The following is a 57,671-nucleotide window of genomic DNA, read 5'->3' as shown; positions in this document are numbered from 1 at the left end:
CATTATTGCTGTTGTACCAGACCCCGGAATACCAAGCGTTAATAGCGGTACAAATGAACCACTAGATGCTGCATTGTTCGCAGACTCTGGCGCAACCAAGCCACGGATACTGCCTTTACCGAACTCATCCTTTTTCTCTTTAGGTGCGAGGTTGCGCTCCATACCATAGCTTAAAAAAGCAGCAATAGTCGCCCCTGCGCCAGGAAGAACGCCAGTGAAGAAACCTAATATTGAAGAGCGAATTGAAACAGGCGCAACATCTTTGATTTCTTCCTTGGTCACTTTCATTGAGCCAATGTTGCTCAGCTTTTCTTGTTCTTCATCGCTGGTGTCTTTTGATGGTTTAAGAATGCCCATCAATGTTTCACCCAGTGCGAATGTCGCCATTGCAAGCAACAAGAAGCTAAAGCCATCCATTAAATCCGTTAAACCGAAGGTAAAGCGTTCAACGCCTACGCCTTTATCGATTCCAACTGTAGATAGCATCAAACCAAGAATGGTCATCATCCACGCTTTGATTACCTGACCTTTCCCCGCAAAAGCCGCGACTGCTGATAACCCAAGTAGCATCAACGCAAAATAGTCCGACGATTGGAAGCTAAGGGAGACGCTAGCCAATGCTGGTGCGGCAACAAGCAACATAATGGCAGATAGCGTACCGCCAGTGAAAGACGAATAAGCTGCCAAAGCTAATGCTTTACCTGCCTGGCCTTTTTGAGCCATTGGGTAGCCGTCGAATGCTGTGACCACGGTTGAAGAACAACCCGGCGCGTTAATTAAAATCGACGATGTAGAACCACCAAATACCGCACCGTAATAAACACCCGCCATTAAAATAAGGCCAGAGGAGGGCTCTAGGCCATAAGTAATTGGGATCATCAAAGCAATGGCTGAGATCGGCCCAAGTCCAGGTAACATGCCGATAAATGTACCGACGAAGCAACCAACGATCACCATCATAATGTTCATTGGCATTACTGCGGTGGATAAACCTTGTAGAATTCCATCTAACATAATTCAGTCCTTTCTTTGACTACCAGATGGTGAAAATCAAACCCGGTTCGAGATAGATGTCCAAACCTTGAGTGAGTAATAAGTAGAACGCGATCACGAATGGAAACGACGCGCCAAACAGAACGGGTTTACGTCTTTCCCCGAGCAGATAAAAGCCAGCCAATAAAAAGAAGCCAGTAGCTATCACAAAACCTAGATAAGTCAGGCCCACGCCGTAGAGCGCCATTAAAATTAAAAAGGCAATCAGTAACTTCCAATTGAAGGTCAGCACTGCGCCACTTTGTTTATCTGGTTGTCCTGTCACCAGCAATAGCAAAGAAAGGCCGACACCAACGTAAGTCAGGATGGTTGGCAGAGTACGTGCGGTGAATGGTTCATACTCATCACCTGGAAACAATGGAATTTGTGAGGTTTGATAACCGTAGCAAAGACAGAAAAGTAGAAAGATCATTGCGCCGACGCGGTCACGACAGAGCAAATACTCTTTGGTGAAAAAGTTGGTTGAACGAGGCATATTCAACTCCTAACAAAAGTAAAAAAGACCGCATATGGACGTCAATGAATAAACTAAACCATTAACAATTAAGCATTTCGCTGCTAGTCGAGCCGCTTTGGGTATATAAACAAAGGAGTGTGCATGTCGATTGTCGACAATGTCCATATGCGGTGAAACTTAGAGTACAAATACAATGGGGAAATACCAACCTACGTTATTCATTGAGGTTGGTATCTGAGGGACCCCAATTCGATTGTTACTTCAGGAAGCCTAACTCGCGCATTAAGTCACCCATCTGCTGCTCTTGATCTTCAAGAAACGCGAAGAATGCTTTATCCGCTTTATAGTTGTCGATCCAACCATTGCGGTCTCGAACGACTTGCCATTCGTCGGTGTTATACATTTTAGTAAATGCGGCATTCCATTCATCTAGCTTTTCTTGGCTTGTGCCTGGTGCTGCAAAGAATCCACGCCAGTTAGCAAAGACAGTTTCATTACCATATTCGGTGAGAGTTGGAATGTTAGGCGCAGCTTCTAAACGTTTTGGTGCTGTAATCGCTAACACTTTCACTTGCCCAGACTTAGACATTTCGAGTACTTCACCTAGCCCTGTAGAGAGCAGTTGTGTTTCGCCTGAAAGTAGGGCTGCCATGGCTTTTCCACCTGCATCATAGGCAATGTAACGAACTTTACGCGCATCAAAACCTTCACCTTTGAAAGCTGCTGCTATAACCAAATGATCCATAGAACCACGAGCAGAGCCACCAGCAACCTTCACCTTACGTGGGTTTTCTTTAAAAGCTTTAACGACATCTTCCCAAGAGCTATAAGGAGAATCGGCTGATGTAACAATGGCGCCATAATCGGCAACCGTTGCGGCAACAGGAGTCAAGTCGCGGAAAGATTGTGGGAAGATCCCACTGAGCGAGCGAACGACGATCGGTGTTGAGTTCACCATGAGTGTATCTTCTTGACGATCAGCCGTTTCAATCAAATGTGCGATTGCTTTGCCACCGCCACCACCAGATAGGTTTTGAAATGATACGGTTTCGACGATGTCTGATTTTATTAATACATCACCAGTACCTCGGGCGGTCATGTCCCAACCGCCACCGGCACCTCCAGGGATAAGAAAGTGCATTTTTTCAATATCTGCAGCAAGAGCGTTGAATGAAAATGAAGCTGCGATGATTGAAGCTGCGAGCGTTGGTTTGAGTACCTTTAACATGTTCACGTTCCTTATGTTAGCGACTCTATTTAGTTGAGCCTTATTGTTTTTGCTCAGTTGTCATGCCTTGTAAGCGTTAAAGCTGAACTTGGTGTAAAGGTTAATTAAGTGTTAAATATCTGTCTGTAAAAGAGATATAAAGAGAATATTGAGCATTTCGGTTATTTTGTTCATAAAGTTCACGGCGAGAAGTTGGTGTTAGGTCATGCGGCTTTACGCTTTGGTAGGCCATAATAAAATGACGGAAAATGAACGAGGAAAAGAGAATGAAAGGGACGTGTTTGTGCGGGGCAATTGAAGTCATCGCTGAGGTTAAAAATGAGGTTAGCCTGTGTCATTGCTCTATGTGTCGAAAATGGTCGAGTGGCGCACTTCATGCGGTGCATTGTGGGCCTAACGTGACGTTTAAAGGTGGCGAACCTAAACGTTATCAGTCGTCAGACTGGGGTGTGAGGGGGTTTTGCGGTGAGTGTGGGACAAACCTTTTCTACCATTTGTTGCCGACAGGTGAGTACATTCTTTCCGCTGGTTTGTTCGATAACCCAGATTTCAAACTCACTTTAGAGATTTTTACCGATGAAAAGCCAGCTTATTATGACCTCAATTCCGCTTCACAAAAGATGACTTCGCAACAAGTCTTTGATCAATTTGTACCTAAAGAATAGTTTTTTATCCGATTATTGTTCGACAGCTGAGCTTTTAATTTTTAGATCATAAGCTTAAAAGTTTATAAGTTGTCGACAATATGAGTTCCTCATTCTTTATTCCTGCTAAAAACGGCACTTAATAGGCATTTTTGGCCCATTTAAATTACGACCTTAGTCTAAATTGTCGACAATTTACTTGATTGTCGACACTTTGATCGACTACTTTATATTCAGGTTAAGAAATTGTAGACATTTCGATGTCGGTAACAAGAGTATCTGAATATGAACTCTGAGTTGAAAGCTCGTTATAAAGTGCTGGGTTCTGAGAAAGAACACACCAAATCCGAAACGCTGACCGAAACACTGATTGAAGTCATTGTTAATGGCGATGTGAAGCCTGGCCATAAGATATCAGAGCCTGAGCTAGCAAAGAAACATCAGGTCAGTCGTGGGCCTTTGCGTGAAGCATTGATGCGCTTAGAGGGGCTAGGGCTCATCGAGCGAATTCCTCATGTTGGGGCTAGAGTGACCACTTTTTCTCCGGAAAAGCTGATAGAACTTTATGCCGTTCGAGAAGCATTGGAAGGCATGGCGGCAAGGTTAGCTGCGCGACACATTACGCAAGAAGAGCTCTTAAGCTTGGAAATGCTATTGTCGACACATTCCAAGCATATAGACCAAATGGAAGGCGCGTCTTACTTCCATCAACATGGTGACTTTGATTTTCACTATCGCATCATCCAAGCGAGCAGAAACAGTAAGTTAATATCTCTGCTGTGTGATGAACTCTATCACTTATTACGGATGTATCGTTACCAGTCGCCACGTGCGCAATCTCGCCCGAATGAGGCGCTCACCGAACACAAATTCATTTTGGAAGCCATTCGCAATCGCGATGAAGAGCTTGCAGAAATGTTGATGAGAAGACACATATCAGGAAGTCGAAAGCTCATCCAATCTCAAATTATACATACAGAAAGTTTAGACAAAGACTAGAAGGAATTCGTCATGAGCTTAACACCGGGAGCGAAATTCAGACTCGCCATTGAACAAAATAATCCACTACAAATTGTCGGCACTATAAACCCGTATTGCGCCATGATGGCAAAAAACTTGGGTCACCAAGCGATCTACTTGTCTGGTGGCGGTATCGCAAATGCGTCATACGGATTGCCGGATCTCGGTATCACAACATTAAACGACGTTTTGGTTGATGTTGACCGCATTACTAACGCATGTGATTTGCCTCTTTTGGTTGATATTGACACGGGCTTTGGCGGTGCATTTAACATTGCTCGCACGATCAAAGCGATGGAAAAAGCAGGCGCGGCAGCGGTGCACATGGAAGACCAAGTCGCACAGAAACGTTGTGGTCATCGTCCGAACAAAGCAATAGTCAGCCAGCAAGAGATGGTTGATCGTGTAAAAGCCGCGGTTGATGCACGCAATGATGAAAGTTTCGTGATTATGGCTCGTACTGACGCGTTAGCTGTTGAAGGCATGGACAGCGCAATCGAGCGCGCGATTGCGTGTGTGGAAGCTGGCGCAGACATGATCTTCCCCGAAGCGATGAACAAGCTGGACCAGTACCTTCAGTTTTCAAATGCGCTTGAGCAAGCGACCGGAAAGCACGTTCCTATTCTGGCGAATATTACAGAGTTTGGCGCGACACCGCTGTATGGCTGCGATGAGCTAGCGAAAGCAAAAGTGGACATGGTGCTTTATCCATTAAGTGCGTTCCGTGCCATGAACAAAGCTGCTGAAACGGTCTACAAACATTTGCTAGAAGTGGGTAATCAGGAAGCACTGGTTGATTCGATGCAAACACGTAAAGAGTTGTATCAGCACCTGAATTACCACGACTATGAAGACAAACTTGACCAGTTATTCTCTGAAGGGAAATAGCGGGGAAAAGCAAAAATAGACGGAAGCCCAAGAAAAAGATAATCGGAATTTATCTCATCTAATAACGTGAAATTCGTTTGGCTAAAAACACCCCAGAGAGGGAAAAGTCAGACAGAAAAGGAGTTCAAACAATGTCTCAAACTGCAGAAAAGAAAGCAGAATTAGGTGGCGCAGGCCTTCGTGGTCAAAGCGCAGGAAGCACAGCTTTATGTACTGTCGGAAAAACGGGAACTGGTTTAACTTATCGTGGATACGATATTACTGATCTTGCGAACAACGCACAGTTTGAAGAAGTGGCTCACCTTCTGTTACGCGGTCACTTGCCGAATCAACAAGAACTTGATGCGTACAAGACACACCTACTCAGCCTTAGAGGTTTGCCAGCCGAGCTAAAACAAGCTTTAGAGTTGATTCCTGCAAGCGCACACCCAATGGACGTAATGCGCACGGGTTGTTCTGTATTGGGTAACCTAGAGCAGGAAATGAGCTTCGAGGAGCAACTGAAAGCAACCGAACGTATGCTAGCCTTGTTCCCTGCCATCATCTGTTACTGGTACCGCTTTAGTCATGATGGCGTGCGTATCAACACCGAGGATCAGACTGAAGATTGCATCGGTGGTTACTTTTTGCGATTACTTACAGACAAAGCGCCATCTGCGCTGCACAAACAAGTGATGCATTGCTCGCTCATTCTTTATGCTGAACATGAGTTTAATGCTTCTACATTCGCAGCACGCGTTTGTGCATCAACGTTGTCAGACATCCATTCTTGTATCACGGCAGCAATCGGTACGCTTCGTGGACCACTTCACGGCGGCGCAAACGAAGCGGCGATGGAAATGATTGAAGATTGGCAAACGCCCGATGAGGCGGAAGCGAACATCATGAAAATGCTAGCCAATAAAGACAAGATCATGGGATTTGGTCATGCGATTTATCGTGAAAGTGACCCTCGCAACGCCTTAATAAAACGCTGGTCCAAAGAGCTATCGAAACAAGTTGGTGATACACATCTATATGCGGTTTCTGAGCGTGTTGAATCAGTGATGAAACGAGAGAAAGGTCTGTTCTGTAATGCGGACTTCTTCCATGCATCGGCTTACCACTTCATGGACATTCCAACCAAACTATTTACCCCAATCTTTGTGATGAGTCGTTTAACGGGCTGGGCTGCACACGTTTATGAACAGCGTGCCAATAACCGTATTATTCGCCCAAGTGCCGATTATACGGGCCCAGATCATCAAGAATGGGTGCCTATCGAGAATCGCTAGCGCGAAGGTCAACGAGGGCATTATATGCTTTGGTTGACCACCTCCTTCCTTTGTCATTCTCTCTAACAGAGGAAGGAGATCCTCTCATCACTGTGTTTCTGGAGCAATGGAAAACCTTGATGAAGGCAAGATGTAAAGACTGAATGGAAGCAAACCATGAACACAAATATTAATACTCAATATCGTAAGCCGCTTCCGGGAACTCAACTGGATTATTTTGATGCACGCGAAGCCGTCAATGCCATTTCTCCTGGAGCCTATGAAACACTCCCTTATACCTCTCGCGTGCTAGCTGAGCAACTGGTCCGCCGCTGTGACCCGAACACATTGACAGATAGCCTGAAACAGTTAATTGAACGCAAACGCGATCTTGATTTTCCTTGGTATCCAGCACGCGTTGTTTGTCATGACATTCTTGGTCAGACCGCTCTAGTCGATTTAGCGGGTCTGCGCGATGCCATTTCAGATCAGGGCGGTGATCCTGCAAAAGTGAACCCAGTGGTTGAGACACAATTGATCGTTGACCACTCTTTAGCGGTTGAACATGCGGGCTTTGACCCTGATGCCTTCGACAAAAACCGCGCGATTGAAGAGCGCCGTAATGAAGACCGATTCCACTTTATTGAGTGGTGTAAAACAGCGTTTGAAAACGTCAGCGTGATTCCAGCTGGGAATGGCATCATGCACCAAATCAACTTGGAAAAAATGTCTCCTGTGGTACAAGCAAAGCAGGGCATTGCCTACCCAGACACCTGTGTGGGTACGGACAGTCACACGCCTCACGTAGACGCTCTTGGTGTTATTGCGATAGGTGTCGGTGGTCTGGAAGCAGAAACCGTCATGCTTGGCCGACCATCAATGATGCGTCTACCAGATATTGTCGGTGTCAAACTGACGGGTAAACGTCAACCGGGCATTACCGCAACGGATATTGTCCTCGCGATTACTGAGTTTCTGCGTAATGAGCGTGTGGTATCTTCATATCTTGAATTCTTCGGAGAAGGCGCACGTGATCTAACGATCGGAGACCGCGCAACGATTTCAAACATGACACCAGAATACGGCGCAACAGCTGGCATGTTTTATATTGATGAGCAGACCATCAATTACTTGAAACTAACTGGTCGAGATGAAGAACAAGTTGCTTTAGTAGAAAATTACGCAAAACAAACCGGTCTTTGGGCAGACGGTCTTGATAGCGCCGTTTACGAGCGCGTACTTGAGTTCGATTTATCATCAGTTAGCCGTAACTTGGCTGGTCCGTCAAACCCTCATCGTCGTTTACCAACTTCTGAGTTGGCACAGCGCGGTATTTCTGGAGCGTGGGAAGAGAAAGAAGGCGAGTTGCCAGATGGTGCAGTGATCATCGCTGCTATTACCTCATGTACGAATACTAGTAACCCAAGAAACGTGGTTGCTGCTGGCCTTGTGGCGAAGAAAGCCAACGAACTTGGTCTTGTACGTAAACCGTGGGTGAAATCGTCTTTTGCTCCGGGTTCTAAAGTTGCACGCTTGTATCTGGAAGAAGCGGGCTTATTACCAGAGCTAGAGAAGCTTGGCTTTGGCATTGTTGGTTACGCATGTACAACTTGTAACGGTATGAGTGGTGCGCTGGATCCAAAAATCCAACAAGAGATCATCGACCGTGATTTATATGCGACAGCGGTGCTTTCTGGTAACCGTAACTTTGATGGTCGAATCCATCCGTACGCCAAACAAGCTTTTTTGGCTTCACCACCATTGGTTGTCGCTTATGCGCTAGCGGGTACGATTCGTTTTGATATCGAGCGCGATGCATTGGGCACGGACCAAAACGGCAAACCAATTTATCTCAATGATTTGTGGCCAAGCGATGAAGAGATCGATGCAGTTGTCGGGACTCATGTTAAACCTGAGCAGTTTAAGCAAGTTTACATTCAGATGTTTAAGCTGAATGATCAAGAGCAAAATCCCAACCCGCTGTACGACTGGCGTCCGATGAGTACCTATATCCGCCGACCACCGTACTGGGAAGGTGCGCTAGCGGGAGAAAGAACATTGTCTGGCATGCGTCCATTGGTGATTCTGGGCGACAACATCACCACTGATCACTTATCACCATCCAACGCGATTCTCGCAAGCAGCGCAGCAGGTGAATACTTAGCGAAAATGGGTGTGCCAGAAGAAGATTTCAACTCTTACGCGACTCACCGTGGTGACCACTTAACGGCGCAACGCGCGACCTTCGCTAACCCAAAGTTGTTCAATGAAATGGTGAAGGAAAACGGCGAAGTCGTGCAGGGATCTCTGGCGCGTGTAGAGCCAGAAGGGCAGGTGGTTCGTATGTGGGAAGCGATTGAAACCTACATGAATCGTAAACAACCATTGATCGTGGTGGCTGGCGCGGATTACGGTCAGGGGTCATCCCGTGACTGGGCAGCAAAAGGCGTTCGACTGGCAGGCGTAGAAGCCATTGTTGCTGAAGGCTTTGAGCGTATTCACCGTACTAACTTGGTTGGCATGGGCGTACTACCACTGCAATTTAAGTCAGGCGTTAACCGCAATACGCTAGAGCTGGATGGTACGGAACTTTACGACGTGGTTGGAGAAATCAAGCCGGGCGCTGATTTAGCGCTGGTTATCACACGCAGCAACGGCGATAAAGTCGATGTTCCGGTTACTTGTCGCTTAGATACCGCTGACGAAGTTCACGTGTACAACGCAGGCGGTGTTCTGCAGCGTTTCGCGCAAGATTTCTTGGCACAATAAGGAGTGCGTATGTCAAATAATACTCCGAATCAAACAAGCCAAATAAAAGTGCCCGCGACGTACATGCGTGGCGGCACGAGTAAAGGTGTCTTTTTCAACCTAGAGGATTTACCTCAAGAAGCGCAAGTGGCTGGAGCCGCACGTGACAAACTGTTGCTACGCGTTATTGGCAGCCCTGATCCTTACGCGAAGCAAATTGATGGCATGGGGGGCGCGACGTCAAGCACCAGTAAAACAGTGATTGTTTCGCGCAGCAGCAGAGCCGATCACGATGTTGACTACTTATTTGGCCAAGTGTCGATCGACAAACCATTCGTCGATTGGAGTGGTAACTGCGGCAACTTGTCTGCCGCTGTCGGTCCTTTCGCCATTCATGCTGGTCTGATCCCACAAGACCGTATTCCAGAAAATGGCATTGTGACGGTGCGTGTTTGGCAAGTGAACATAAGCAAAACGATTTTGATTCACGTGCCAATCGTCAATGGTTTCGTCCAAGAAACCGGAGAGTTTGAACTCGATGGTGTTACGTTTCCAGCGGCAGAGATTCAAGTGGATTTTGTTGATCCTTCCGATGGCGAAGGAAGTATGTTCCCAACGGGCAACTTAGTTGATGATTTGGTGGTGCCGGATGTGGGTACGTTCAACGCGACCTTTATTAACGCGGGCATACCAACCATTTTTATTGATGCTGAATCGATAGGATATCAGGGCACCGAGCTGCAAGACGATATCAACAACGATGACACAGCATTAGCAATGTTCGAATCCATCCGTGCATATGGCGCGTTAAAAATGGGCCTGATTTCTGATTTAGAAGAAGCTCAAACACGCCAACATACGCCGAAAATAGCGTTTGTTTCTAAACCGAAAAGTTACCTGTCTTCAAGTGGTAAAGCCGTTAATGAGTCGGATATTGATGTGCTCGTTCGCGCGCTGTCGATGGGCAAGCTACATCATGCAATGATGGGAACAGCAGCCGTTGCTATTGCTTCTGCTGCGTGTGTGCCCGGAACGTTAGTGAATTTAGCCGCTGGTGGCGGTGAAAAAGAGTCCGTGACTTTTGGTCACCCGTCAGGAACGTTAAAAGTTGGGGCACAAGCGAAGCAAACTGACCAGGGCTGGGTGGTGCAAAAAGCCATTATGAGCCGAAGTGCGAGAATACTGATGGAGGGATTTGTGCGTGTACCCTTCTATGTCTTCGATTAAAAGAGACGATCTTTGGATTAAAAGAGCGATCTTTGAGTAGAACGAGAGCAATGTCAGGACATACTGGAGGAAGCAATATGTCTTCATACGAAAAAGAATACTTATGGGCGAAGAATGAACCGGAGAGTTTTTGGCGCGCTCAAGCGGAGAATATCGATTGGTTCGAATCTCCTAAAACTATCTTGAAATCTGATGAAAACGGCATAGAACGTTGGTTTCCAGATGGTGTAATGAATACGTGCTGGTTAGCATTAGATTACCATTGCGAGCAAGGACGCGGTGATAATACTGCACTCATTTATGACTCGCCAGTGACAGGTCGTAAAGCCACGTACACCTATAGCGATCTACGTGACCAAGTAGCCAAAATTGCTGGCATGCTGTCTGCTCAAGGTGTTGAAAAAGGCGACCGAGTCGTTATTTACATGCCGATGATCCCAGAAGCCGCAATGGCGATGCTTGCCTGCGCGCGTTTGGGGGCTATTCATTCCGTAGTATTCGGCGGTTTTGCACCTAATGAGCTTGCTGTACGAATTGAAGATGCAGAGCCGAAAGTGATCATGACGGCGTCGTGCGGGATTGAGATCAACAAAGTCATTCCATACAAACCAATGGTAGACAAAGCCATTATGGACAGCCGTTGGAAGCCTGAGAAAGTGTTTGTTTTCCAACGTCCAGAGTGCGACGCTGAGCTAAACCAAGAAAGAGACTTAGATTGGCAGCGAGAGTACAACCAAGCGCTGCCACATGGTTGTGTTCCGGTGTTAGCAACCGAGCCGCTCTACATACTTTATACATCGGGTACGACAGGTAAGCCGAAAGGCGTTGTGCGTGATAACGGTGGTCATGCTGTCGCGATGAAGTACTCCATGAGCGCAATCTATAACATTCCTCAAGATGGCGTCTTTTGGGCGGCATCTGATGTGGGCTGGGTAGTAGGGCACTCTTACATTGTTTACGCTCCACTGATTCACGGTTGCACTACCATCCTATTCGAAGGCAAGCCTGTTCGAACACCGGATCCTGGGGCATTTTGGCGAGTGTGTGATGAATATAAAGTAGATGCGTTGTTCTCTGCTCCAACGGCGTTTCGTGCGATTAAGAAAGAGGACCCGGAAGGCGAGCACTTAAAACGGTACGACTTGTCGAATCTGAAAACCATCTTTATGGCGGGAGAACGCCTTGACCCTCCGACACTGGAGTGGGTTCAGAGCAAAGCGGACAAGCCCGTTATTGACCACTGGTGGCAAACCGAGACGGGCTGGGCCATCGCGGGCAACCCGACAGGTGTCGAAATGATGCCAGTTAAAGCTGGTTCTTCGACGAAGCCCATTCCGGGTTATCAGGTCGAGATTCTGAATGAACTTGGAGAGGCTGTCGGGCCTAACCTACAAGGCTTTGTCGCATTAAAACGTCCGCTACCACCAAGCTGTCTGCCAACGGTTTGGCGTAATCATGACCGTTTTGAAACTGGTTATCTTAGCCAATTCCCAGGCTACTACGTGTCAGGTGATGGTGGCTATCTGGATGAAGACGGTTACCTGTTTATTATGGGACGTATTGATGACGTGATTAATGTCGCGGGACACCGATTGTCGACAGGTGAAATGGAAGAAATAGTAGGAGGCCACCCAGCGATTGCAGAATGTGCGGTGGTTGGTATCCACGATGATCTAAAAGGTCAGCTTCCACTTGGCTTTGTGGTACTAAAAGACGGTGTAAAAGTGGATGAGCTAGACCTTGAAGGTGAGCTTGTGGGCAAAGTGCGTAGTGAGATAGGTGCAGTTGCTTGCTTCAAGCATGCGTTGGTTGTAGACCGTTTACCGAAAACACGTTCAGGTAAAATTTTGCGTCGAACTATACGTCAAATAGCTGATGGTGAAAAATACACCGTTCCGTCAACGATTGATGACCCAAGTAGCTTGAACGAAATTGAGCGAGTGCTACGACGCTGAGAAAAACTCAATTCTAACTAACCCCTGATCCTCGAACTCTGTTGGTTGGTTCTGCCTCTGTACGTTTATTAAGTGCAGGGGCCTTTTTGTTGTTCAAACAGTACAAACGTATCGTGAAAGCATTTGTGACTTGCCAATACGACGTTTTCCTCACAAACTACAGCCATTCCATTTTTAGTGACCCTTTGTATGACCACGTTTGCGATTAAACCTGCGTGTTTTAGCGACCTAGAGTTGCTCAACGATCTTATGTTCGAGCTTCATGATGAGCATCATCTTCAATCTCCTGAGCTTTTCAAAACGGCAGAGGAGATAGAACAAGAAAAAAGCATTGCTCGATATATTGACGACCCTGAGTGCCTTGTTTACGTAGCAAAACAAGGAGATGAAATTATTGGCTTTATCTCTGGTCACTTCTGTGAACTTATTTCTACCGTCAGCCAGCCAGTTATGATGGGAAGTGTGGATGAGCTCTATGTGCTGCCTGAATATCGAAAACAAGGTACGGCGCAGGCATTGATTAATAAAATTGAGTCAACGTTCTCTGATTACGGTGCAAAACAGATGTTTGTTGAAGTATGGCATTTTAACCAGGGCGCAATATCTTTGTATGAAAAACAAGGATTTGCACATCATATCCACTATTTAAGAAAACCGCTGAACGAATAATCGTATTTAACTTTAATATTGTGATTTAGGTTCTATCGAATTGAAATCATTCAGTTCGTCAATAGACTTTTCTCTATAAGTTGCTCGCAATGTTAACAAATTGATATGCACCCACATTGGTATCGGCGTTTTTGTCTGCTTGTTTATTAGTAGCACGAGGATCGTGCTTACAAAAACAAGAGGACAATATTTTGAAACTAACAAAATCGTTACTTGCTTTAGCCGTTTTGCCAATGTTCGCAAGTGCTGATGATTTGTCACAGACGCAAAATCATACTATCCAACCCCAGATCGTAGGCGGAGTAACTGCCGACCCACGTGACTGGAAATTCTACACCCAAATTGTTAGTCGTTATGGTAACCGATCATATTGTGGGGCCAGTTATATCGGGAATGGTTACGTCCTGACTGCTGCGCATTGTGTTGAGGGTGATTCTCCGAATCAGATAGCGGTTAAAATCGGTGGCGTTGTTTATAACGGTAGTGACGGTGTTCGTGCAAACGTCAGTGAGATCCATATGCACCCGGCATATCGCCGCGCGACGCTTTCTCATGACCTCGCGGTATTGAAGCTCGACTCTGTGCCTCAAGGTGTTTCTTCAGTTGAGATTGCGAATGGCAGTCTAACGCAATACGCGAGCATCGGAGATTGGCTTAGTGTTGCTGGCTTAGGGCGAACTTCTGAAGGAGGAAGCTCTCCGTCTCGATTGCAAGAGGTTGACGTCCCACTTGTGTCGGATATGACTTGCCGTCAAGCCGGTGGCAACTACACAACGGTTGGAGAAGTGTCATTCTGTGCGGGTATTCCTCTAGGTGGGATAGATTCTTGTCAGGGAGATAGTGGTGGTCCAATCGTCATTAATCGCAGTGGTGTAATTACTCAACTTGGTGTGGTCAGTTGGGGAATAGGTTGTGCTCGTCCTGGTATGTATGGGGTTTATAGCGATATCGCTGCTATGCGCAATTTTGTCGATGGTGTTATCGGAACAGCAACACCACCAAAAGAGAATGTTTCTGTTGGATACACCACCGAACAGACACTGGCATCATTTTATGTTGGGGAGTTACAGCAACATAGCTTTGTTATCCAGAATTCAGGGAATACCACGTTCACTGTGGAAAATGTTCGCGCGTTTGCTTCGGGTGTTACTGATGCAGCTGTTATTGCCAATGATCAGTGCTCTCAGGCAACGTTAGCAATGAATGCAAGTTGTCGTGTTGATGTTGAATTTGGTGCTACTCAGAGCGGAGAAGCAAGAGTGGCTTTGAACTTCAACGTTGATAAGACCAGCACACAATACCAAGCGTTAGTATCCGCTCAAGCGAAAACGGTGACAACGCCTCCCACAGATAGCTGTACAACTGCATGGCAAGCCAGCTTAGTGTATCTCAAAGGAGATACGGTTACTTGGAATGGTAAAGTTTGGCAAGCGCAGTGGTGGACTCAAGGTGATAATCCAGCAGACTCAGGGCCTTGGGGTGTTTGGCAAAAAGTAGGCGATGCGAATTGCAAGTCTAACTAACTATCGGGCCAGTGAATTTGATTCGTTGACCATGAGATAAGGTTCATTCTTGGTTTCAACGATCAGTACATAGTTATCATAACTGGGGTTTATTGTTTGCGAATAATAAGCCCTTTTTTATTGTGTCAACTATGAGAACCCACAAAATGTGTATGACTTTGTCCTGACGTTATCTTTATATAACTGGCAGAATTGCGATCAACATTTTATGTTTTGTCTGATTTTTGTCAGGTTTGCATTAAATTATTCTCCAGTGAGCGTTGAGATCAGGTTTTACGCGATCAACTCAGTTTGGCATAACTCGTTACTTAATTTTTGTCGAAAAAGATAAGATTAACTGCCATGATTCATTGGTTATCATTATGTTTATTTAAGGTCATATTTTGTGTTGAGACAGCTGTTATTACTCATCCTTTGTTTTATTTTGTTACCTGTTTCACCGATCTCTACGGCTAAAGCCACTGCGAGCGAAGTTAAAGGAGCGCTCTGTATTGTTCGCGCTGATGACAAGTTAGTGCTAGTTCATGAAGTATTAACGGATAAGATTTCTCTACCTGGCGGAACCATCATTGATGGTGAGTCTCCACAAGTTGCTGCTCAACGAGAAACGTGGGAAGAAACCGGTATAGTGGTTACGGTTGGAGAGGAGCTTGGCAGAACGGACACTGCGGTTTTTTACGACTGTATATCAGACTCTGACATTATCGCTTTTTCTATGAATAATTCTTTAGGTGGAAATGAACTGCCTATTTGGTTTGCCCCTCATTATGGAGTAGAAGTTGCGTCAGCGATGTTGCTTAGCCCATCTGAATTACCATCATCTTTATATCGTTATCCTGAGCAATGGCCACAAGCCACTCAGTTTTTTGATCAAGCTACCAAGCAATCAGTATCTTATGTGACTCAGTTGATCGAATCCGCGCCTTCATTTCGTCAGGTTGAATTGGCGTGGCTGATAGATTTACAGAGTTGGGTAGGGGCGTTGTCAGAAACGAGTTACGAGGTAGCTAGTCAGATCTCGAAACTCGTTATAGATCTGACAGAACCGACGGTACTACTCTTTCTATTTCCTTTTGCCATGATGCGCTTTGGTAGCCGGTTTGTGTACCGACTCTTTTTCGCAATTAGTGCAACGTCGCTTATGGTGCTTGTCGCTCAACAAGGCTTTTCGCTACCGCGCCCACATGTCTATATACCAATGATGGAGTTAACGCACAGCTTTGGCTTTAGTTTTCCTAGCTTGCCTATCGCTGTGTGGTTTTGTGTGCTGACGTTCTTGTTTCATAGAACCCAGTATTTTGGTTTGAATGGAACAACGGCAGTCTTCGTGTTCATCACTCTTACTGTGGTGTTAGGTAAGTTTTTCCTCGGCAGTGCCTTTATTTTAGATATGTTATTTGGCGCGCTGTTAGGCAGCTTGGTGGCTTGGCATGTTCTTCGACTGGAGACAAATCAAGATGTGAACGTTGATAAAGTTCTAAGCTCAAAAGGCGTCTGGTTCATTATGACTGCGGCAACATCGGTCATCTCTGTCATCTGGCCATTACCTGTGTTTGGTCGCTGGCTAGCAATTTTAATCACTGCATCAGCGTTGGTCATGACATTTAAAGAGTCGAAAGCACATTTAGATACTCGGCAGATGATCTTTGTAACGCTGGCATTGTTGCTTGTTGATCAACTCTATTTGTACTCGGCTAATATCGTATCGTTTAGCGGTTTGTGGTCATTAGTCTTGTCGACGTTACATTATCCATTATTAATGTTGTTATTTATGCTGCTTGCAAGGAAGCTGACTTGTGAAAACCAACCGAGCAAAACGTTGCTAGATTGATGGCTGTATTTGTTATCTATTAGTATTTGAGTAAAAACAAAGCCTTGCATTACAGCAAGGCTTTTACACGTTTAGTCTACGAACAACGCCGCTTGCCTATCTTGGACGGCTAGGGGTGTTAAACGTAAGAAGCTTAACGCAACAGACATGGCGGAAAGGGCTATGCATTGAGCATGAACTTTTCTATAGCTTTAGCGACACCGTGCTCATCATTACTTGCCGTAATGTAGTCAGCGATTTGCTTGGTTTCTTCCATTGCATTTGCCATCGCGATACCAAGGCCAGCGTATTTCAGCATGTGGTGGTCATTTTCTGCGTCACCCATACAGATAACTTCTTCAGGTTTAATTCCCAGATACTCGGCAATTGCGGCAACACCAATACCTTTGTTGCTCGCAGGGTTAAGAAACTCAAGGAAAAACGGAGCGCTTTGAACAACCGTAAACGCTTCGCGCATTTCAGCTGGCAGTGCTGCTATAACTTCTGTTAGTTTGCTTGGCTCTGCAACCATCATAGCTTTGATGATTGGATGATCGTCTTCTAGTGATTCGAAGTTCATCTCGGTGACATTTAAGCCATTTATCTTTGCTTCAATATCGGTGTAAGGGTTGTGTTCGTTGGTGATTAAACCATGAACTTGACTAAAAGCATGGACGTACGCACCTAGCTCTTCGGCTTTTCGCGCCACCAATTTTGCAGCTTTACCATCTATGATTTGCTGGTGGATGATGTCGTTTGTGCCTACGTTCTTGACCATCGAACCGTTGTAGTAAAGAACAAAATCTCGATCGGAATGGATATTCAGTTCGTCGAGCTTGTCTTGCATTCCTTCTAATGGGCGACCAGAAGCGAGAACGACAGTAACGCCTGCTTCTCGAGCTTTTGCGATCGCTTGTTTGTTTTCTTCAGAAATGGCTTTATCACTATTGAGTAGCGTGCCATCCATATCTAGTGCGATCAGTTTATACATCATTTCTTACCTTAAAGTTTTTTGGGAGCTGTCAGTGAATAAGGCTTGGTTTAACGTTAACCAGAAACCTATATTCATTACGCTATGAAACTACAAAATGGTCTATTTTAACAATTAATTTTTGGTTTAAATTGACCTAGACACGCGTGTCCATTATGGTCTTCGCCTCGAAATGTTATGAGTTGAGTGAGTTCTGCGTTGTATAAGCTAAATGAGATGTTTGAAACCATCCAAGGGGAAGGGGTTTTCACTGGAGTCCCTGCTGTTTTTGTTCGGCTTCAAGAGTGTCCGGTTGGTTGCTCATGGTGCGATACCAAACAAACGTGGTATGCAGATGAGAATGATCAACGTCAAATAGGCGATATTCTGGTGAAAACGGAAGACTCTCCGACGTGGTGTGTTGCATCTGCCGAGAACATCGTAGAGCAATATCAACAGCAAGGCTTTAATGCTAAGCATATCGTGATTACTGGTGGAGAGCCTTGTATTTATGATCTGCGCCCTTTAACAAAGGCGTTTGAAGATATGGGGTGCCAATGCCAAATTGAAACCAGTGGCACATCAGAAGTGATTACTTCAGAAAATACGTGGGTGACAGTGTCACCAAAAGTAGCAATGAAAGGTAAATTACCAGTGCTTAATAGCGCGTTAGAGCGGGCAAATGAGATTAAGCATCCAGTCGGTACCCAGAAAGACATCGACCACCTTGATGATCTTTTAGCAAATGCGAACGTAGCGGCTGAGACTATCATTGCACTACAACCAATTAGCCAGAAGCCTCGTGCTACGCAATTGTGTATTGATACGTGCATTGCCCGCAATTGGCGTTTGTCTGTTCAAACTCATAAATATTTGAGTATTGCTTAGACGAGAGACTCGTCATCATTCGAGGTAGCTTTGCTATCGAAACATTGCCGATATATCTAAACAGTTTATAGCGTTGTAAAAGCTAAGAAGTGTTGACTGCTGTGGTGTGGTGCTATCTTTGGTTCGACAATCGTTTCGCATTTAATTGATGCCACCAATCTGGCGGCATCAAAATGAAGCTCTGTTGGCTGGAGTTTCACGCTGAGATAAAGCGTTTAAAAGCTAACGCAAAAGGTTTCATCCCACCGCTATTACCGCTAACAAAGACTATTTGCTCGCTAAGTATTCTTCTAAGCCGCTTTGTCGCAGTAGGCACGCTGGGCATTCACCACAGCCTTTACCAACGATTCCGTTGTAACATGTTAACGTATTGTTTTGGACAAACTCCAACATATTGTGCTTATCAGCTAGAGCCCAAGTCTCTGCTTTAGTAAGCCACATTAAAGGAGTCTTAATATTGAAGGCTTTATCCATACCTAAATTGCAAGAGAGATTTAGAGAGCGAATAAAGTTGTCTCGGCAGTCAGGGTAACCACTAAAGTCTGTTTCGCAAACTCCCGTAATGATGTCTTGAATGCCAAGCTGGTAAGCATGGATACATGCGTAAGTAAGAAAGAGGATGTTTCTCCCTGGAACGAATGTATTGGGTACGTTAGCGTCGCTTAAGTCATTAGATACCGGAATGTTGTCTCTTGTCAGCGAGCTTATCGCTAACTCATTAATTGATTTTACATCCAGGACTTTGTGGCTTTTGATGTTAAGTTGCTTACCTAATTCGATAGCGATATCTATTTCATCTGAATGACGCTGGCCATAATCAAACGTTATAGCATGAACCTCATCATATGTATTTAATGCATCGATTAAGCAGGTCGTAGAGTCCTGCCCACCGGAAAAAACCACAAGTGCTTTTGTTGTAGCCATGTTGAACCCTTAGTTATGCTCTTTGATTCTTTGGTATTGATACGTATTCTTAGGCGTTTAATCCCAATTACGTACTCGACTTCGTGGCGATTGCGTCCGCAATCAGCTGGGCTGTGCTCTCAAGCACTCTTTGCTTGTCATCATTTGACAGCTTGTGGAGATTCACAGCAAGTTCAGCGGTGATTTCATCTTCACAAAAAAAATAGTTTAGAGGCACGTTTAGCTCATCTGCGATAAGTTTGAGCGTTTTTACGTCGGGAGTATGGCGCTCCCTTTCGTATTGATTCATCCTTGCACTTGCAGAACTATCATCCATGCCGATACGGATGCCCAGTGCTTTTTGGGACAGATTCGCTTGTTTACGCGCATGCTTAAGGCGGGCTGGGAGTGGGTTATTAAACAACACTTAAAGTTCATACGAAGGACTTGGATGACTAAGATTATCTTAGTTTTTCTGATTTGTGTATACTAAGTAATACTTAGTTATTACCGAGGTCGCCAAGGCCGTGTATGTATAGCTAAACAAGATTTCGTATCTTTAGGTTGATTAAGTGACGTTGAATCTACTTCTTCAAAAACTGCCGTATGAAGGAGTGGGAGGAGCGAGTAAGGGCACGAGAAACCGCAGCGATTTGTAGAGCAGAATTTGCTCTTCACATAAACGTAGTCGTCTAAGTTGAAGAGCAATATTGTTCTTGATGATCAACTATATACTTAAGTAAATAACTGTGTCGCACAATAGATCAGAGCTGCTGCTAAGCTCATATTGATGACTTTGCCATATCTCTGGAATTGCGATTGAAGTAGCTTTCCTGCAACGGCCCAAACTACGTTGCTAAGAAGTGCGATCAAAGCAAGAATGAGGCTAGTCGCTAAGATCCAGTAGATATTCTGAGTGTGGGGCAGTACGAACGTAGAAATAGAGGTAATTCCATAAAGAATGATTTTCACATTAACGAACTGCAAACCGAAACCTGTTAAGAAACTGATACCTTTAGAATTATCCGATGAAGTTTTGATCTCACTCGTAGCAAGCCCCCAAGCCAACCAAACAATATAAGCTGCTCCAATCCATGTTAGCCAAGGTGTAATCACGGGCAAGAGGCTGATCATGTTATACGTGAAAGCGCCACAAAGTAGCATCAAAACAACATAGCCACAAAACATCCCCGAAATCACTTTTGTTGAGCGTTTTAGTCCATATTGCGTCGCGATGCTGAGCGATAAAATGTTGTTTGGCCCTGGTGTAATTGAAGTAATGATTACGTAAGTAAAAAATGCGGTGTAGATGGCGGTCATCTCTATCTCTCCTGTTTTTACTGCACTATACTTCGCTACAATTGATTAAAAAATTGAATAAATTAAAACTTAGACTTTTAATTTATTGAACTGTTGGTTGTGGAGTCTAGTCATGAATCTAAAACGCTTTCTTACTTTTAAAGCTATTGTTGAAGAAGGATCGTTTCTAAAAGCGTCACAGAAGCTTTATTGCACGCAATCAACCGTCACCTTTCAAATCAAGCAGTTGGAACAAGATCTGTCTCTGCAGCTGTTCGAAAAAATAGGGCGTAAGATGGTTTTGACTCAAGCAGGAGAAAAGATACTGCCTTACGTCTATGAACTGGCGCGAGTGATGGAAAATATTGAGGGAACAGCACAGCAAGAAAACTCGGAGCCGACCGGTGAATTGAAAGTGCTGATTGCTGAGACTCAACTTGCTTATAAGATGGCTAATGTTTTAAAAGAGTTCAGGATCAGAGCGCCCAATGTCAGACTCTCTCTGCAATCACAAAATTGCTATCAGATTCGAGATGAGTTGATAGAGGATAAAGCTGATTTAGGTGTGTTTTATCGAGTAGGTAATGACGATACGCTCAAGGTGCACGAGTTTGAGCAGGAGCCACTGGTATTGGTTGCTTCACCGCTTTTAAAAGGGCTAGATTTAAAGAAGAGAGAGCAACATATTGATTTAGGATTTATAAGCAATGGCCCTAAGTGCCTTTTTCGACAGATGTTTGAGAGCATTATTCAGGAGCGTGATATTAGCATCGACAACATGATCGAACTTAGCAGTATTAATACGATCAAAAACTGCGTTGAGAGTAATATTGGTATCTCTTATTTACCTCGTTTTACGGTTGAAAAAGAGTTGCAAGAGGGCAGTTTACAAGAGCTTGAGTTCACCGAATTTTCACAGATGATCAAGCCACTCTGCGCTTATCATGCTAGGAAGTGTGTGACGCCGGCGATGGAAGTCTTTATTGATTGTATGCGTAAGGAGTATGAACGGTTTTCTACTCAGAGTCGGTGATCTTTAATATGTTCTATCTGACATAGTTTCGTTTTTACTCCTTTTTATTTTTTAAGTGGTTGATTCTAATTAATTGATTTTTGGTGTTTTATTTTACAGTCGACTAATTTTGGATGATAGATAAGATCTGATGTGAAGAGCTATTTATTGACGGAAAGAGATAAGATATCAAAACGACGGCGTGTGATAACTAGATTAGATAAGGTTACATAATTAACAGTGTAATAAATGCCATTCTTTATGGATTATTTTCAACGAGACTTAATTGTTACGGTTCGTTATTATTAACTCGTTAACGCATCCATTGCTAGGAAGTTAACTTACGCATATTGTTTTTTTCATCATTTGCAGCAAATTATATTTGCTGCTTTTTTTTAACCAAAAAAAGTTCAAAGCTTGAACTACAAGCTCTGAACTTTTGTTTATACTTAGTGGTTTTCTACTTTAATAAGTAAAACACCGTTTAAAAGTATCGCGTAACCTAGTAACTCTAAGCTTTCTTCGACCAAGTTTTTTACGTCTCTATTGTATGAGTTCCCCATGAACTCGACCCAAAAATCACCATACCCTGCAAATCGTGAGAATAAGAAAACAATAAAAAAGCCAATCGTTAATGTCGTGAAGCTAGAATGAGAAATGAAAAGTTTGACCTCATTTTTTATGTTAACTATGTTATTAAAACAAAAATAACAGACCGAGACTATTATAATCCAAGCAGGGTACTTCCATGAACCGTGAGGGAAATACTGCTCTATGTGGTAGTCCATTTCTCTAACGAATATAACCATAAAAAATGAAGACATTATTACTAATATGTGTTTGAGTTCAAGATATTCCTTAGATTTATACAAACACATTAACGATGAAAAAAGCACAAATGCTATTTGAGTCATTTCTATAAGAGAGTTCTCCGATGTGCTTTTGTCCATTTTTACGCTAAAATAAATCGTTGCTAACGTATAAATAACCAAAAAAATAAGATAAGATATTTTATATACTAACAAACTAGTGATCGAGGTGTGTTTTTCTTTAATATACATCGTAACTTGTATAGGTGATGGATTTGTTAGTATTATAAATCAAGAGTGTTTTATATTTAGTGAATTAAGCGCCATTTAGAATGGAACTTAATTCACCTAACATTAAACTTCGATGGATCTTAAACATTTCTGTTTTAAATTATTGATTTTATTTGATTTTCTGTTAATTTTGGTTAAATAGAATCAACTAGCTTTTATTGAAATGCTTTTCCCATATTGGTGGTATGCCAACTTCTTCTTGAACGATATCAATGAATGCCCTAACCAATGGTGATTGCTGACGGTGTGAGTACATGGCATAAATATCACCAAAATCTTGAGTTTCATATTCTGGTAAAAGTTGAACTAAATTAGAAGACTCTAGGTTGTTAGGAAGCATAAATTGACCTATAAGTGCAGCGCCCAGACCTGACTTTACGCTTTCAATTATTAGCTCAGCTTCATTTACCATGTATGACCCTGATATTGGGTATGTATCTAAACCATCTGATTTTGCTTTGTCGTAGAATTTAAGTTTATCGACAATAAAATTACCATTTGAATAAATAATAAAAGGTAGCTTAACTAACTCATCAGGCGTTTCTGGGTTACCATGTTTTTCAATTAAATTTCGAGAAGCAATGATTGCAGTCGTATTTTTTGCTAATTTTCTTGCTACCATTGATGAATCCCTCATAGGTCCGATTCGAAAAGCAATATCAAAATTACTTCTAATCACGTCTACATGAAGATCATCTAGCATTAGTTCAACACTTGCTTTTGGGTACTTATGTAAAAACTTCTCTATCGAAGGTTGTAGATAGAGTTTTCCAAATAATGTTGAGCTTGAAATTCGTACTTTCCCTGAAGGCTCAGTCTGAAAGTTCTCCGCTATTTGTTGAGTATCATCAAGGAGTTGAGATATTTGGTCTGCTTTTTCAACTATTTGCTTGCCGACTTGTGTTAATGAAAGAGAGCGAGTTGTTCTGTTTAATAGCCTAACGCCTAAGTGCTCTTCTAACTGCTTGATGTGTTTAGATAAAACAGAGCGGTCGATATTCATCCCATCTGCTGCTTTTGCAAAAGATCCAGCTTTAGAGACTTCTAAAAGCAGGTGTAGTTTATTTGCTAAATCCACAATGTTTATCCAAGTTAGATATTAGCGTATTAGTTTCATGTATAACTACTGCTCTGTCTAGAAATTATTAATATACTTAATAACCAAAAGAAAAGGGAGCAATAGCTCCCTTTAGTATGAATTTAAATGAGTATTTATATTATGGTTATAGTGTTTGACGTTTTTTGTTTCGACTCACTAACATGTAAAAAACAGGTGTGAGTAGTAATCCAAATACCGTTACGCCTACCATACCCGAGAATACGGCAATACCCATTGCTTGTCGCATTTCCGCTCCGGCCCCTGTACCAATCATTAATGGAATAACACCAGCGGTAAATGCAATTGATGTCATTAGAATCGGTCGAAGACGTAAACGACATGCTTCCAAAATCGCTGATAAGGTATCTTGGCCATTGTCTTTAAGTTCTTTAGCGAACTCCACCATCAAGATGGCATTTTTACACGCTAGAGCCACAAGGACAATCAAAGCAATTTGTGTGAATATATTGTTGTCACCACCAATGAACCAAACACCTGCTAGTGCAGAAAAAATGGTCATAGGAACGATCAAAATGATAGCGAATGGTAGTTTTAAACTCTCGTATTGCGAAGCTAGCACCATGAAAACTAACAAAACAACAAGTGGGAATATATACACCATCGTGTTACCAGCCAAAATCTGCTGGTAGGTTACATCAGTCCATTCATAAACCATTCCCTCTGCTAGGTTTTGATCCAGTACTTCCTCAATAGCCGTTTGGGCTTGGTCAGAACTGTAACCAAAAGCAGGACTGCCGTTTAGTTCTGCACTAGGGTAGCCGTTATAGTGCATCACGCGGTCAGGCCCAATCGTGGGTATGATCTCCAGTACAGCGCCGAGAGGAACCATTTTTCCGGCAGCATTTCTTACTTTGTAATTAAGTATTTGGTCAGGTTCGAGACGATAGTTCATGTCTGCCTGGGCATTCACTTTGTATGTTCTACCAAACATATTGAAGTCATTGACGTATAACGATCCTAAATAAACTTGAAGCGCATCAAAAACCTGCTCTAGAGGAACACCTTGCAGCATCGCTTGTTCACGATCTATTTGGATGTCCATCTGCGGCACTTGTATACGAAATGTGGAATATAATCCCATCAGCTCGGGTCTTGTTGATGCCTCACTTATTACCAAGTTCAATTGCTTGAAGAGCTCATCAAACCCCTTGTTCGCACGGTCTTCGATTTGAAGTTTAAAGCCGCCAGTAGAGCCAAGTCCTTGGATTGGTGGTGGTGGAAAAATCGCAACGAAGGCTTCATCAATGGTTGAAAAGCTCTTATTCAAAGATGCAACAATCGCATTTGCTCCGAGAGTTGGATCATTTCGTTTATCGAAGTCCTCAAGCGTAACAAAAACGATGCCACTATTCGGACTGTTAGTAAAACCATTGACCGATAAGCCTGGGAAAGAAATGGTTTGTGCTACGCCAGGTGTTGCCAGCGCGAGGTTTTCCATTTCTTTAATAACGGACTCTGTTCGATCTAAACTTGCTGCATCTGGAAGTTGGGCGATCGCAACTAAATACTGCTTATCTTGTTGAGGAATGAATCCTCCAGGAACCGCTTTGAATAGAGAAACCGTTCCCCCGAGTAACGCAATGTATACCACCACAACAACAAGGCTAAAACGAATCAGCTTCTTGACCAGAGCTTGATATTGGTTCGAGCTATACTCAAAAATTCTATTGAATGGCGCAAAAACATACTTACCAAAAACCGCATCCAAGAGCTTGGTTAGCCGATCGGGTTTTGCGTTCTTATCTTGTAATAGCAGTGCTGATAAAGCAGGCGATAACGTCAACGAGTTAATTGCTGAAATAATCGTCGAGATCGTAATTGTTAGTGCGAACTGCTTATAAAACTGACCGGATAACCCTGTAATAAAGGTCGTCGGGATGAACACCGCACATAACACTAAAGCAATTGCAATAATTGGCCCGGTAACTTCGGTCATTGCTTGTTTCGTTGCTTCTAGTGGTGCAAGACCATTATGGATGTTCCGTTCCACGTTTTCGACGACGACAATGGCGTCATCGACGACGATGCCTATGGCGAGAACAAGCCCAAACAACGAAAGCGTGTTAATCGATACTCCAAGTATTTGCATTACGGCGAACGTACCGATTAATGAAACAGGCACCGCAATGATAGGGATGATAGACGCGCGCCATGTTTGCAAAAACAAAATGACTACGACAACAACTAGTACAATTGCCTCTAGCAGAGTATGAACTACCGCGTCTATCGATCCACGAACAAAGACGGTCGGGTCGTAGGCTATTTCATATGAAACTCCAGCTGGAAAGGCTGCTTGTAAACGGTCCATGGTTGAACGAACCTGATTAGATAGCTCAATAGCATTAGCACCAGGGCGTTGGAATACGGGCATCGCCACCGCTGGTTTACCATTTAACAAGGCGCGCAGTGCATAAGAGTTTTGACCTAGCTCTACGCGTGCAACGTCTTTAAGGCGTGTCAAAGCCCCTGTTTCGTCAACTTTTACTACAATGTCGTTGAATTCATCAATATTCTCCAAGCGGCCTTTTACGTTCAACAAAACTTGGAATTGGTTTTCATTAGCGGCTGGTTGCGCACCTAATGAGCCTGCTGCCACCTGTTGGTTTTGAGAGCGTACGGCTGAGACAACGTCCATTACGGTTAGATTTCTAGAAGCGAGCTCATCTGGATTTAACCACAAGCGCATTGAGTACTCATCACCACCGAAAAGGCGCACATCACCAACGCCTCCGAGCCGAGCTATCTCATCTTTCAAGTTTAAATTAGCGTAGTTAGCTAAATAACTGACTTCACGGCTAGAATCTGGAGAATATATATGCACAACCATGGTGAGATCAGGAGAGGCTTTTTCGGCAACAACTCCTAACCGTTGGACGGCTTCTGGTAATCGGGGCAAAGCTGTAGTGACGCGATTTTGAATTTGAACCTGAGCTTTGTCCAAGTCCGTACCTAAAGCAAAGGTTACGGTCAATGTCATTCTGCCGTCACTGGTTGCCTGCGAAAACATATATAACATGTTTTCTGTACCATTAATTTCTTGCTCCAGAGGCGTAGCAACTGTTTCTGCGATTACTTTTGGGTTCGCACCAGGATAGTTTGCTGTAACTACCACTGTAGGAGGGACAACCTCTGGATATTCACTCACAGGCAACTGTAAAAGTGAAATTGCGCCTACTATTAATATCAATAGCGATAACATAGAGGCAAATATGGGTCTTTGAATAAAAAAGTGTGCAAATTTCATTCGGTTGTCTTCTTAGTCTTGAGCTAAACGTTTATTTGGCAACGATGTTGAGTTTGAAGCCATAATCAATGAGGTGTTGCTAATATCTAGCGTGACATTTTTTGGTGTGATTTTGCTATTTGGGCCAACTTTTGCTGGGCCATTTACCGCAATAATTGAGTCGGCGTTCAAGCCATTCTCGATAGCACGAAATGTTCCGTAACGTTCGCCTAAGGTTACGATGCTGTATTGCAACGTATTCTCTTCATTGAGTGTTAATACAAAGCGGTTTTCTAGATCTGTGCCAATAGAACGCTCTGGAACGAGAACTCGTTCAACTGGTTTGGTTGTTGATATCTGAACTCGGCCAAACGATCCCACTTTTAAGTTTGATTTTGTTGCATCGAATACCGCTCGAACCTGCAAAGTACCGGTGTTTTCGTTGATGGAGTTGTCGACAAAGTCAACGCGTCCAAAAAACTCCTGCCCATTTTGTCCAGATAGTTCAAGACGAGTAGGTAAGTTAGAGTCGGCATTGATTGTCGAGAAGTAACGGTTCCAAGTTCGCTCATCGACATCAAAGTATGCATATACCTGATCGTTAGAGACAATGTTTGATATAACGCTTTGATTTGCGTTTACATTGTTTCCTTTAGTAATGAATGCTCTTGAAATAGTGCCGCTAATAGGGGCATATATCTTCGTAAACTCAAGATCTAACTTTGCGGATTCTAACTGAGCACGCAAAGCCATTAGTTCTGCAGAGCGTTGCTTTACTGCGGTATCTCGGGCCTCTGCTTGTTCCGCTGAGATGGCTTTTCGCTTAACCAGTAGAGCGGCTCTCTTTTGTTCGTTTGCTGCTTGCTCTAGCGCAGCTCGAGCACTCTTAACTTGCGCTTCAAGTCGTGAGACCTGAGCTTTGAAGGTTCGATCATCAAGAGTGACGAGTAAGTCGCCTTTGTTGACACTCTGTCCGTCTTTGAACTCTACCGTTTCAATAACTCCGGAAACGCGTGGCATTAAAGAAACTTTCTCTGGTGCTTGAAGCCTTGTTGTAAAGGTGAACCACGATTGAACGGGCTCATAGATGACTTTGGAGACGTCTATCGTAGGTAAGGGAGTATTAGGTTGTTTGGTTATCTCTTCGTCTGCACAAGCAGCTAAAACGGATAAAAGGCCAATGCCGAAAACTTTCTTTAACATTTGTCGCGCCCTAAATGATTCTGTTCATACTAAAAGGAACGGCATTGTATTCATTGTACCTATGGGTAAATAGGCCCTCAGCGAACATAGAGTAGTGATAAAAATGCACGATTAAATATTGGTCAAAATGCTCGCTTTTTGGTTTGAAAAAGGTCAGTTTAGGGTTTTCAAGACGTGGAGTATTGTTAAATGTAATAAGCCATAATAGATAGGAATAACTAAACAGAAGCTAAAGATAGCGACGAAAATTAAAGCTTTTTTAATTCGTGCATTATTTGCAATTCACTGATGCAATTTGAACCATAAAAAATTGAAATTAATTTTGTAAAATCCATTTCCCATCACATAAAGAATAAAAACTAAATAAGGAATTGTGCAGTGGATCTCGCAAGCCAACTTGAATTACTACTGGATGTCTCTGAATACGGAACTTTTGCTAAGGCTGCTGACAGAAATCATATAGATCGTTCAGCTTTGTCAAAACAGATCAAAAAGCTAGAGGATGAATTGGGCTTACGGCTGTTAAACCGTTCCACGCGTTCGCTATCCCTGACCAATGCAGGTGTTGAGATGGTGGCGCAAGCCAAGAAAGTAAGAGAGGTTCTAACCGAAACTCGTAGTATTGCTGCTACATTTCAGGATGAACCGAAGGGTAACTTGAAAATATCAAGCTCCACTTTCTTTGGCAGAGCATACTTAAATCAGGCAGTTAAAGAGTTTATAAAACAGTACCCAAACATTACTGTAGAGCTGCTGCTCGATGATAATCGAGTCGATGTTATCCACGAAGGTTTTGATGTTGTGTTTCGTATCGGACCAATCCGAGAGTCCAACATGATAGTACGTAAGTTGGCAAGCAATAATATGGCACTGGTTGCATCGAAGAGTTTTATTGACAAGTATGGAACCCCGAGCTCTCCAGAAGAGCTTATAAAAATGCCAGCAGTAATATACTCTAATGCTAACTTTAAGGCGGATAAGCTACGTATAGCGCCAAGCCAGTCATCAAGCGACGTTAGAACGTATAATATCAACGGGCAGTACTTCGTGAATGAAACTGAGTTAATGCTCGATGCCGTAAAATCTGATCTAGGGTATGCTTTAATAGGGCAGTTCTTTCTTCAGGAGAGTTTGAGTAAACAAGATCTTGTACAGTTGCTTCCTGATTATAATCTTCCCGCAATAGGGGAAATATATGCAATGTATACTCACCGAAATCAACAACCATTAGCCAAACTGTTCATTGATACTGTTCAAAAAATAATAGGAACGCCTCCTGTTTGGATGGATTATCTCGACTAATATGAGTACTAGGACATAATGTTTTAGATTGAGGGCTTGTTTATATTTATCCATAGAATATGGTTGAATTTGCACTTTAAAAATAATTGCCACTGTTCATAATTTCACTCGATTCAAACAACACAAGTAGTGGTAATTAAATGAAAATGACAAGAACGTCGATCGCAATCGCAGCACTTTTTTCTGCAAGTGCTGCAAATTCAGCCGTAGTTTATGAAGATCAAGAATCAGTATTAAATATTCATGGCCGAGCGCAAGGGATGTATTATTTCTCTGATGATAAAAATGCAGACGGAGATAATAGCTACATTCGTGTAGGACTTGCAGGTGAGTCTAAAATAAATGAAGATCTTTATGCCTTCGGCTTATATGAGTTGGAATTTAAGTCTAATCGCAGAGATGCTGATGGGATTGAAGATGATGAATTTGATATCCGAAAAGGCTATGTAGGAGTTGGTGCAGATTACGGAACAGTAAGTTATGGACGTCAATACGGTGCGGTCACTTTAGTATCTGACTACACGGATATTTTCCCGGAGTTTGGTAATGAAGCTGCTGGCGTAAGTGCGGATCTATATGGTACCGGTCGCTCCGATTCAGTATTTAAGCTAACGACAAGCTATGAAGGTTTGAATATTCATGTTAGCTATCAGGCTGAAAACGATGAAGTGTCAACAGATGCAGCCTCTTATGGTGCGGCGGCGGACTACAAGTTGCCATATGGCTTCAAAGTTGCGCTTGGTTACAACGAAGGTGAAGGGCAATCGGGTGCAGAAGATGCAGAGCTGCTAACGGGTGCTATTGCATTTGAATACGACAAGTTTTATGCCTCTGTTTTATACAGTGATGGTGAAAACTGGGCTAAAGATGGTTCTGAAAGTAATATTGATTACACCGGTATTGAAGCAGTTGCCACTTATGAAGTAACAGATAAGCTTTGGGCACTAGTTGGCTATAACAATCTAGAGCGTGATGATGAAGATGTCGTCGATTACTACTCACTAGGTGCAGAGTACGATTTGACTTCTAATTTTAAAGCACTAGCAGAATACAGAATTACAGATGTAGACAATGAAGACGATATTCTTGCAATAGCTGCGAGATATTCATTCTAAAAAATTAATAAATCTAAAAAGCCTGAAACTATTTTCAGGCTTTTTTATTTATCGGTGTAATTTCATAAGTGCTGATTTTCATCCATATATAATGGATTATATTGATCGTTACTTGTTTAAGTGTTTTGAATATAATGGTTTTGTTAGCTAGTCCACTGCTAGTTTTCATTTTCATATTTTTTGAATGATGTATTTTTTCTTTGGCAACAAGAAGTGTCTTGTTGCCTTTTTTTATTTTCACGCTTTATGGTTAATTAAAACAAAAAGAGTTTTTTATATATTGCTATAAACGAGAAAAATATAACGACAATTGTCAATCTTAGGTTGAGTTAATCTTCATAAAAAAGTGAACTCAATTTCAAGGGTCTTTTTCATTTAAGTGATGTGGAATCCATATGGCGAACCAAGCGAATGACAAAGCGCCAAACGACGAAATGTATCTCAATGAAGATTGGAAAAATGATTTTTATGTAAAACGATAGAGGTAGGGATTGATACTGTTTACGTAAGGAGAGAGCGATTTATGAAAAGCAGTCGTTTCAATGTGATTAGACACCTTTACTTTCTTAAAATAGGAAGGGCTCTAAGAAAGTAAAGGTGCAGATGATTTTTAGTTTTTACCGCCGTCACTTGTTCTGAAGTGATAATCGAAGTTTATGATTGCACGATATTTAACTTCATCACGGTTAAGTGCGTATTCTTCAACTCTCACCTTACTATCATCGATTGCAATATCACGAGGGAAACCGCTTCCAATGATGTTTAGACGATTTCTAAGTTCATGTTTTGATAGAGTTTGGTATTCATCGACAAGATCAAACGCAGAGCTATAAGCGGCATCTTTTGTCATAAAGTCATTGAGAACAACTTTGTTTGTAGAGTGTTCGACATGAATACCAGCAGTAGCAGATAAACTGAATAATAATAGTGATGAGAGCATCATTAGTTTTTTCATATAGTCACCTTTTTATTTGTATTACAAAGTCAAGATGTCCAACGAATCCTTGTTAATATCTCTCGACAAAGGTGATAGTGCCATTATAGAAATGTGCTGTACATCACATTTGTGACCATTGACTATGGAAGAATTGTCAACAATAAAACTCAAGCACTTTTGACATTACGGTCAATCTGAAAAAGCGAATATCTGTATGGTTTCGTTAATAATTAAACCACTCTCGGAAACGCTGACTATTCAGTCAAAGCGTATGTTTCTTGTCGTTATAGTGACCTGCCTACAACTTAATCACTTAATGCATGCAATTCAATTGCAATGGCTTGGTATAGATTTTCATTCAGATCTTCCAGCTTAGTAACGATCCTAAAAATTCTAGTGATTAAAAAGTCATTGTTTGTGGTTTTTTATTCTATTGTCGTGTATAAAAAAACTTTACAACAAATGATAAAGGAATATCCATGAAAAAGTTATTGTGTTTTGCTGCACTGGGGTTAGCTGTTTCGACGACGGTTAATGCAGACCCAATTTTAGACGACATCAAAAGTACAGGGGAGCTAAAAGTCTGTTTTGATTCTGGGTATATGCCTTTTGAAATGACAGCAAAAAATGGGCAGTACATCGGGTTTGATATCGATTTGGGTAAGCAAATGGCGCGTGCCATGGATGTTAAGTTTGTGCCGGTAAACACTTCATGGGATGGCATTATCCCAACACTGTTGACTGGTAAGTGTCACATGATTATGGGCGGGATGACTATCACACCTATGCGAAATACTCAGGTGAATTTCGCTGATCCCTATGTGGTTATTGGTCAATCCATTCTCGTAGATCTCAAACATGAAGGTAAAGTGTCTAGTTACCGTGATCTCAATAGTCCAGAATATGTTGTTGCAACTAAGCTTGGGACAACGGGTGAGCAAGCGGTAAAACGATACCTTCCGAAAGCTAAGATAAATCTATACGAAACTCAGTCTGAAGCGGTACTTGAGGTTGCCAACGGAAAGGTAGATGCGTTTGTTTATGACTTTCCTTACAACTCTATTTATGTGGCGGAAAACAAAGGGCAGTTAATGCACTTGGCTAAACCGTTTACTTACGAGCCTTTGGGTTGGGCTGTGCCGCAAGGAAATCCAGATACGCTTAACTTCTTGAACAACTATTTACGTCAAATTAAGGGCGATGGAACTTACGATCGCATTTACGATAAGTGGTTTAACGACGATAAATGGTTAAAGCAAGTTAAGTAATCATTTTGTTATTGTAGAGGAGCGGCTAGCTTCTGGCTTGGTTCATCGCCAACCAAACGGTTCGCGCTGTGAAGCTAACGCTTTTCTTTATTCAAATACCCAACCAACTTTAATCAAAGTCATTCTCGGAATCACATGCAAAATAACTTTAAATCCTTATTGTGGAACGCTGTTTTTGTTCTTGTTTTGCTATCAATTTGCGGTCTTGTCTATCTGTCAGGTAAGCGAATCGATTACAGCTGGAATTGGGAGCGTGTCCTTCCTTATATTGCCACTAACGCTGCTTCATCCATTACCGCGCCTGTCGATGGGAACATCATTCTCGACGAGAATAACCAACTGGCTCTGGAGAGTATTCATGGTGATATTGTTCTTGAACTAAGCCAATATAAGTCTGTCGACGTCTATGAAGGTGATCTTATTTTTGAAGGAGATACCTTAGCAACTATAAAAGAGTGGCGCTCTGGCCCAATTTTAGATGGTGTTGTGACGACCATTAAAATCTCACTCTGGTCACTTATCATTGCTCTAGCGTTGGGCTTAGTTGTCGGACTAATGCGTATATCCAGCAATCTGGCATTAAAAAAGCTGGCGCTTGTGTATGTCGAGGTCATTCGTGGAACGCCTCTTTTAGTACAGATTTTTATCGTTTACTTCTTTATTGGTACTGTGCTTGACCTTGAGCGTTTTACTGCGGGAGTGATAGCGCTCTCCGTGTTTACCGCCGCTTACGTCGCAGAAATTGTGCGGTCAGGAATCCAGTCAATCCCAAGAGGACAAATGGAAGCGGCGCGTTCACTAGGAATGAATTATCCCAAAGCGATGATTTATGTCATTTTACCTCAAGCGTTTAAGCAGACATTACCTCCCTTAGCCGGGCAGTTTATCAACCTGATAAAAGATTCCTCACTTGTCTCCGTGATTTCGATTACTGATCTGACAAAAGCGGGCAGGGAAGTCGTAAGTGGTAGTTTTGCCCCATTTGAAGTTTGGTTTACCGTAGCGGCCCTTTATTTGCTTCTAACTAGTACCTTATCTTGGGCAATACAAACGTTAGAAAAGAAATTGGCAGCAAGTGATTAATGGTGGAGTCATTAATGGAATACATTATTTCAGCAAAAACAATTAATAAAATTTACCCTAATGGCTGCCATGCGCTCAAGGACGTATCGGTAAATGTAGAAAAAGGGGAAGTGATTGTCATCGTAGGACCGTCAGGTTCTGGTAAGTCAACATTCTTACGGACGATCAATCAATTAGAGACAATAAATAGTGGGTCTATTATCGTAGATGGTATCGATATGTACCACAAATCTACGGATATCAATAAACTACGCGCTGATGTGGGCATGGTATTTCAAGGCTTCAACCTTTTTCCACATAAAACGGCGATAGAGAACGTCATGTTAGCACCTTTAAAGGTTTCTAAACGTGACCCTGAATCGGTGAAGAAAGAAGCAAAAGATTTGCTTTATAAAGTCGGTCTGTCGGAGAGAATGGATAATTATCCTAATCATTTATCAGGTGGACAGCAGCAGCGCGTCGCAATCGCTCGTGCGTTAGCAATGAAGCCCAACATTATGTTGTTTGATGAACCCACATCAGCACTAGACCCTGAAATGGTTGGAGAAGTTCTTGATGTGATGAAAGATTTGGCCAAGGACGGAATGACCATGGTCGTGGTTACTCATGAAATGGGTTTCGCAAAAGAGGTCGCTGATAGGGTGTTGTTTATGGAAGATGGTGAGCTTTTGGTTTCTGACTCTCCTGAGCGATTTTTTGATAACCCCTCCAATCCTAGATTGCAGAAATTTTTATCTAAGGTCTTATAATAAAAAGAAAATTTGATTGAGGGTTAGCCCCTCGATCACTTCATGCACTATTGTGGCTCGTAACGTTCGCCTCGCCGAGAGACATAGATAATGGGCTTTTTACTCGAAGTTAATGGCGATAACATTAGCTTGGTCCGAATGAAAGGTCTGGTAAATACTAAAGTGTTTAATCAGCCATTAAGTCTTTGTTCACTTTAAACATAACAATTTCATTTTGAATTGATAAAAATTGTGTTTGAATAGAGCTTATGGATGTTTGGCGGTATGGATGTCTAAATGAAGAAAGTAACAATTTTAGATGGTGGCATGGGGCGAGAGTTGAAACGTATTGGCGCCCCTTTTTCTCAGCCGCTTTGGAGTGCACAAGCGCTAATTGAATCACCACAACATGTAAAAATGGCCCATGAGAATTTCATAGACGCTGGCGCTGAGATTATCACTGTCAACAGTTATGCATGTGTCCCATTTCACTTAGGCGAGGAACTCTATGCAAAACGGGGGACTGAGTTAGCAAAATCTGCAGCTAAAATTGCCAGAGATGTAGTCACCAGCTCTAACGGTAGAGTGCTCGTTGCGGGTTCTCTTCCTCCTGTAATGGGGTCTTACAGGCCTGAATTATTCGAGCCGAAAAGGGCACTGGAAGTGGCTTCTGAGTTATTTGAAGCTCAAGATCAATATGTTGATATTTGGTTAGCTGAGACCGTGTCTAGCCTCGCTGAAGTTGAAGTTCTATCAATAATTTTAGCCAAAACAGATAAGCCCAATTATCTTGCTTTCACCTTAATGGATGAGCCTAACTCTTTGCCTCGCCTTCGCTCAGGGGAATCTCTTAAAGTCGCGGTTAATACGCTGTTGAAAACAAATGTTTCAGGTATCTTTTTCAATTGCTCTATTCCTGAAGTTGTCGAGCAAGCGATCATAGATACACAAGCAGTATTGAGTGAGTCAGGTAGAGAATTGACGATAGGTGTTTTCGCAAATAGCTTTGCTCCGATAAAGCAAGCGCACCAAGCCAACGAGACCATTCAGGAAGTTCGTCATTTCTCTCCGACTGAATATCTTGAGTATGCTAAAAAGTGGCATGCGCAGGGAGCAAGCATTATTGGTGGTTGCTGTGGGATTGAACCACGTCATATTAAATTGCTAGCGACTTGGAGAGACACTCTCGAAAACGCCTAATTTTGGTGAAGCGCAGGGAAGTATGGCAAGAGGTTTTGTTTTTCATTCATCGTTATAGACAAAATAAAGGTCTTTCATATCTGGCAAAGTAACAAGATGCTTTAACTTGCTCATTACTTTGCCAGTTTGCCTCGAGATCTTTATTAATTATTTTTGGTTCAGATTAACGACAATCTTTCCAACTGTTCTCTGATTTCGCATGTCCAAGAGTGCGTTACCTACATCCTCTAAGCCGATGATCTTCAGTTTCGGTACTTCCAATTCTCCATTTTCTAATAGCTCAGACACTTCCTTTCCGGCATTAACGATACTTGCAAACCCTCTCTCGCCAAAGACATGACCAGAGCCCAAACTTATTTGGTGGAAGCCCAAGCCTTTTAAGAAGGCATCTGGATATTGAGAAGGGTCGACAGTCTTGACGAGCTCCACCATTTCGCCCTCAAAGGTTAACACCGAGGCTGCAATTCGGTCGTTATCACCGCCTACACAATCGAGTGCAACCTCAACGCCATGATTTCCGGTAATGTCCATTACTCGCTGAACTACATCTTCATGATGATAATCAATCATATGGGTTGCTCCTAACGAGGACAAATATGCGTGATTAGCTTCTGAACTAGTAGCAATGATCTGTTCAACAGCAAATGTCTTTGCTAACTGAATAGCAAAGCTTCCAACGCCGCCAGCACCTCCGGCGATAAAAATGCTGCTTCGATTTGAAATATCGAGCTTGTCTACCAAAGCGCGATATGCGGTCCAGGCTGCGCAAGGTGTAGATGCTGCCACTTCAACCGGAACCTGAGGGTGCTTTATGAGCGTTCTTGAATCATGGATAGCAAATTCAGCGAATCCACCGTGATGGCGCCTCATGTTTCCGTGATACAACACTTTATCGCCAACCTTCCAATCAACGACCGCATCGCCTACAGAGACTATTTCTCCTGAGACGTCTAACCCGCCAACAAAATTGTTATCCATGTTAGTGACCATGTCTGACCAATAATGAATTTTTGCATCGACAGGGTTCAAACCAACAGCGTTAACTTTAACCAATACATCAAATTGGGTTTCTAGTTTTGGTGTAGGTAATTCGGATAAAGAGAAAGTATCGTTATCTCGTTGGTAAGTTATCGCTCTCATAGGTTTTCCTTATTATTAAGAATGGTCGAAAGTCATACTAACTCAGAGGGTGCTGCTGAAATAATTATGGTTTTTTCTTATTTTGATAATTTTAGGTTATGTTTGATAAAAAGGATTCGAGATGCTCTGAAATTATCATCGACAACCAGTCTGCATAGCTAACGACATGTAACTTTATGATAAGTATTGACTAGTTTTATTATTCCATTTTTATGGAAATATTTTGTTGATCTTTTGTTTTGTGATTCTATACTTCCAGAAGTATCGAAATAAAGGCTTGTCTATCAGGTAAGCTTGTTAGCGAAAAATGACGAGGAGAGTAAATGTGAATACAGAAATTATAACTATGGCTAAAGAAGCGCTGGATATGTTTGCGTTTCTAGCAACCGAACTTATCATCTTATTTCTGGCAATTAGCTACATTGTCGGTGTGTTGCAAGATTTTCTAACGCCAGAAAAAATTCAATCTATTCTCAGCTCGAAAAAGGGTAAAGGTTACTTCATTGCTGCGTTGCTAGGTTCGATTACGCCTTTCTGTTCGTGTTCGACCATTCCTTTCTTAAAAGGCTTGTTGCGTGCAAGAGCAGGTTTTGGACCTATGATGGTGTTCCTATTTGCAAGCCCGTTGCTTAACCCAGTGATTATTGGCTTGTTTGTGGTGACTTTTGGTTGGAAAGTTGCGGTATTTTACTTTGCTATCGCGATGTCAGTATCAGTGCTAGCAGGCTATGTACTTGAAAAACTAGGGTTTGAACGTTACGTCAAACCAGAAGCATATCAAGCGGTAGGTTCTTCTTCGTGCGGTACTTCTTGTGGCGATTCAAGCAAGAAAAAAGAAGAAGCGAGACCAGCATCAATCTGTGGTACCAGCGCCTGCAATGAACCTACGCCAGTTGCGGCGAAAACATCTTGCTGTGGTGATGCACCAAAACCTGAACCTAAAGTGGAAGTGTCTTGCTGCTCATCAGACGGTAGTGCAACAGCGACAGTCTTGGAAGAGAAAGAACCTAGCCGCTGGGCACGTATTTGGCAATCAACTTGGAAAGACTTTAAGCAAGTGTTCCCTTATCTCATGATGGGCATTGCGATTGGTTCATTTATCTATGGCTTCATCCCGACGGAGTTCATTGCGGAGTTCGCTGGTGAAGCGAAGTGGTACGCGATTCCGGTCGCAGCAATCATTGGTATTCCATTGTACATCCGTGCAGAGGCGGTCATTCCACTTAGCGCGGCACTAGTACAAAAAGGTATGGCTCTTGGATCTGTTATGGCGCTTATTATTGGTAGTGCTGGCGCAAGTCTTACAGAAGTGATTTTGTTGAAATCAATTTTTAAGAACCAAATGATCGCTGCCTTCCTAATCGTTATCTTAACGATGGCCATGGGAGCCGGTTACTTATATAGCTGGGCTTTTTTATAAAAATAACCCTCGGGCGATTGCTCGAGGGCTCTGTTTTTGTCGCCATATAGGGAAAGGGAAGTTTCCTATACCGCGCAGACTATAAAAAAATAACGAGGTTACTCGTAAATACTATAGGAGAAATACTTGCTGGCGATGGTTTTATGCTTACCGCTCTGGATCAATTTTTGTATTCCGCTATCGAGTAATGCTTTTAATTCTTTGTCTTGTTTTCTCACTGCTACGCCAATGCCACGGCCGAACCACTTTTCCTCTGTAAACGCTGGTCCAGTAAAGTGATAGCCTTCACCTTGTGCAGTTTCAAGAAAACCAGCACTTAAACCGATTGAGCCGCCAAATACAGCATCTAACCGTCCATTGAGTAGATCGGTAAATGCCTCATCGAACGTACCATAACGACGAATATCAATATCAGGATACAAGGCCGAAAGGTACTTATCACCAATTGTGGCTCTTTGAACTCCAATAGATAAACGATTTAGGCTGCCGTCCTCCATGTTGATTTCTCTATCATTTTTCATTACAAAACGAGTCGGTACTTTTGCATAAGGGACGGTGAAATCGACTTTCTTTTCTCGTTCTTCTGTGATTGTCATTGCAGCAATAATCGCATCGTTCTTGCGACTAAGGAGAGAAGGGATGATGCCATCCCAATCCATTTTTGAGATAACGCACTTTACTTCTAACTCTTTGCATAACGCGTTAGCGAGGTCGACTTCAAACCCTTCTAGCTTTCCCTCTTTTGTCGTCCAGCTAAATGGGGGGTAAGCCCCTTCAACAGTGAAGCGAATTTGTTTCCACTCTTTCGCATGGCTGAAAACTGAAAATAAGCTAATAAACAATACGACTATCCATTTCATAAACGTTTCCTTGTAACTGTTTGGAAACCAATGTTTAACACAAAGTAAGCAAATATCAATGAAAGTGCATATATGTGTGACCTTTCGCCCGCATTGTGTGAGCGAAAGGTTTTGCGTGTATTACAGCTTATCTTCAATAGTTACGAGGGGAACTCTCGTTGAGACAGCGTGAAGTGCAATGTTGTGAATCATTTCATCGACCGTGGTACAGCTATCCATTAAGATCGAAACATCATACTTGTCCGCAGATTTTGAAATAGCAGTATGTGTCACGCAGTTTTGTGTCATCATTCCGCATACAAGTAACTCCGTTACATTTTTGCTTGCCAATACTTCTTCTAAACGTGTTCCTTCAAAGCTATCTGCGAAGTGCTTTACCACGATTTCGGAATTCGGCGCTAAAGCAAGAACTTCTGGGTGAATATTGGCACCGTCGCTGCCTTCATTGAAGAATGGGGCAATGCCCATGGCAGGATCGGCAATATGCTGAATATGAATCACAGGAATGTTTTGCTCATTGGCTTTAGTTATTGCTCTCTTAACATTGTCTAAAGTTGATTCTGTATTCCATAAAGGAAACTTTCCTTCCGTGAAATAGTCGTTTTGCAAATCAATTACAAGTAGGGCTTTTTGAGTCATTTTCTTTTCCTTTTATTGAGGATCATTGCGATACGAATAATATAAAGACTTTTAGCCACCTTCTTTAGAGTCTAAAATGACACAAAAGAGTCAAAAAGCGACACTTGAAGATAAATGAAAATAGCACTCGTTAATTACCCAGATAGCTCGCAAGCCTCCGTATATGGTTTAAGCGAACTCTTCGAGATGGCAAACCGTGCGGCGGCTAAATTGGGCGTTGATGTGCACTTTGAAGTAGAGATATTGGATCACTGGTCAAACACGCACTTCGATGTGAAAACAGCGGTAATGATTCCGCCTAGCGGCACTGGTCAATATTACTTAGAACCAGAGCCAGAGCTACTCGACTGGTTAAATGTCCAATATAGTAAAGGTGCGATTTTAGCCTCCGCCTGCGCTGGTACTTTTATTCTTGCTCAAACCCAGTTGTTGACCAATAAGTCTTGTACGACACACTGGGGCTTGGCTCCTTCATTAGCGAGTCAGTTTCCCGATATCCACGTAAGACAAGAAGCCATCCTTATTAACGAAGGAACGATCATTACGGCTGGGGGTATGATGTCATGGGTGGATTTAGGTTTGGAGTTGGTTTCCTTATTTGCGTCACCGGCAGTAATGCGCCTGTTAGGAAAAATGTTGGTTATTGATACTGGTCCGAGAGAGCAACGCTTTTATGAACAGTTTACTCCAAACTTCCAACATGGTGATGAGGTAATTGTTCAAATACAGCACTATATAAACGATCATTATCAAGGAAAACTGAGCAATAAAGAGCTTGCAGAGTTGAGTTGTTTAACAGAAAGGACATTGCAGCGACGCTTTAAAAAGGCGACAGGTTTCAATGTTAACCAATACATACAAAGCTTAAGAGTACAAAAAGCTTGTGATTTACTTGAGTCGACAACCCTAACATTTGACGCAATATCATTTAGAGTGGGTTACCAAGATGTGAGCGCGTTCAGGAAAATATTTAATAGAATCGTAGGTTTAACACCGAAGTCGTTCAGATCTCGGTTCTGTTCATGAACGCCAGAAGTAAGATAATGTTGGTATTAAACATTTATAACTCAGAAGCAAACACCGCATATTTTTACAAGCTGGCTTAGCGTGATGAAAAGGGATAACAAGCTAAGCCAACCGTAGCGCACTCCTAATTACTGAACATTTTGTAGAATGCTTAAAGGGTTCTCAAATTACAATGACTTGTATAGGTCGTTGTTAATCACAAAAGCTATGTGATTTCCAAAACCAGTTTCCCAATATGTTGCTTGCGTGAAAATACTTCTTGCGCTTGACCTATCTGGTTCAAGGGAAATGACTCCGCGACTAAGGGACGAATTGCGTTCTGTTCGATATAGCGAACTAAGTTACCGAATACTTCTGGTGCCAAAACGGTACAACCAAATAACGCTAGGTCTTTAAGGTAAAGAGTTCTTACATCCAGCTCGACAATTGGGCCGCCTATGGCGCCGGAAACAGCGTATCTTGATCCTGGCTTTAGTACCTGAAGAAATTGTGGCCACTGCTCTCCTGCGACCAAATCAATCACTACGTCAACGCTGTTTTCTCCGAGAGTCGCTGTTAAATTTGCATCGCGAGGGATAACTTGGTTTGCTCCTAATGCCGTGATCTGTTCTTTCTTTTCTGGGCTGGCGATAGCAATGACGTATGCTCCACGCGCCTTCGCCAGTTGGATTGCGGCAGAGCCAACACCACCGGATGCCCCTGAAATCAGTACGGTATCGCTCGCTGTGACATTAGAGCGGACAAGCATGTTCTCGGCAGTTGAATAAGAACAAGGGAAGGAGGCCAAGTCGATATCCGATAAACTACTATTCACAGCATATGCATGTTTACTGTCAACAACAGTGAACTGAGCAAAGCCACCATCACATTCTGAACCGAAGTACCAAGGCGAGCTAAGTGCTTGACTGTGGAAGCGCGTAATACATGGTTCGATAAGCACACGCTGACCGATTCGTGATGGGCAGATATTCTCACCAACAGCGACGATGGTACCGCATACATCGGCACCTTGGATTCGAGGGAGAGATAGCGCGTCTCCTGACCAACTTGCATCCATGCTATTGGCGTCGTTTTTAGAATACCATGCTGTTCGGGTATTGATGTCGGTGTTATTGACTCCGGCGGCGGCAACTTGGATCAATACATCATCAGGCGAGGGGACTGGTACAGGTAGATCATCGCGGTAACGAAGCATATCTGGCCCACCATGACCGATAAGTTGGACGCCTTTCATGACTTTCGGGATTGTGGTCATTGATTGTTCTCCTTCATTAGTTCTAGCAGAGTGCGTTCAGCGGATGCAAAGGCAGCGTGACCGAGAACCGGCCATGCGTTGGATAGACCTTCATGTAACAAGAAGAGTGTGGTTGCGAGGTCTTCTCGCTGACTTAGTTGGCCCATAAGCTGACGGACCGCCAATTTGTGTTGTTTTACTGCTTGATTAATTGATAGATTTTCTGGATAGGCTGCTAATGCATTGATGGACATGCAGCCATTCGGTGCAAACTCCTTCATCCAATCCTCGAGGCGAGTGAATAGGTGTAATACAGCCGGTGTTCCATTGGCAGGGGCGTCTTCGAGCAAAAAACTCAAATACCTTTGATGGCGATGCTCGAGAGCTGCAACAATCATCGCTTCCTTGGAGGGGTAGTATTTGTACAGGGTTCTCAGGCTGACTTCGCAGGCGTTTTTGAGTTGGGGTACGCTAGGCTCGGCGAAGCCATACTGACTGAATGCTTTTTCTAGGCTTGCTGCGATTTTTTCTTTCACTATTTGATACACCAGGTAGAACGTTTGTTTTACTTAAGGGTAGAATAAACTTTCTACCTCAGTCAATGGTGTATTTAAACTCTGTATTGAAAGCCCGACGTAATGCCGGGCTAACTTAAGTGATTTTTATCGATTTGGAACGTGAATCAGTGTGCCGTTGCGGGCTGCTCTCCACGCTTGTCTAGCATTCCGCTGAAACGGGTTAGTAGTAGAGCACCTAATACTACGATCGCGCCAATCCAAGGTGTGTGCATCAGCCCAGCATTGGCCACGATAAGGCCACCACCCCAAGAACCCAGTGCAATACCTACGTTAAATGCAGCAATGTTGAGACCAGAAGCGACGTCGACTGCATCAGGTGAATATTTCTCTGCTAGTTTGACAACATAAACTTGAAGCCCTGGAACGTTACCAAAGGCAAACGCACCCCAGACAAGAATGGTCACTACTGCAGAAATTGGATTAAATGCTGTGACACTAAACACGAGCAATACCACAATTAGGCCCGAGAAAATGGCTGTCAGAGCTTTGATTGGCCCCATAGAGTCGGCCATCTTTCCGCCCCAGATGTTGCCGAATGCGACTGATAAACCATAAACCAACATAATTAGGCTGATAGCGCTAGAGCCAAACCCCGATACTTCTTCCAAAATAGGAGCCAAGTAAGTGAAGGCAGTGAACGTACCACCGTAACCGAGCGCGGTGATTGCGTACACCAAAAGTAGACGAGGCTGAGTCAAGACTTTTACTTGCGATGACAGCTTGGTTGCTGGTGGTTGTTTCAGATTACTCGGCACTAGCAGAGCGCTTCCTATCAGTGCGATGATTCCAAGGATCGCGACGATTAGGAAGGTTGCCTGCCAACCAAATGTCTGGCCAATCCAGGTGCCAAGTGGCACGCCCGTCACTAGAGCTACGGTCAGACCGGTAAACATAATAGCAATTGCGCTAGCGGCTTTTTCTTTTGACACTAGGCCAGTGGCGATAGTCGAGCCGATCGAAAAGAACACACCGTGTGCAAGCCCGGTCAGTATCCTTGCTGTAACTAGTGTGTTGTATCCAGGTGCTTGCCAGGCTAACAGATTGCCAAGAACAAACAGTGCCATAACAGAAAGCAGAACGTACTTTCTTTTCCAGTTACCAGTCAGCGCTGTTAAAACGGGAGCACCAACCGCAACACCAAGTGCGTACAGGCTAACTAAAAGACCCGCTGAAGGTAATGATACGTTGAGGTCGGAGGCCATAGTCGGTATCAGACCGACAATTACAAACTCCGTGGTTCCAATAGCAAAGGCGCTCAGCGTCAATGCAAGTAAAGCTAAAGGCATAACAACTCTCTCTTATAATCATTGAATATGAATGGATAAACGAATAGCCCGTTTCCATGTCGTGTATTATTAAAGAGTTATTCGTTGCGAAAAATGGTGTTTATTACAAAATACTTTTGTTATAAATGATGGAAGTGCGCAGTTAAGAAAGGGGATGAAATGTTAACCCGATCAGATGAATTAGAGATTCTTATGGCAGTTGTGGATAGTGGTGGATTTTCTTCCGCTGCTGATGCACTAGGTATTCAAGTCGCTAGGGTATCTCGTGCGGTTAGTAAAGTTGAATCACAGCTGGGGGTAACCTTGCTGAATCGCACGACACGCAGAGTGGAAGTTACTGAGGAAGGGCATCAGTTTGTTGAAGCGGTTCGCTTAGGTTTACTACAAATACAGCAAGCTGAAGAAGAGATCATTACACGAGGTGAATTACCCAAGGGGCGCTTAAGAGTTGATGCCGCTAGCCCATTTGTTTTACATCAACTCGTGCCGTTAATTCAGCCATTTAAAGAGGCTTATCCTGATATTCAACTCGATCTTACCTCTAATGAGGGTTTTGTGGATCTATTGGAAAAAAGAACCGATGTGGCGATACGTATTGGACGATTATCGGATTCAACACTGCATGCTAAACCTTTAGGAACAAGCCCACTATTTATCGTTGCCACGCCTGGTTATTTATCTAAACGAGGTTTCCCTGAAGCGGTGAGCGATTTGCGCAGTCATAACTTGATCGGTTTTTCTGGCGCTAAAGTGTTAAATCAGTGGCCATTACGAGGGTTTGAGATGATAGAGCCTGATATCCTATCCAGCAGTGGTGAAACGGTTAGACAGTTAGTGCTGGCAGGGAACGGCATTGCATGTTTATCTGGCTTTATGGTGAAAGATGATCTTGATTCTGGACGGTTAGTGGCATTGTTTGAATCGGAAAAAATCACAAATACTGGACGAGAACAGGTCAATGCTGTGTTCTACAAATCTTCTTCAGTCTCTAAGCGTATTTCCGCGTTCATCGACTTTATTCAACCAAGACTTACTTTAAAATAACACTATTATTGTTGTTTTAACAAAAGAGTTTTGTCGTTATTGCAGCTTTTGTTTTTCCAACTGCTAAGCCTAGCGTGCCACCCCTTAGTAAGGTGGCACATATTTTTATTTGCTCTTAGTTAAAGCGTGGCAACACGTACTGAGCGATCTGTTCCATTGATTTATCAATTGGTTGGCTATTACGACGGAAATGCAACCCGATGTGATTGACTCCTGCTTCTTGCATTTTTTCTAGCTCATCGCTCAAGCCATTGACTCCGGCCTGGATACCAAAATGATGCCGAACGACTGGTGCATTTGGGTTATCGACTAAATCAAGATGAATAAAGCTGGCGTAGGGTTTGTTTCCCGCTACGGAGCGCCAAAGTGCAACGCGGTGTTCATGATCATCAGGTGTGCCTGGGTAGGCGAGCCAGCCGTCTAGGTTTTCTCCTATCCATTGTGGACTTTGCTGCGCTAACCCTGCGACATAGATAGGAATATCAGCAAACTCGGGTAATAACTGTAGATCGTTACCCAGCTTATCATTTTGCGTATCTTTCAAAATCTCTACACTTTCTCGAAAAGCTGAGCCACGGCTGTCAAAGTTGGCATTAAAAACGGGATATTCACTAGGGCGGTCTCCACTAGCCACACCGAGTATCAGGCGGTCACCACTTAACTCGTTGATGGTCGCAGCGGCTTTTTTCACTAGCCAAGGTTGTCTTAACGGTAATACTATCGCTGCTGTCCCTAGTAGAATGTTGTCGGTGCACGCAGAGAGATAGCCAAGATAACTGAACGGTTCATAAATTTGTGCCGCGTCTCCAAAGTTAGGGTCGTACAACGGGACATCTCTCACCCACGCTACGTTAAAGCCTAACTTATCGGCTAACATAATACGCTGTTTATGTGCACTCATGTCTGGTACGCCGAACGGTTTTCGTTGGAGCAGGCGTTTTTTCTGGCCTTCTTGGGTCCAGTCATTATCTAGGGGGAGCTCAACCCCGATGGTGAATCTGTTACTTAAATCTTTATGCATTATGAAGCCTGACTATTACTTTGAGTACTAGGAGGCAAGGTGCCTCCCTGATATTCAGGACACTATGAGATTTTTGTTGTGAGAAAAAGCGGCAAAAAGACAAAAGTGTTTTGCCACAAACAGCGGTGGTCTTTAAAGGAACTGGTGGTTCTCTACCTTGATTTCTTGCTTGATGAAGTCAATAAAAGAGCTGATCCGGCGTGAGGTACTGGCATTTTTGTAATACACCGCATGAACGGGCTGTTCGACATTATGCGTGTGTTCACTAAGCACGCCCACTAAGCGACCAGCTTGTCGGTCAGAGTAGGTCATAAAGTCAGACAGGCAAGCTATCCCCGCACCATGTAAGGCTAAACATCTTAGCGTCTCGCCATTATCAGATCTTAGGCTACTCATAATACGCAGAAGTTTGTTCTTATCATCCATGATCGGCCATTCCTTAAGATACTCCGGCTTGTTGAATCCAAGTAGCTTGTGATTGAGTAACTGATCTATTGAGGTTGGAGTACCATGTTGTCTTAAATACTCTGGACTCGCGACGATTCGAATCCGACTTTTACCAAGAAATATCGCGCGCATGGTTGAGTTTTGTAGCTCACCGATACGAAAAGCAATATCGGTTTTTGTTCCCAAAAGGCTAATATTTTCCTCATTGGAATTGAGATCGATTTCGACTTCTGGATAGAAGCTCTGATATTTAGCAATGTGCGGCGTTAGTACGTGCAGTAAGAACGGGGTAGCTGCGTTTATTCGTAGGAGGCCAGAAGGCTTATATTTCTGGCTTTTCAGTTGTGCTTCGGCATTCTCTACTGCTTCTACAATATGTCTGACTTTATCGAGGTATATCGTTCCTTCATTAGTAACATCTAACTTACGGGTTGTGCGATTTAACAAGGTCGTTTCGAGTTTGGCTTCTAGCCGAGATACCGATCGACTCACCGCCGAGACGGTCATCGATAACAGTTCAGCCGCAGAGCTGATTGAACCCGTATCGACCACGGCCATAAAGGTGCGCATTTCATCTAGAGTAGCTTTCATTGTTGAATATATTTCAAATTAGATTTGAGTATTGTTAACTTTACGGAAAGTTTCTTGCGGCGTAAAGTTTTGCTTCGAATCAACTATAAAATCGATAATTCAGGAGATTTAGATGAAAGTACCATCATTTGGCGTCGGCACGTTTCGTTTAGAGGGTGAAGTAGTTAAGGATTCAGTCCGTAATGCGTTAGAAGTGGGTTACCGCGTAATTGATACTGCACAGATTTACGGTAATGAGGCAGAAATCGGTGAAGTATTGACACAGTCCGGTATTGCACGTGATGAGCTATTCATTACGACCAAGATCTGGGTTGATAACATGAACACGGAACAACTCATTCCAAGTCTAAAAGAGAGCTTAGAAAAGCTAAATACAGATTATGTGGATTTGACCTTGATCCATTGGCCTGGCAATAACAATAACTTGAACGAATACATGGCTTCATTACTTGAAGCTAAATCGCAAGGGTTAACCCGTAATATTGGCGTATCCAACTTTAATATTGACTTGTTGCAACAAGCGATAGAAGTGGTCGGTAAAGAGAATATTGTTACTAACCAAATCGAGCTTAGCCCTTATTTGCAAAATCGTAAGTTGGTCAGCTTCATGCAGGAAAACGATATTCAGGTAACGTCTTACATGACCTTGGCATATGGGAAAGTACTTGGGGACCCAACTATTGCAGGTATTGCTGAGGACTATCAGGCCACGCCAGCTCAAGTCGTGCTTGCTTGGGCTTTGTCAAAAGGTTACGCGGTGATCCCGTCTTCAACTAAACGAGAGAATTTAGCAAGTAACCTGAAAGCACTTGAACTTAATCTGAGTGAAGAGGCGATTGCAAAGATAGATGCGTTGGAAAGAAATGGCCGCGAAGTAAACCCTGAAGGGCTAGCGCCTGAGTGGGATGATTGAGTGAGTTTCACGGGAAATCATTGCCTAAATGACACCTCTGCAATCGCTGACTTCCTCAGCGTTTGACGGTAGTAAAACACCATAGACGATAACGGCTCGCTTGTCTGACGATAGTGCGAGCTTTTATCTTTTTGGCCTATTGGTTTACTGTATTCTCCCGGCCTTCAATTTGGCCGGGAGACGTCATTTAGAGAACAGTTACCATTCGATTGTAGAGCCATCAAATACGCGGAAGCTTCCGGATTGCTCAAGTGTTAGCTGTTCTGCGACCGAAACAATGCCTGCAACACTTTCCTCGGCAGAAAAGGTTGCGTCCTCACCGCCCATATCGGTTTTTACCCAGCCGGGATGAACTGCGACAGTTTTTACTCCTTGCGATTCGAGGTTGCGTGCTGCTGATACTAGAACCTGATTAAGCGCTGCTTTAGATGCTCGATAACTGTACATGTTACCTGAACTGTTATCGCTTAAACTCGCAACTCGGGTTGAGATTCCCACGATGGTTTTGTGCTGACTTTTCGCAACGTTGTCTTGTAGGGCTTGAATTAGCAGGGCAGGTGCGACGGTATTTATGTTTAGTACTTCTAGCCATTTTTTCTGGGTCATTTCGCCAAGCGTTGCACACTCTTCGCCTAATACACCTGCATTCAGAATTAAATGATCGAGCGGACGATCCGCTAATTGAGTGGCTAACTGATCGATATCTTGTTGGTTAGTGACGTCTAGAGCCATCAGTTGAAGTTGATTAGATTGGGTTACTAGTTCATTGAGCTGCTTAGCATTTTCTGGTGAACGACAAGTTGCGATAACTTGCCAACCTTTTCCAAGGTAGTGGCGGACAAATTGCAAGCCTAAGCCACGGTTAGCGCCGGTGATTAATACAGTAGACATCGCTTCTCCTACGTTGTTGAGTTGAACAACGACCATATTAGAGGCGACGTATAAGCATGTAATCAAAACAGTATAAAAATGGCCTAGGATTCGACATTGTCAAATCTTAAAATTTGAGAAAGATGCTGGCAAAGTGTTTTAGCCTAGTGACCGTCAGTTCGGAGGCAGCACCGCTGACACCTGCAACAGCAACGACCTTACCATCCAAGTAAAGGGGGATCGCTAAGCAATTGAGGTTTGGCTCTGCCTCTTCTAAATCGAGTGCGTAACCTGATAATACAACCTGATTAAGTTCAGTTTCTAACGTCGGGGATATTTGGCTTTCAAGGCGCAATGTTCGGCGAAGCTCATCATCAAAACTAAGAAAAACCTTGCCGATCGCAGATGTTGTGAGTCCTTCTCGTTTCCCTCTCGGGCTACGGATAGTAAGAGGGTTATCCTGCTCTATAGCATCGATATACAAGTACTCTTTAGCGCCACTTTGTACAGCGAGGTAAGCAGTGTTGTTAGTCATTTGGGCCATTTTTTTCAGCAATGGAACAAAATGTTGTCGGATAGCTTCGTTTTTTTGTTCAATCGGCTTAGACAGTTCATAGCATCTAAACCCTAGGCTGTAGCTATGGTTGTGTTTGGATACATATCCAAGAGAGTGTAGAGTCGCAAGTAACCCGTGAACAGTCGTCTTATTTAACTGGATCGCATTACTGATCGTCTGTAATGATAGGGGAGACTCACTCATCGAGAGCAACTCGAGGATTAGAAAACCTCGCTCTAGAGACTGAATGTTTTTTCTTGCCTTGGGCACAAAGACTCCTTGATGATGGTGTTGCATCTGAATGGCTTACTGATGCTTCCACCTATAACAAACCACTACGCTGGTGGTTTGGCTTTATTAGAGAATATACTCAGCACTTAAACTGATCGGCTCGTTGTATGCGTCCACAAGGGAGTTTTTTCCTTGCTTCTTAGCATTGTATAACGCTTGGTCTAATATCGAATAGAGCTCATCAAAGTTGGTGAGTGGCATTGAGGTTGATAGATAGGCCAGACTCGCAGATATATTCAATTGATGGTTATTAAGCGAATGTACACTCTTTTCTGAAATTGTTTTATGCAGACTTTGTATTCTAAAGGGAACGTCAATCTCATCGACGTTTTTCAATAGCAAGATAAACTCTTCTCCACCTAAACGACCCAAGTAATCTCCCTTATTAAGTTTAGCTTTAAGCGCTTTGCATACCTGTTGTAGTACTAAGTCGCCAGTCGGATGACCATACTGATCATTAATCGCCTTAAAGTCATCTAGATCGATTAATGCTAGAACGTAGCGGAAGTCTCCTTCAGCTTTGGAGGTTTGGCTTTTAATCGTCTCTATAATTGCCGCTCTGTTTAATGCACACGTTAAGCTGTCTATTTTGGCTTTTAAGCGTGTTTGTCGCTGAACCATCAATGCCAGAGCGAGGAGAACCAATAAACAGAAAACAACAAAATTATAAGTGCGTTGTTGGTCTGTGAGTTTTTCAAACTGGTACTGACTTAGAAGAGTTTCGTTGTTCAACTGCGCGACTTGTAGATCATATTCATACTCTTTTTTAGTGAGATCTAGTGCCTCTAACGCCTTGATATTACTCGCGTCTCGGTTCGTTAGTTCAATCGTCGAGTAGGCCTTGTGATGCTCCAGCGCCTTTTTGTAATCATTTTGAGCTTGGTATGCTTTTGAGAGGAGTAATTGGGCTTGCGCTTGCAATAAGGGCCTAGCGTTTTTTACCGCTAATCTTAACGCTATTGTACTGTGTTCAATCGATTTTTCGGGTGTATGGTTCTTTAAATATGCCAATCCAGCAGCCAAATGACCCTCTGTTTCAAGGTGCGTATTCTCATAAGTTTGGGCAATGTTTAATGCTCTTCCAATGTAATCTACCGCGGTATCCAATTGCCCAGAATCGGCCAAAGCAGCAGATAACCCTAAATAGGTCAACCCTTGCCCGTATGGGTAATGAAGTTGTTCGAGAATCGTTAATGCATTTTTGTAGTGGCTGATGGACTTATCGAGTTCTTTGGATTTTCTGTACATCGCTCCTAGACTATGTTCGACTTGCGCAACTTCAAGAGGTGTCCCTTCATCTTGGCGAACCAGTAAGGCTTGAATGAGATATTGCTCTGATTGTTCAAATTGCCCCAGCTCTGCAAGTAAATTGCCGACGTCATTGTAAATCCCTGAAGGATCGCTTTGCGTCGACATGTTGGCCATCAACTGTCGATACAAACTTAAGGCTTTTTCATAGTCACCGCGGTAATTGTAGTTATTTGCTACCACGCGCAAAGCAAGATCAACAGGGAAGTTTTCTTGATGCTTATGATTTAAGTGGCTCTCTAAGGATGAGCAATAAAAGTTTGCTTTGTGATAACGACCTTGTTGATTCAGCGTATAACAAAGTTGATAGTTCATCAGAGCCTTGCCTTCGGAATCGGATATTTTCTTCATTGTCTGTCGCAAAGAAGAAAAGCTATCTACTGAGGCCTCGTAACTACCATGCTTACGTTCATTTAAGGCAAGAATATATTCTGATTCTAATTGAGAAAAATGGTTGTCTAAGACTTGACTGCTGCCGTAGTAAGGCTGATTTATGTTTGACATATATTCATAAATCAATCCACTTACGTAGAGCTTTTCGCTGTCCGATTTCGCTGTATGGTAGCGATCTTGAAGCATGCTCAATGCCGACTCAGGGTTGCTTCGTAGTGTGGTTTGGTAGACAGAGTGCCACTGTGTGATATTTTGGTTTGGTTCAATATCTTGAGTGTCGCTTGCATATACTGGAGTGAGCAAAAGTGACGCAAGCAAAGGATAGAGCACGCGCATGTTTAAACGAGCCTTTAATTTAAGGTGCCTTTAAAGTTGAGTTATCATAGCGCTTTTAACGCATCAGCGTTGTGATTAAGTTGGGTGTACTAAGAAAAAGAGTAGTAAAACTATGCACTTGGTCGAGATATTGAAAGAAGAGGCATAAAAAGAAAGACCTCAACATAAAGTTGAGGTCAGAAATCTTTAATCAATGTAAAGCTTTGCTAGATCTTGAGGCTCCATTTCTTTGCCTTCTAACTGATCGTTCCAGTTAGTTCCAACAAGAACACCATCTTCAGCAAGAGTCAAAAGCCAATCTTCAACAAAGATATCTAATGGGATTTCTAGTACAGTAAAATCTGCCCATTCTTCAACATTATGTGCTTCTGCATCTTCTTTAGAAGACCAGAAAGGCATGACTTCGCTGTTTTCGAATTCAGTTGAATCGCAAGATAGCCAACCTTCTTCATTGCGTAAACCCCAAACCAATTGGTTTTCTTTCGTTTCTGCAACAAAAAGGTCAAGGTTCGCTTGGATATCTGATGTAAGTTTGCTCATTTCAAAACTCTCGTTGTTATGACGTGGCTAGAGTAACACTAAAGTGCCGATTCCTAAAGCATAATACGGTTGTCGAAATGAGTAAAAATAAAGGAGCCGAAGCTCCTTTTCTGAGGTTAAGTATTCACTCGTTTTTGTTTGCTTTATGCTTGCAGAGCAAACAAAAACAGGTACTTTACCTTTCTGGAAGAGTTGTGAATATTGTCCACTCTCTTTTTATCTCGCCTTTGTAACCAACGACTGATGCGGTTACTCGACGATTTAAAGCATGGCTGACTTCATCGGTCCCTTGCTGTGCTAAGTGAGTGTCACCAAAACCAACAATGCGGACTCTACTCGGTTCGATGTCGTAGCTTAGTAGGGCTTCACGGACATTGCGTGCTCGTCTTTCAGAAAGATCTTGGTTATGCTTTGAACCACCAACTTTACTAGCATAGCCGTGCAGCTCTATCGAAGTAGTAGGGTACTCTTTTAAAAAGTCGGAAAGCTCTCGGACTTGTCTTCTGAAGACTGGATTGATCTCATCAGAGTCGTTAGCAAAAAGTATCCGCACTTGCATGTTATCTGATGCTTTAATGTATTCTCCACAACCGTCGTTGTCGACCTCTGAGCCTTCAGGTGTACCTGGACACATATCTCGAGCATTGATGACACCATCGTTGTCGTCATCTTGCAAATCTGCTATTTGTTCTGCATTTGGTACAGGACGATACTCATATTCGTCTTCAGCAACAACGTGTTGAGTGATGGCGAGCATACCCAATGCAAATAGAATCTTCACTGGTTTCATGATCAGTACTCCACCTTTTCATTCCATTCTGTAGGTACATCGACACGCAAGGCATTTAACAATTGGCCAGTCGCGTTCATAACGCGGTACTTGGCGTACTGCTCTGAGTATCGAGCATCCAAGTAGTTCTTTCTTGCTTCGAAAAGTTCGTTTTCAGTATTTAACAAGTCCAGCAGAGTGCGTTTTCCAATGCGATACTGCTTTTCGTAGGCGATGACAGTTTCAGAGGCCGAATCTACGTGATCCGCTAGGAACTCTTTTTGTTGAAGTGTTAAATCTAACGCACTCCAAGATAGACGAAGACCTTCTTCTACTTGGCGGTATGCACGTTCTCTTAGGTCTTTTGCTTTATTTAGTTGGTAGGCAAAACTTTCAGCGTTGGCTACGTCACTACCACCGTTAAAGAGGTTGTAACGCATACGTAACATTGCTGTTGTCTCTTCGCTGCTTCCTTCGATACCGCTTGCATCATCACGCCATGTTTGAGCCGCTTCTACCGATATCGTTGGGTAGTAAGTTCCCTTAGATTGCTTGTATTGGAACTTTGCAGAGTCCACATCAGCTACCGAAATTTTGATTACTGGATGTGACTCGAATGCCAAGTCAATCGCTTCATCGATGGTGTAGGGAATAAAGTTTTGGTCCGCTCTTGGGAAAATCAATCCTTGTGGTGACTGTCCGACAAGGCGTGTAAAGGTGGTGTGGCTGTCATATAAGTTGTTCTGAGCTGCCACCAAGTTACCGTGAGCCTTTGCTAAACGAGCCTCTACCTGGGTTAGGTCTGCTGTAGAACCGATACCTGAGTTAACTCGCTTTTTAATGTCTTCATAGATCTTCTTATGCACTTTCAAGTTATTCTCGGAAAGTGTAAGAATTTCATAAGCTTTTACTGAGTCTAAATAAACTTTCGCGACTTCTAGAGCGGTGTCTTGGGCATCAGCTAGAAGTTGATAACGGACCGATTCAGCATCAGCTGCTGTTCGATCCATATCATTAAGTGTCGCTGAGCCATCCCATATTAGCTGGGTTAGTGTCACGGTGGCTTCTTTTCTTGTCAGATCGGTTGAATCTCGCCCTGACTCTGCGGGTTTGATTCCTTCGTAACCGATACCGGCATCTAAGTCTACGGATGGGAGGTAAGCACCACCAGATGCTTCATTCACATACTGCTTGCTAACGAATTCATTGAACGCACTTTTGATGTCAGGATTGGTTTTTAATGTGTTTTCAACCGCTTGCTCTAGCGTTTGCCCAAAAGCATGACTAGCGGTGAACATACCAATACAAAAGGCGTTGGCACGAGTCCACTTCACTGTGATTCTCCTAGATAATGGTAAAAATTCTCGAGGTGATAGGGCTTATAAGTGGAATACTTATAAGGGCGTCAATAATTTAGCGCACAATAACATTAATATGCGATGAAGTAACCTGTTGATTCGCTGTTCATTTGTTTCAATTTTGATAAATCAACCTACTAAATCTGCCTGAAACTTGAATTAAGATCTCAAATTAAAGATGAAGGTAATAGCTAGGAACGTGTGTCCAGATTTTAATAAAATAAAACACTTATGCATCTGGATTCTTATTGATGTATGACACATAATTACTTTATTGAGCATCAAATTGCTGTTATTGCACTATATATTCGGGCAATATATAGCAAATTAGTATTGTTAGTCAAAAACTTGACAGTTATTTAGGGTTAAGGTTTATATGGATCGTACAGCATTAGTGCCACTCGGTAATCAAGTCGTCGTAATAGGTTTGGATGGGCAGCTGAGAGTCCTTGCAGAAGGACAGCAGCCTCTACCAGGTGAAGTGATAGTGGCAATGACAGATGCTGCGCCTCAAGACCTGAAAATTCAGCTTGCTCAAGAGCAAGGTTTAAAAGATATTTCAGACGATGTAGCACAGATTATTAGTGCTATTGAGCAAGGTCAAGACCCTTCTGCTATTGATGAAGAACTCGCACCTGCAGCGGGTGAAAATAGTGGCTCCAGTTTGCAAAATAGTGCCACGATTGTACGAGATGGTACTGAAGTGCTAGCCTCAACAAACTTTGAAACTATTGGCCTAGAATCCCTCGGCTTATCTGAAACACAAGCGTTGACCTTAAATGACTTCTTCACAACAGGTATCGAGACAAGTGGGGATGGCTCAAGTAAGCCACTTACTAATTCTCCAGTGACATTAAGCGCTGTTGAGGAAGATAGCGATCCAATCACGATAACTACTGAAGAATTACTATCTAATGTCAATATTGATGATGCCGATACTCTTGTCATTACAAACGTCACTATTGAGAGTGGGAATGGCACCTTAATTGATAACAGCGATGGATCTTGGACTTACATTCCAGAGGCTGATGATGACACTGAAGTGTCATTCTCCTATGACATTATTGATAACGATGGCGGTGTTATTAATGGCACTGCTAACTTAGATATTACGCCTGTTAATGACGCGCCAATAGCAACTAATGATGCGATTCAAACTGACGAGGATTCCCAGGTTGTAATTGATGTGCTCGCTAACGACAGTGATATTGAAGGTGATGATTTAATCATTACCTCTGCTTCTGTACCAGAAGAGCAAGGTATCGTTGAGATTATCGATGGTAAGCTTGTTTTCACTCCGGCTGAAAATTTCAACGGTAATGCAACGATTAGCTACACCATCTCAGATGGTGAGTTAGAGGATGAAGCCCAAGTTTCGGTAACAGTAAACTCAGTTAACGATGCGCCTATTGCCTCTAATGATACAACAATTACAGAGGAAGATAGCTCAGTAACGATTGATGTCCTGCCAAACGACACCGACATTGATGGTGATACGCTGTCTATCCAATCGGCATCTGTGCCGAGTGACCAAGGTACAGTTGAAATTGTTGACGGCAAGTTGGTCTTCACACCGGCTGAGAACTTCAATGGTGACGCCGAAATCACTTACACCGTCACCGATGGTTCGCTGACCGACCAAGCGACGGTCAACGTCACCGTGAATGCGGTGAACGACACGCCTGTGGTTGAAAGCAACATTGCAGACCAAACCTTGGCGGAAGATTTCACGCCATACAGCATCGATCTGAATACCGCTTTCAGCGATGTAGATAACGTGGATGGCGAGCTGAGCTTCAGCGTTTCTGGCAACAGCAACATTCAAGTGGCGATCGTCAATGGCATTGCTACGTTCACTCCAACTGCGGACTGGAACGGCTCTGAAGCATTGACCTTTACTGCTACCGATCCAAGCGGTGAAAGCGTTAGCCAAACGGTGAACTTTACGGTTGCGCCAGTGGCGGACATCGTGGCAGACAAAGCGACGGTCGTGGAAGACACGCCAACCATCATCAAGGTCTTAGGTAACGACACGTTTGAAGGCGACGACAAAGTGGTGTCGCTGGATACCAATAACGGTCCAGCCAATGGCACGGTCTCGGTCAACCCGGACGGCAGCGTCACTTACACGCCAAACGACAACTACCACGGCACAGACAGCTTCACCTACATCGTCACATCTGGGGGCGTCAGTGAATCCACCACGGTGAACGTCGATGTCACACCAGTGAACGATGCGCCAGTGGCAAAAGATGACACGGCGATTACTGACGAAGACACGCCAGTGACGATTGATGTCCTGCCAAACGATACTGACATTGATGGCGATACGCTGTCTATCCAATCGGCGTCTGTGCCGAGTGACCAAGGTACAGTTGAAATTGTTGACGGCAAGTTGGTCTTCACACCGGCTGAGAACTTCAATGGTGACGCCGAAATCACTTACACCGTCACCGATGGTTCGCTGACCGACCAAGCGACGGTCAACGTCACCGTGAATGCGGTGAACGACACGCCTGTGGTTGAAAGCAACATTGCAGACCAAACCTTGGCGGAAGATTTTACGCCATACAGCATCGATCTGAATACGGCCTTCAGTGATGTGGATAACGCCGATGGTGAGTTAACGTTTAGCGTTTCTGGTAATAGCAACATTCAAGTGGCGATCGTCAATGGCATTGCTACGTTCACTCCAACCGCAGACTGGAATGGCTCAGAAACCCTAACCTTTACCGCCACCGATCCAAGCGGTGAAAGCGTTAGCCAAACGGTGAACTTCACAGTGGCGCCTGTGGCAGATATTGAATCTGACCGTGCGACGGTTGTGGAAGACACACCAACCATCATCAAGGTTTTAGGTAACGACACGTTCGAAGGCGACGACAAAGTGGTGTCGCTGGATACCAATAACGGTCCAGCCAACGGCACGGTCTCGGTCAACCCGGATGGCAGCGTCACTTACACGCCGAATGACAACTACCATGGGGCTGACAGCTTCACCTACATCGTTACGTCGGGTGGGGTATCAGAGTCCACCACGGTGAACGTCGATGTGACGCCAGTCAATGATGCGCCAGTGGCAAAAGATGATACAGCTGTTACTGACGAAGACACGCCAGTGACGATTGATGTCCTGCCAAATGACACTGATATTGATGGCGATAAGCTGTCGATTGACTCGGCATCTGTGCCGAGTGACCAAGGTACAGTCGAGATTGTTGACGG

At 43.3% G+C, this 57,671-nt stretch carries 48 protein-coding genes (1 of these 48 running past the window's edge); 23 read left to right on the top strand and 25 right to left on the bottom strand.

Annotation, left to right across the window (positions count from 1 at the left end; translation table 11 throughout):
- From R7P74_RS17125 to R7P74_RS17115, 3 genes are all read right to left on the bottom strand, one after another.
- Positions 1-1,014: the 5' portion of a tripartite tricarboxylate transporter permease gene (locus tag R7P74_RS17125; protein WP_005388177.1), read on the bottom strand. The gene continues 513 nt to the left of window position 1, outside the view; only the first 1,014 of its 1,527 coding nucleotides appear in the window; the start codon lies at positions 1,012-1,014; the stop codon falls past the left edge of the window.
- 19 nt (positions 1,015-1,033) lie between these two features.
- Positions 1,034-1,528: a tripartite tricarboxylate transporter TctB family protein gene (locus tag R7P74_RS17120; protein ID WP_005388179.1), complete on the bottom strand. Its 495-nt coding sequence runs from the start codon at positions 1,526-1,528 to the stop codon at positions 1,034-1,036.
- Positions 1,529-1,766: 238 nt separating this feature from the next.
- Positions 1,767-2,738, bottom strand: coding sequence for a tripartite tricarboxylate transporter substrate binding protein (locus R7P74_RS17115; protein ID WP_005388181.1), 972 nt, complete (start codon positions 2,736-2,738; stop codon positions 1,767-1,769).
- Between the two features lie 266 nt (positions 2,739-3,004).
- On the opposite strand from R7P74_RS17115, the gene R7P74_RS17110 reads away from it, so the two are divergent.
- From R7P74_RS17110 to R7P74_RS17065, 10 genes are all read left to right on the top strand, one after another.
- Positions 3,005-3,403 carry a GFA family protein gene (locus tag R7P74_RS17110; RefSeq protein ID WP_017633774.1) on the top strand — a complete coding sequence of 133 codons (399 nt, stop codon included), beginning with the start codon at positions 3,005-3,007 and terminating at the stop codon, positions 3,401-3,403.
- 264 nt (positions 3,404-3,667) lie between these two features.
- A complete protein-coding gene (locus R7P74_RS17105; protein WP_318122994.1) occupies positions 3,668-4,381 on the top strand; it encodes a GntR family transcriptional regulator in 714 nt (237 codons plus the stop codon).
- Between the two features lie 12 nt (positions 4,382-4,393).
- Positions 4,394-5,290 carry a methylisocitrate lyase gene (gene prpB / locus R7P74_RS17100; protein WP_005388185.1) on the top strand — a complete coding sequence of 299 codons (897 nt, stop codon included), beginning with the start codon at positions 4,394-4,396 and terminating at the stop codon, positions 5,288-5,290.
- Between the two features lie 131 nt (positions 5,291-5,421).
- Positions 5,422-6,564, top strand: a complete 1,143-nt coding sequence (gene prpC / locus R7P74_RS17095; RefSeq protein WP_005377283.1) for a bifunctional 2-methylcitrate synthase/citrate synthase — start codon at positions 5,422-5,424, stop codon at positions 6,562-6,564.
- Positions 6,565-6,720: 156 nt separating this feature from the next.
- Positions 6,721-9,312, top strand: coding sequence for a Fe/S-dependent 2-methylisocitrate dehydratase AcnD (gene acnD / locus R7P74_RS17090; protein WP_318122993.1), 2,592 nt, complete (start codon positions 6,721-6,723; stop codon positions 9,310-9,312).
- Positions 9,313-9,321: 9 nt separating this feature from the next.
- Positions 9,322-10,518, top strand: coding sequence for a 2-methylaconitate cis-trans isomerase PrpF (gene prpF / locus R7P74_RS17085; RefSeq protein ID WP_318122992.1), 1,197 nt, complete (start codon positions 9,322-9,324; stop codon positions 10,516-10,518).
- A gap of 77 nt (positions 10,519-10,595) precedes the next feature.
- Positions 10,596-12,473: a propionyl-CoA synthetase gene (locus R7P74_RS17080; protein WP_318122991.1), complete on the top strand. Its 1,878-nt coding sequence runs from the start codon at positions 10,596-10,598 to the stop codon at positions 12,471-12,473.
- A 189-nt stretch (positions 12,474-12,662) separates the two neighbouring features.
- On the top strand, positions 12,663-13,142 hold the full coding sequence (locus tag R7P74_RS17075) for a GNAT family N-acetyltransferase (protein ID WP_005377290.1): 480 nt from the start codon (positions 12,663-12,665) through the stop codon (positions 13,140-13,142).
- 191 nt (positions 13,143-13,333) lie between these two features.
- Positions 13,334-14,665: a trypsin-like serine protease gene (locus R7P74_RS17070; protein ID WP_213971838.1), complete on the top strand. Its 1,332-nt coding sequence runs from the start codon at positions 13,334-13,336 to the stop codon at positions 14,663-14,665.
- Between the two features lie 385 nt (positions 14,666-15,050).
- Positions 15,051-16,496, top strand: a complete 1,446-nt coding sequence (locus R7P74_RS17065) for a bifunctional NUDIX hydrolase/phosphatase PAP2 family protein (RefSeq protein WP_206959828.1) — start codon at positions 15,051-15,053, stop codon at positions 16,494-16,496.
- 160 nt (positions 16,497-16,656) lie between these two features.
- Here R7P74_RS17065 and R7P74_RS17060 read toward each other — a convergent pair whose 3' ends face one another.
- Entirely contained in the window at positions 16,657-17,466 is an 810-nt protein-coding gene (locus R7P74_RS17060) for a Cof-type HAD-IIB family hydrolase (RefSeq protein ID WP_318123019.1), read from the bottom strand.
- Between the two features lie 216 nt (positions 17,467-17,682).
- Here R7P74_RS17060 and queE point away from each other — a divergent pair, with 216 nt between their 5' ends.
- Positions 17,683-18,333: a 7-carboxy-7-deazaguanine synthase QueE gene (gene queE / locus R7P74_RS17055; RefSeq protein ID WP_005377296.1), complete on the top strand. Its 651-nt coding sequence runs from the start codon at positions 17,683-17,685 to the stop codon at positions 18,331-18,333.
- Between the two features lie 267 nt (positions 18,334-18,600).
- Here queE and queC read toward each other — a convergent pair whose 3' ends face one another.
- From queC to eamB, 3 genes are all read right to left on the bottom strand, one after another.
- Positions 18,601-19,257: a 7-cyano-7-deazaguanine synthase QueC gene (gene queC / locus R7P74_RS17050; RefSeq protein ID WP_005377298.1), complete on the bottom strand. Its 657-nt coding sequence runs from the start codon at positions 19,255-19,257 to the stop codon at positions 18,601-18,603.
- A gap of 67 nt (positions 19,258-19,324) precedes the next feature.
- Entirely contained in the window at positions 19,325-19,663 is a 339-nt protein-coding gene (locus R7P74_RS17045; protein WP_005388200.1) for a helix-turn-helix domain-containing protein, read from the bottom strand.
- Between the two features lie 308 nt (positions 19,664-19,971).
- Positions 19,972-20,556 carry a cysteine/O-acetylserine transporter gene (gene eamB, locus R7P74_RS17040; protein WP_005388201.1) on the bottom strand — a complete coding sequence of 195 codons (585 nt, stop codon included), beginning with the start codon at positions 20,554-20,556 and terminating at the stop codon, positions 19,972-19,974.
- A gap of 112 nt (positions 20,557-20,668) precedes the next feature.
- Between eamB and R7P74_RS17035 the strand changes: the two genes are divergently transcribed.
- Positions 20,669-21,568 (top strand): LysR family transcriptional regulator, encoded by a 900-nt coding sequence (locus R7P74_RS17035; protein ID WP_225474011.1) that lies wholly within the window; start codon positions 20,669-20,671, stop codon positions 21,566-21,568.
- A gap of 1,227 nt (positions 21,569-22,795) precedes the next feature.
- On the opposite strand, the gene R7P74_RS17030 is transcribed toward R7P74_RS17035, so the two are convergent.
- The 3 genes from R7P74_RS17030 to R7P74_RS17020 form a co-directional block, all read right to left on the bottom strand.
- The gene (locus R7P74_RS17030) at positions 22,796-23,725 is read right to left on the bottom strand and encodes a LysR family transcriptional regulator (RefSeq protein WP_005377305.1); all 930 of its coding nucleotides are present in this window, start codon (positions 23,723-23,725) and stop codon (positions 22,796-22,798) included.
- Positions 23,726-23,870: 145 nt separating this feature from the next.
- Complete coding sequence (locus R7P74_RS17025; protein WP_318122990.1) at positions 23,871-27,011, bottom strand: efflux RND transporter permease subunit; 3,141 nt, start codon at positions 27,009-27,011, stop codon at positions 23,871-23,873.
- Positions 27,012-27,023: 12 nt separating this feature from the next.
- Entirely contained in the window at positions 27,024-28,193 is a 1,170-nt protein-coding gene (locus R7P74_RS17020; RefSeq protein ID WP_318122989.1) for an efflux RND transporter periplasmic adaptor subunit, read from the bottom strand.
- Between the two features lie 378 nt (positions 28,194-28,571).
- Here R7P74_RS17020 and R7P74_RS17015 point away from each other — a divergent pair, with 378 nt between their 5' ends.
- Together R7P74_RS17015 and R7P74_RS17010 are read left to right on the top strand one after the other, a co-directional pair.
- Positions 28,572-29,495, top strand: a complete 924-nt coding sequence (locus tag R7P74_RS17015) for a LysR family transcriptional regulator (RefSeq protein WP_017821684.1) — start codon at positions 28,572-28,574, stop codon at positions 29,493-29,495.
- Between the two features lie 140 nt (positions 29,496-29,635).
- Positions 29,636-30,610 carry a porin gene (locus R7P74_RS17010; protein ID WP_033906143.1) on the top strand — a complete coding sequence of 325 codons (975 nt, stop codon included), beginning with the start codon at positions 29,636-29,638 and terminating at the stop codon, positions 30,608-30,610.
- Between the two features lie 610 nt (positions 30,611-31,220).
- On the opposite strand, the gene R7P74_RS17005 is transcribed toward R7P74_RS17010, so the two are convergent.
- Entirely contained in the window at positions 31,221-31,565 is a 345-nt protein-coding gene (locus R7P74_RS17005) for a DUF3316 domain-containing protein (RefSeq protein ID WP_262635740.1), read from the bottom strand.
- A gap of 461 nt (positions 31,566-32,026) precedes the next feature.
- On the opposite strand from R7P74_RS17005, the gene R7P74_RS17000 reads away from it, so the two are divergent.
- From R7P74_RS17000 to R7P74_RS16985, 4 genes are all read left to right on the top strand, one after another.
- Complete coding sequence (locus R7P74_RS17000) at positions 32,027-32,815, top strand: transporter substrate-binding domain-containing protein (RefSeq protein WP_005377324.1); 789 nt, start codon at positions 32,027-32,029, stop codon at positions 32,813-32,815.
- Between the two features lie 135 nt (positions 32,816-32,950).
- On the top strand, positions 32,951-33,898 hold the full coding sequence (locus R7P74_RS16995; RefSeq protein ID WP_054579516.1) for an amino acid ABC transporter permease: 948 nt from the start codon (positions 32,951-32,953) through the stop codon (positions 33,896-33,898).
- 14 nt (positions 33,899-33,912) lie between these two features.
- Positions 33,913-34,647, top strand: a complete 735-nt coding sequence (locus R7P74_RS16990) for an amino acid ABC transporter ATP-binding protein (RefSeq protein WP_005377326.1) — start codon at positions 33,913-33,915, stop codon at positions 34,645-34,647.
- Positions 34,648-34,923: 276 nt separating this feature from the next.
- On the top strand, positions 34,924-35,826 hold the full coding sequence (locus tag R7P74_RS16985; RefSeq protein ID WP_149192493.1) for a homocysteine S-methyltransferase family protein: 903 nt from the start codon (positions 34,924-34,926) through the stop codon (positions 35,824-35,826).
- A 147-nt stretch (positions 35,827-35,973) separates the two neighbouring features.
- On the opposite strand, the gene R7P74_RS16980 is transcribed toward R7P74_RS16985, so the two are convergent.
- Positions 35,974-36,966 (bottom strand): zinc-binding dehydrogenase, encoded by a 993-nt coding sequence (locus R7P74_RS16980; protein ID WP_205461555.1) that lies wholly within the window; start codon positions 36,964-36,966, stop codon positions 35,974-35,976.
- A gap of 346 nt (positions 36,967-37,312) precedes the next feature.
- Here R7P74_RS16980 and R7P74_RS16975 point away from each other — a divergent pair, with 346 nt between their 5' ends.
- Complete coding sequence (locus R7P74_RS16975) at positions 37,313-38,386, top strand: permease (RefSeq protein ID WP_428750144.1); 1,074 nt, start codon at positions 37,313-37,315, stop codon at positions 38,384-38,386.
- 98 nt (positions 38,387-38,484) lie between these two features.
- Here the strand turns inward: R7P74_RS16975 and R7P74_RS16970 are convergent, their stop codons facing one another.
- Both R7P74_RS16970 and R7P74_RS16965 read right to left on the bottom strand, forming a co-directional pair.
- The gene (locus R7P74_RS16970; protein WP_017635959.1) at positions 38,485-39,246 is read right to left on the bottom strand and encodes a transporter substrate-binding domain-containing protein; all 762 of its coding nucleotides are present in this window, start codon (positions 39,244-39,246) and stop codon (positions 38,485-38,487) included.
- A gap of 120 nt (positions 39,247-39,366) precedes the next feature.
- A complete protein-coding gene (locus R7P74_RS16965; RefSeq protein WP_054579520.1) occupies positions 39,367-39,885 on the bottom strand; it encodes a cysteine hydrolase family protein in 519 nt (172 codons plus the stop codon).
- Between the two features lie 114 nt (positions 39,886-39,999).
- On the opposite strand from R7P74_RS16965, the gene R7P74_RS16960 reads away from it, so the two are divergent.
- A complete protein-coding gene (locus R7P74_RS16960; protein WP_225474020.1) occupies positions 40,000-40,911 on the top strand; it encodes a GlxA family transcriptional regulator in 912 nt (303 codons plus the stop codon).
- A gap of 205 nt (positions 40,912-41,116) precedes the next feature.
- On the opposite strand, the gene R7P74_RS16955 is transcribed toward R7P74_RS16960, so the two are convergent.
- The 3 genes from R7P74_RS16955 to R7P74_RS16945 form a co-directional block, all read right to left on the bottom strand.
- Entirely contained in the window at positions 41,117-42,166 is a 1,050-nt protein-coding gene (locus tag R7P74_RS16955; protein WP_017635961.1) for an alcohol dehydrogenase family protein, read from the bottom strand.
- Complete coding sequence (locus R7P74_RS16950; protein ID WP_053307056.1) at positions 42,163-42,684, bottom strand: TetR/AcrR family transcriptional regulator; 522 nt, start codon at positions 42,682-42,684, stop codon at positions 42,163-42,165. Before R7P74_RS16950 ends, R7P74_RS16955 begins: the two co-directional genes overlap by 4 nt.
- A 143-nt stretch (positions 42,685-42,827) precedes the next feature.
- Complete coding sequence (locus tag R7P74_RS16945) at positions 42,828-44,009, bottom strand: MFS transporter (RefSeq protein WP_318122988.1); 1,182 nt, start codon at positions 44,007-44,009, stop codon at positions 42,828-42,830.
- Positions 44,010-44,168: 159 nt separating this feature from the next.
- Between R7P74_RS16945 and R7P74_RS16940 the strand changes: the two genes are divergently transcribed.
- Complete coding sequence (locus R7P74_RS16940; protein ID WP_005377338.1) at positions 44,169-45,053, top strand: LysR family transcriptional regulator; 885 nt, start codon at positions 44,169-44,171, stop codon at positions 45,051-45,053.
- Between the two features lie 115 nt (positions 45,054-45,168).
- Here R7P74_RS16940 and R7P74_RS16935 read toward each other — a convergent pair whose 3' ends face one another.
- Together R7P74_RS16935 and R7P74_RS16930 are read right to left on the bottom strand one after the other, a co-directional pair.
- Positions 45,169-46,074: a TIGR03571 family LLM class oxidoreductase gene (locus R7P74_RS16935; protein ID WP_086046771.1), complete on the bottom strand. Its 906-nt coding sequence runs from the start codon at positions 46,072-46,074 to the stop codon at positions 45,169-45,171.
- Positions 46,075-46,206: 132 nt separating this feature from the next.
- Positions 46,207-47,112 carry a LysR family transcriptional regulator gene (locus R7P74_RS16930; RefSeq protein WP_225474023.1) on the bottom strand — a complete coding sequence of 302 codons (906 nt, stop codon included), beginning with the start codon at positions 47,110-47,112 and terminating at the stop codon, positions 46,207-46,209.
- A gap of 112 nt (positions 47,113-47,224) precedes the next feature.
- On the opposite strand from R7P74_RS16930, the gene dkgB reads away from it, so the two are divergent.
- Positions 47,225-48,025 carry a 2,5-didehydrogluconate reductase DkgB gene (dkgB, locus tag R7P74_RS16925; RefSeq protein WP_225474025.1) on the top strand — a complete coding sequence of 267 codons (801 nt, stop codon included), beginning with the start codon at positions 47,225-47,227 and terminating at the stop codon, positions 48,023-48,025.
- A gap of 198 nt (positions 48,026-48,223) precedes the next feature.
- Here the strand turns inward: dkgB and R7P74_RS16920 are convergent, their stop codons facing one another.
- The 6 genes from R7P74_RS16920 to R7P74_RS16895 form a co-directional block, all read right to left on the bottom strand.
- Positions 48,224-48,916: an SDR family oxidoreductase gene (locus tag R7P74_RS16920; RefSeq protein WP_318122987.1), complete on the bottom strand. Its 693-nt coding sequence runs from the start codon at positions 48,914-48,916 to the stop codon at positions 48,224-48,226.
- A 106-nt stretch (positions 48,917-49,022) separates the two neighbouring features.
- A complete protein-coding gene (locus R7P74_RS16915; RefSeq protein WP_017821666.1) occupies positions 49,023-49,721 on the bottom strand; it encodes an IclR family transcriptional regulator in 699 nt (232 codons plus the stop codon).
- Between the two features lie 87 nt (positions 49,722-49,808).
- Complete coding sequence (locus R7P74_RS16910; RefSeq protein ID WP_042523725.1) at positions 49,809-51,779, bottom strand: tetratricopeptide repeat-containing diguanylate cyclase; 1,971 nt, start codon at positions 51,777-51,779, stop codon at positions 49,809-49,811.
- Between the two features lie 186 nt (positions 51,780-51,965).
- The gene (locus tag R7P74_RS16905) at positions 51,966-52,319 is read right to left on the bottom strand and encodes a DUF2750 domain-containing protein (protein ID WP_005377352.1); all 354 of its coding nucleotides are present in this window, start codon (positions 52,317-52,319) and stop codon (positions 51,966-51,968) included.
- 175 nt (positions 52,320-52,494) lie between these two features.
- Positions 52,495-53,109, bottom strand: coding sequence for an OmpA family protein (locus tag R7P74_RS16900; protein ID WP_005377354.1), 615 nt, complete (start codon positions 53,107-53,109; stop codon positions 52,495-52,497).
- Between the two features lie 2 nt (positions 53,110-53,111).
- Positions 53,112-54,422, bottom strand: a complete 1,311-nt coding sequence (locus R7P74_RS16895; protein ID WP_017635971.1) for a TolC family outer membrane protein — start codon at positions 54,420-54,422, stop codon at positions 53,112-53,114.
- A gap of 400 nt (positions 54,423-54,822) precedes the next feature.
- Here R7P74_RS16895 and R7P74_RS16890 point away from each other — a divergent pair.
- Positions 54,823-57,671, top strand: a 2,849-nt coding sequence (locus R7P74_RS16890; RefSeq protein ID WP_318122986.1) for a tandem-95 repeat protein, incomplete at its 3' end; no start/stop codon positions are given.

The organism is Vibrio sp. 2033 (assembly GCF_033339735.1).
The sequence above is the reverse complement of the archived record's forward strand: the minus strand, read 5'-3'. Positions and strand labels throughout refer to the sequence as shown.

Bases quoted from the DNA above. Each gene is read 5' to 3' on its own strand.
- R7P74_RS17120 (WP_005388179.1), bottom strand. From the start codon at position 1,528: ATGCCTCGTTCAACCAACTTTTTCACCAAAGAGTATTTGCTCTGTCGT.
- R7P74_RS17115 (WP_005388181.1), bottom strand. From the start codon at position 2,738: ATGTTAAAGGTACTCAAACCAACGCTCGCAGCTTCAATCATCGCAGCT.
- R7P74_RS17110 (WP_017633774.1), top strand. From the start codon at position 3,005: ATGAAAGGGACGTGTTTGTGCGGGGCAATTGAAGTCATCGCTGAGGTT.
- R7P74_RS17105 (WP_318122994.1), top strand. From the start codon at position 3,668: ATGAACTCTGAGTTGAAAGCTCGTTATAAAGTGCTGGGTTCTGAGAAA.
- prpB (WP_005388185.1), top strand. From the start codon at position 4,394: ATGAGCTTAACACCGGGAGCGAAATTCAGACTCGCCATTGAACAAAAT.
- prpC (WP_005377283.1), top strand. From the start codon at position 5,422: ATGTCTCAAACTGCAGAAAAGAAAGCAGAATTAGGTGGCGCAGGCCTT.
- acnD (WP_318122993.1), top strand. From the start codon at position 6,721: ATGAACACAAATATTAATACTCAATATCGTAAGCCGCTTCCGGGAACT.
- prpF (WP_318122992.1), top strand. From the start codon at position 9,322: ATGTCAAATAATACTCCGAATCAAACAAGCCAAATAAAAGTGCCCGCG.
- R7P74_RS17080 (WP_318122991.1), top strand. From the start codon at position 10,596: ATGTCTTCATACGAAAAAGAATACTTATGGGCGAAGAATGAACCGGAG.
- R7P74_RS17075 (WP_005377290.1), top strand. From the start codon at position 12,663: ATGACCACGTTTGCGATTAAACCTGCGTGTTTTAGCGACCTAGAGTTG.
- R7P74_RS17060 (WP_318123019.1), bottom strand. From the start codon at position 17,466: ATGTATAAACTGATCGCACTAGATATGGATGGCACGCTACTCAATAGT.
- queE (WP_005377296.1), top strand. From the start codon at position 17,683: ATGTTTGAAACCATCCAAGGGGAAGGGGTTTTCACTGGAGTCCCTGCT.
- queC (WP_005377298.1), bottom strand. From the start codon at position 19,257: ATGGCTACAACAAAAGCACTTGTGGTTTTTTCCGGTGGGCAGGACTCT.
- eamB (WP_005388201.1), bottom strand. From the start codon at position 20,556: ATGACCGCCATCTACACCGCATTTTTTACTTACGTAATCATTACTTCA.
- R7P74_RS17035 (WP_225474011.1), top strand. From the start codon at position 20,669: ATGAATCTAAAACGCTTTCTTACTTTTAAAGCTATTGTTGAAGAAGGA.
- R7P74_RS17025 (WP_318122990.1), bottom strand. From the start codon at position 27,011: ATGAAATTTGCACACTTTTTTATTCAAAGACCCATATTTGCCTCTATG.
- R7P74_RS17020 (WP_318122989.1), bottom strand. From the start codon at position 28,193: ATGTTAAAGAAAGTTTTCGGCATTGGCCTTTTATCCGTTTTAGCTGCT.
- R7P74_RS17010 (WP_033906143.1), top strand. From the start codon at position 29,636: ATGAAAATGACAAGAACGTCGATCGCAATCGCAGCACTTTTTTCTGCA.
- R7P74_RS17005 (WP_262635740.1), bottom strand. From the start codon at position 31,565: ATGAAAAAACTAATGATGCTCTCATCACTATTATTATTCAGTTTATCT.
- R7P74_RS17000 (WP_005377324.1), top strand. From the start codon at position 32,027: ATGAAAAAGTTATTGTGTTTTGCTGCACTGGGGTTAGCTGTTTCGACG.
- R7P74_RS16995 (WP_054579516.1), top strand. From the start codon at position 32,951: ATGCAAAATAACTTTAAATCCTTATTGTGGAACGCTGTTTTTGTTCTT.
- R7P74_RS16990 (WP_005377326.1), top strand. From the start codon at position 33,913: ATGGAATACATTATTTCAGCAAAAACAATTAATAAAATTTACCCTAAT.
- R7P74_RS16985 (WP_149192493.1), top strand. From the start codon at position 34,924: ATGAAGAAAGTAACAATTTTAGATGGTGGCATGGGGCGAGAGTTGAAA.
- R7P74_RS16980 (WP_205461555.1), bottom strand. From the start codon at position 36,966: ATGAGAGCGATAACTTACCAACGAGATAACGATACTTTCTCTTTATCC.
- R7P74_RS16975 (WP_428750144.1), top strand. From the start codon at position 37,313: ATGGCTAAAGAAGCGCTGGATATGTTTGCGTTTCTAGCAACCGAACTT.
- R7P74_RS16970 (WP_017635959.1), bottom strand. From the start codon at position 39,246: ATGAAATGGATAGTCGTATTGTTTATTAGCTTATTTTCAGTTTTCAGC.
- R7P74_RS16965 (WP_054579520.1), bottom strand. From the start codon at position 39,885: ATGACTCAAAAAGCCCTACTTGTAATTGATTTGCAAAACGACTATTTC.
- R7P74_RS16960 (WP_225474020.1), top strand. From the start codon at position 40,000: ATGAAAATAGCACTCGTTAATTACCCAGATAGCTCGCAAGCCTCCGTA.
- R7P74_RS16955 (WP_017635961.1), bottom strand. From the start codon at position 42,166: ATGACCACAATCCCGAAAGTCATGAAAGGCGTCCAACTTATCGGTCAT.
- R7P74_RS16945 (WP_318122988.1), bottom strand. From the start codon at position 44,009: ATGCCTTTAGCTTTACTTGCATTGACGCTGAGCGCCTTTGCTATTGGA.
- R7P74_RS16940 (WP_005377338.1), top strand. From the start codon at position 44,169: ATGTTAACCCGATCAGATGAATTAGAGATTCTTATGGCAGTTGTGGAT.
- R7P74_RS16935 (WP_086046771.1), bottom strand. From the start codon at position 46,074: ATGCATAAAGATTTAAGTAACAGATTCACCATCGGGGTTGAGCTCCCC.
- R7P74_RS16930 (WP_225474023.1), bottom strand. From the start codon at position 47,112: ATGAAAGCTACTCTAGATGAAATGCGCACCTTTATGGCCGTGGTCGAT.
- dkgB (WP_225474025.1), top strand. From the start codon at position 47,225: ATGAAAGTACCATCATTTGGCGTCGGCACGTTTCGTTTAGAGGGTGAA.
- R7P74_RS16920 (WP_318122987.1), bottom strand. From the start codon at position 48,916: ATGTCTACTGTATTAATCACCGGCGCTAACCGTGGCTTAGGCTTGCAA.
- R7P74_RS16910 (WP_042523725.1), bottom strand. From the start codon at position 51,779: ATGCGCGTGCTCTATCCTTTGCTTGCGTCACTTTTGCTCACTCCAGTA.
- R7P74_RS16905 (WP_005377352.1), bottom strand. From the start codon at position 52,319: ATGAGCAAACTTACATCAGATATCCAAGCGAACCTTGACCTTTTTGTT.
- R7P74_RS16900 (WP_005377354.1), bottom strand. From the start codon at position 53,109: ATGAAACCAGTGAAGATTCTATTTGCATTGGGTATGCTCGCCATCACT.